Origin of the sequence: Pseudoalteromonas luteoviolacea, from assembly GCF_001750165.1 — a bacterium.
GTDB classification, from domain to species: Bacteria; Pseudomonadota; Gammaproteobacteria; order Enterobacterales; family Alteromonadaceae; genus Pseudoalteromonas; species Pseudoalteromonas luteoviolacea_G.
Genome location: NZ_CP015411.1, coordinates 3,974,037 through 4,031,707, shown reverse-complemented (window position 1 = coordinate 4,031,707; position 57,671 = coordinate 3,974,037). Strand labels below are relative to the sequence as shown.

44 protein-coding genes and 7 tRNA genes (2 of these 51 cut by a window edge) are annotated in these 57,671 nt (G+C 43.2%); 33 read left to right on the top strand and 18 right to left on the bottom strand.

Annotated elements, in window-relative coordinates; translation table 11 throughout:
• Nucleotides 1–1,497, bottom strand: partial view of a lytic transglycosylase gene (locus tag S4054249_RS17215; RefSeq protein ID WP_046354355.1) — the 5' portion only. The gene continues 63 nt to the left of window position 1, outside the view; only the first 1,497 of its 1,560 coding nucleotides appear in the window; it begins with the start codon at nucleotides 1,495–1,497; the stop codon falls past the left edge of the window.
• 198 nt (nucleotides 1,498–1,695) lie between these two features.
• Entirely contained in the window at nucleotides 1,696–2,463 is a 768-nt protein-coding gene (gloB, locus tag S4054249_RS17210) for a hydroxyacylglutathione hydrolase (RefSeq protein WP_046354356.1), read from the bottom strand.
• Nucleotides 2,464–2,515: 52 nt separating this feature from the next.
• Here gloB and S4054249_RS17205 point away from each other — a divergent pair, with 52 nt between their 5' ends.
• The gene (locus tag S4054249_RS17205) at nucleotides 2,516–3,280 is read left to right on the top strand and encodes a class I SAM-dependent methyltransferase (RefSeq protein WP_046354357.1); all 765 of its coding nucleotides are present in this window, start codon (nucleotides 2,516–2,518) and stop codon (nucleotides 3,278–3,280) included.
• Here the strand turns inward: S4054249_RS17205 and rnhA are convergent.
• The gene (rnhA, locus tag S4054249_RS17200) at nucleotides 3,277–3,741 is read right to left on the bottom strand and encodes a ribonuclease HI (RefSeq protein ID WP_046354358.1); all 465 of its coding nucleotides are present in this window, start codon (nucleotides 3,739–3,741) and stop codon (nucleotides 3,277–3,279) included. The two genes, S4054249_RS17205 and rnhA, sit on opposite strands and share 4 nt — an antisense overlap.
• 68 nt (nucleotides 3,742–3,809) lie before the next feature.
• Here rnhA and dnaQ point away from each other — a divergent pair, with 68 nt between their 5' ends.
• From dnaQ to S4054249_RS17155, 9 genes are all read left to right on the top strand, one after another.
• Nucleotides 3,810–4,520, top strand: a complete 711-nt coding sequence (gene dnaQ, locus S4054249_RS17195) for a DNA polymerase III subunit epsilon (protein WP_046354359.1) — start codon at nucleotides 3,810–3,812, stop codon at nucleotides 4,518–4,520.
• Between the two features lie 13 nt (nucleotides 4,521–4,533).
• A complete protein-coding gene (locus tag S4054249_RS17190; RefSeq protein ID WP_046354360.1) occupies nucleotides 4,534–5,904 on the top strand; it encodes a TIGR03503 family protein in 1,371 nt (456 codons plus the stop codon).
• A 225-nt stretch (nucleotides 5,905–6,129) separates the two neighbouring features.
• Nucleotides 6,130–6,206: transfer RNA gene (locus S4054249_RS17185), tRNA-Asp, on the top strand.
• A gap of 26 nt (nucleotides 6,207–6,232) precedes the next feature.
• A tRNA-Asp gene (locus S4054249_RS17180) sits at nucleotides 6,233–6,309 on the top strand.
• A gap of 28 nt (nucleotides 6,310–6,337) precedes the next feature.
• Nucleotides 6,338–6,414 (top strand) — tRNA-Asp (locus S4054249_RS17175).
• 29 nt (nucleotides 6,415–6,443) lie between these two features.
• A tRNA-Asp gene (locus tag S4054249_RS17170) sits at nucleotides 6,444–6,520 on the top strand.
• A 49-nt stretch (nucleotides 6,521–6,569) separates the two neighbouring features.
• Nucleotides 6,570–6,646, top strand: a tRNA-Asp gene (locus S4054249_RS17165).
• A gap of 25 nt (nucleotides 6,647–6,671) precedes the next feature.
• Nucleotides 6,672–6,748, top strand: a tRNA-Asp gene (locus S4054249_RS17160).
• 33 nt (nucleotides 6,749–6,781) lie between these two features.
• Nucleotides 6,782–6,858 (top strand) — tRNA-Asp (locus S4054249_RS17155).
• A 225-nt stretch (nucleotides 6,859–7,083) separates the two neighbouring features.
• On the opposite strand, the gene S4054249_RS17150 is transcribed toward S4054249_RS17155, so the two are convergent.
• The 3 genes from S4054249_RS17150 to S4054249_RS17140 all read right to left on the bottom strand — a co-directional run bounded on the left by S4054249_RS17150 (nucleotide 7,084) and on the right by S4054249_RS17140 (nucleotide 13,002).
• Entirely contained in the window at nucleotides 7,084–8,814 is a 1,731-nt protein-coding gene (locus tag S4054249_RS17150) for a HEAT repeat domain-containing protein (protein WP_046357893.1), read from the bottom strand.
• An 11-nt stretch (nucleotides 8,815–8,825) separates the two neighbouring features.
• Nucleotides 8,826–10,754, bottom strand: a complete 1,929-nt coding sequence (locus tag S4054249_RS17145; RefSeq protein WP_046357894.1) for a hypothetical protein — start codon at nucleotides 10,752–10,754, stop codon at nucleotides 8,826–8,828.
• 154 nt (nucleotides 10,755–10,908) lie between these two features.
• Entirely contained in the window at nucleotides 10,909–13,002 is a 2,094-nt protein-coding gene (locus tag S4054249_RS17140) for a winged helix-turn-helix domain-containing protein (protein ID WP_052961123.1), read from the bottom strand.
• Between the two features lie 163 nt (nucleotides 13,003–13,165).
• Between S4054249_RS17140 and S4054249_RS17135 the strand changes: the two genes are divergently transcribed.
• The 4 genes from S4054249_RS17135 to S4054249_RS17120 all read left to right on the top strand — a co-directional run bounded on the left by S4054249_RS17135 (nucleotide 13,166) and on the right by S4054249_RS17120 (nucleotide 18,161).
• The gene (locus S4054249_RS17135) at nucleotides 13,166–15,415 is read left to right on the top strand and encodes a DUF5916 domain-containing protein (protein ID WP_052961124.1); all 2,250 of its coding nucleotides are present in this window, start codon (nucleotides 13,166–13,168) and stop codon (nucleotides 15,413–15,415) included.
• An 85-nt stretch (nucleotides 15,416–15,500) separates the two neighbouring features.
• Nucleotides 15,501–16,397, top strand: a complete 897-nt coding sequence (locus tag S4054249_RS17130; protein WP_046357895.1) for an SMP-30/gluconolactonase/LRE family protein — start codon at nucleotides 15,501–15,503, stop codon at nucleotides 16,395–16,397.
• A gap of 94 nt (nucleotides 16,398–16,491) precedes the next feature.
• Complete coding sequence (locus S4054249_RS17125; protein WP_046357896.1) at nucleotides 16,492–17,076, top strand: ABC transporter ATP-binding protein; 585 nt, start codon at nucleotides 16,492–16,494, stop codon at nucleotides 17,074–17,076.
• Nucleotides 17,077–17,084: 8 nt separating this feature from the next.
• Nucleotides 17,085–18,161: a DUF6136 family protein gene (locus S4054249_RS17120; protein ID WP_046357897.1), complete on the top strand. Its 1,077-nt coding sequence runs from the start codon at nucleotides 17,085–17,087 to the stop codon at nucleotides 18,159–18,161.
• A 50-nt stretch (nucleotides 18,162–18,211) separates the two neighbouring features.
• Here S4054249_RS17120 and fadE read toward each other — a convergent pair whose 3' ends face one another.
• The gene (fadE, locus tag S4054249_RS17115) at nucleotides 18,212–20,662 is read right to left on the bottom strand and encodes an acyl-CoA dehydrogenase FadE (protein WP_046357898.1); all 2,451 of its coding nucleotides are present in this window, start codon (nucleotides 20,660–20,662) and stop codon (nucleotides 18,212–18,214) included.
• 201 nt (nucleotides 20,663–20,863) lie between these two features.
• Here fadE and S4054249_RS17110 point away from each other — a divergent pair, with 201 nt between their 5' ends.
• The 10 genes from S4054249_RS17110 to purF all read left to right on the top strand — a co-directional run bounded on the left by S4054249_RS17110 (nucleotide 20,864) and on the right by purF (nucleotide 36,479).
• On the top strand, nucleotides 20,864–21,154 hold the full coding sequence (locus S4054249_RS17110; protein ID WP_046357899.1) for a DUF6419 family natural product biosynthesis protein: 291 nt from the start codon (nucleotides 20,864–20,866) through the stop codon (nucleotides 21,152–21,154).
• Between the two features lie 59 nt (nucleotides 21,155–21,213).
• Nucleotides 21,214–22,344 carry a 4-phosphoerythronate dehydrogenase gene (locus S4054249_RS17105; RefSeq protein ID WP_046357900.1) on the top strand — a complete coding sequence of 377 codons (1,131 nt, stop codon included), beginning with the start codon at nucleotides 21,214–21,216 and terminating at the stop codon, nucleotides 22,342–22,344.
• 2 nt (nucleotides 22,345–22,346) lie between these two features.
• Nucleotides 22,347–23,363: an aspartate-semialdehyde dehydrogenase gene (locus S4054249_RS17100; RefSeq protein WP_046357901.1), complete on the top strand. Its 1,017-nt coding sequence runs from the start codon at nucleotides 22,347–22,349 to the stop codon at nucleotides 23,361–23,363.
• A gap of 268 nt (nucleotides 23,364–23,631) precedes the next feature.
• Nucleotides 23,632–30,351 (top strand): FimV/HubP family polar landmark protein, encoded by a 6,720-nt coding sequence (locus S4054249_RS26350; RefSeq protein WP_069953171.1) that lies wholly within the window; start codon nucleotides 23,632–23,634, stop codon nucleotides 30,349–30,351.
• Nucleotides 30,352–30,458: 107 nt separating this feature from the next.
• Entirely contained in the window at nucleotides 30,459–31,259 is an 801-nt protein-coding gene (truA, locus tag S4054249_RS17090) for a tRNA pseudouridine(38-40) synthase TruA (RefSeq protein WP_046357906.1), read from the top strand.
• 219 nt (nucleotides 31,260–31,478) lie between these two features.
• Nucleotides 31,479–32,354: an acetyl-CoA carboxylase, carboxyltransferase subunit beta gene (gene accD, locus S4054249_RS17085; protein WP_046357907.1), complete on the top strand. Its 876-nt coding sequence runs from the start codon at nucleotides 31,479–31,481 to the stop codon at nucleotides 32,352–32,354.
• 22 nt (nucleotides 32,355–32,376) lie between these two features.
• Nucleotides 32,377–33,639 (top strand): bifunctional tetrahydrofolate synthase/dihydrofolate synthase, encoded by a 1,263-nt coding sequence (gene folC / locus S4054249_RS17080; protein ID WP_046357908.1) that lies wholly within the window; start codon nucleotides 32,377–32,379, stop codon nucleotides 33,637–33,639.
• Between the two features lie 10 nt (nucleotides 33,640–33,649).
• On the top strand, nucleotides 33,650–34,378 hold the full coding sequence (locus S4054249_RS17075; protein WP_046357909.1) for an SPOR domain-containing protein: 729 nt from the start codon (nucleotides 33,650–33,652) through the stop codon (nucleotides 34,376–34,378).
• Between the two features lie 61 nt (nucleotides 34,379–34,439).
• The gene (locus tag S4054249_RS17070) at nucleotides 34,440–34,934 is read left to right on the top strand and encodes a CvpA family protein (protein WP_039608475.1); all 495 of its coding nucleotides are present in this window, start codon (nucleotides 34,440–34,442) and stop codon (nucleotides 34,932–34,934) included.
• Between the two features lie 18 nt (nucleotides 34,935–34,952).
• The gene (gene purF / locus S4054249_RS17065) at nucleotides 34,953–36,479 is read left to right on the top strand and encodes an amidophosphoribosyltransferase (RefSeq protein ID WP_046357910.1); all 1,527 of its coding nucleotides are present in this window, start codon (nucleotides 34,953–34,955) and stop codon (nucleotides 36,477–36,479) included.
• 111 nt (nucleotides 36,480–36,590) lie between these two features.
• On the opposite strand, the gene S4054249_RS17060 is transcribed toward purF, so the two are convergent.
• Nucleotides 36,591–37,190: a Yip1 family protein gene (locus tag S4054249_RS17060; protein WP_046357911.1), complete on the bottom strand. Its 600-nt coding sequence runs from the start codon at nucleotides 37,188–37,190 to the stop codon at nucleotides 36,591–36,593.
• 210 nt (nucleotides 37,191–37,400) lie between these two features.
• Here S4054249_RS17060 and miaE point away from each other — a divergent pair, with 210 nt between their 5' ends.
• Entirely contained in the window at nucleotides 37,401–38,189 is a 789-nt protein-coding gene (gene miaE, locus S4054249_RS17055) for a tRNA isopentenyl-2-thiomethyl-A-37 hydroxylase MiaE (protein WP_046357917.1), read from the top strand.
• An 8-nt stretch (nucleotides 38,190–38,197) separates the two neighbouring features.
• Here the strand turns inward: miaE and S4054249_RS17050 are convergent, their stop codons facing one another.
• The 3 genes from S4054249_RS17050 to S4054249_RS17040 are packed head-to-tail and all read right to left on the bottom strand — an operon-like array spanning nucleotide 38,198 to nucleotide 42,218.
• The gene (locus tag S4054249_RS17050) at nucleotides 38,198–39,532 is read right to left on the bottom strand and encodes an O-antigen ligase family protein (protein ID WP_046357912.1); all 1,335 of its coding nucleotides are present in this window, start codon (nucleotides 39,530–39,532) and stop codon (nucleotides 38,198–38,200) included.
• A gap of 3 nt (nucleotides 39,533–39,535) precedes the next feature.
• Nucleotides 39,536–40,936, bottom strand: a complete 1,401-nt coding sequence (locus S4054249_RS17045; RefSeq protein WP_046357913.1) for a GumC family protein — start codon at nucleotides 40,934–40,936, stop codon at nucleotides 39,536–39,538.
• Between the two features lie 10 nt (nucleotides 40,937–40,946).
• Nucleotides 40,947–42,218 (bottom strand): polysaccharide biosynthesis/export family protein, encoded by a 1,272-nt coding sequence (locus tag S4054249_RS17040; RefSeq protein WP_046357914.1) that lies wholly within the window; start codon nucleotides 42,216–42,218, stop codon nucleotides 40,947–40,949.
• A gap of 13 nt (nucleotides 42,219–42,231) precedes the next feature.
• Here S4054249_RS17040 and S4054249_RS26980 point away from each other — a divergent pair, with 13 nt between their 5' ends.
• On the top strand, nucleotides 42,232–42,408 hold the full coding sequence (locus tag S4054249_RS26980) for a hypothetical protein (protein WP_155401413.1): 177 nt from the start codon (nucleotides 42,232–42,234) through the stop codon (nucleotides 42,406–42,408).
• Between the two features lie 16 nt (nucleotides 42,409–42,424).
• Here S4054249_RS26980 and S4054249_RS17035 read toward each other — a convergent pair whose 3' ends face one another.
• The 5 genes from S4054249_RS17035 to S4054249_RS17015 form a co-directional block, all read right to left on the bottom strand.
• A complete protein-coding gene (locus S4054249_RS17035) occupies nucleotides 42,425–43,432 on the bottom strand; it encodes a glycosyltransferase family 2 protein (protein WP_046357915.1) in 1,008 nt (335 codons plus the stop codon).
• A 10-nt stretch (nucleotides 43,433–43,442) separates the two neighbouring features.
• Complete coding sequence (locus S4054249_RS17030; RefSeq protein WP_046357916.1) at nucleotides 43,443–44,684, bottom strand: oligosaccharide flippase family protein; 1,242 nt, start codon at nucleotides 44,682–44,684, stop codon at nucleotides 43,443–43,445.
• A 175-nt stretch (nucleotides 44,685–44,859) separates the two neighbouring features.
• Nucleotides 44,860–46,308, bottom strand: a complete 1,449-nt coding sequence (locus S4054249_RS17025) for a sigma-54-dependent transcriptional regulator (RefSeq protein ID WP_063881440.1) — start codon at nucleotides 46,306–46,308, stop codon at nucleotides 44,860–44,862.
• 259 nt (nucleotides 46,309–46,567) lie between these two features.
• The gene (locus S4054249_RS17020) at nucleotides 46,568–47,164 is read right to left on the bottom strand and encodes a hypothetical protein (RefSeq protein ID WP_046356576.1); all 597 of its coding nucleotides are present in this window, start codon (nucleotides 47,162–47,164) and stop codon (nucleotides 46,568–46,570) included.
• A gap of 13 nt (nucleotides 47,165–47,177) precedes the next feature.
• Complete coding sequence (locus tag S4054249_RS17015; protein WP_046356575.1) at nucleotides 47,178–48,806, bottom strand: LruC domain-containing protein; 1,629 nt, start codon at nucleotides 48,804–48,806, stop codon at nucleotides 47,178–47,180.
• A gap of 238 nt (nucleotides 48,807–49,044) precedes the next feature.
• Here S4054249_RS17015 and S4054249_RS17010 point away from each other — a divergent pair, with 238 nt between their 5' ends.
• The 5 genes from S4054249_RS17010 to S4054249_RS16990 all read left to right on the top strand — a co-directional run bounded on the left by S4054249_RS17010 (nucleotide 49,045) and on the right by S4054249_RS16990 (nucleotide 54,184).
• Entirely contained in the window at nucleotides 49,045–49,788 is a 744-nt protein-coding gene (locus tag S4054249_RS17010) for a hypothetical protein (RefSeq protein ID WP_046356574.1), read from the top strand.
• 202 nt (nucleotides 49,789–49,990) lie between these two features.
• Nucleotides 49,991–51,247, top strand: a complete 1,257-nt coding sequence (locus S4054249_RS17005; RefSeq protein ID WP_052960994.1) for a WecB/TagA/CpsF family glycosyltransferase — start codon at nucleotides 49,991–49,993, stop codon at nucleotides 51,245–51,247.
• Nucleotides 51,248–51,249: 2 nt separating this feature from the next.
• Nucleotides 51,250–51,939 carry a sugar transferase gene (locus tag S4054249_RS17000; RefSeq protein WP_052960993.1) on the top strand — a complete coding sequence of 230 codons (690 nt, stop codon included), beginning with the start codon at nucleotides 51,250–51,252 and terminating at the stop codon, nucleotides 51,937–51,939.
• Nucleotides 51,940–52,164: 225 nt separating this feature from the next.
• Nucleotides 52,165–53,304, top strand: coding sequence for a polysaccharide pyruvyl transferase family protein (locus tag S4054249_RS16995; RefSeq protein WP_046356573.1), 1,140 nt, complete (start codon nucleotides 52,165–52,167; stop codon nucleotides 53,302–53,304).
• Entirely contained in the window at nucleotides 53,261–54,184 is a 924-nt protein-coding gene (locus S4054249_RS16990) for a glycosyltransferase family 2 protein (protein WP_046356572.1), read from the top strand. The genes S4054249_RS16995 and S4054249_RS16990 overlap by 44 nt, the downstream gene beginning before the upstream one ends.
• A gap of 47 nt (nucleotides 54,185–54,231) precedes the next feature.
• On the opposite strand, the gene S4054249_RS16985 is transcribed toward S4054249_RS16990, so the two are convergent.
• Nucleotides 54,232–54,951: a UDP-2,3-diacylglucosamine diphosphatase gene (locus tag S4054249_RS16985; RefSeq protein WP_046356571.1), complete on the bottom strand. Its 720-nt coding sequence runs from the start codon at nucleotides 54,949–54,951 to the stop codon at nucleotides 54,232–54,234.
• 52 nt (nucleotides 54,952–55,003) lie between these two features.
• Nucleotides 55,004–55,498 carry a peptidylprolyl isomerase gene (locus S4054249_RS16980; RefSeq protein ID WP_046356570.1) on the bottom strand — a complete coding sequence of 165 codons (495 nt, stop codon included), beginning with the start codon at nucleotides 55,496–55,498 and terminating at the stop codon, nucleotides 55,004–55,006.
• 207 nt (nucleotides 55,499–55,705) lie between these two features.
• Here S4054249_RS16980 and cysS point away from each other — a divergent pair, with 207 nt between their 5' ends.
• Both cysS and S4054249_RS16970 read left to right on the top strand, forming a co-directional pair.
• The gene (cysS, locus tag S4054249_RS16975) at nucleotides 55,706–57,085 is read left to right on the top strand and encodes a cysteine--tRNA ligase (protein WP_046356569.1); all 1,380 of its coding nucleotides are present in this window, start codon (nucleotides 55,706–55,708) and stop codon (nucleotides 57,083–57,085) included.
• Nucleotides 57,086–57,442: 357 nt separating this feature from the next.
• Nucleotides 57,443–57,671, top strand: the start of a protein-coding gene (locus tag S4054249_RS16970) for a RidA family protein (protein WP_046356568.1). Its footprint extends 230 nt past the window's final position; only the first 229 of its 459 coding nucleotides appear in the window; its start codon is at nucleotides 57,443–57,445; the stop codon falls past the right edge of the window.

Here is a 57,671-nt window from a genome sequence, read left to right as displayed (position 1 = left end):
TGCAATGTTATTCCACTTGATAATGTCTTTAATGGTCACATTAAATTTAGATGCGATTCGTGCCAGTGAGTCGCCTCTACGTACCTTGTATGTAATCGTTCGTTCGGTTGATTTGAGCCCCGCCGTTTTTGCCTTTGGCTGAGACTTATAAATGGTGATATTTTGACCAAGTTTTAGTACAGCACTGGTTTTGAGCTTGTTCCATGCGGCTAACTGCTTAATGGTGACGTCGTGCTCTCTACTAATATCCCATAAAGTATCACCACTTTTTACAGTGTGTATGCGCTTATTTTTTTGTGTTCTATTGGCGGCTTGTTTTACTGACGTCGGTAAGTGCTCGCTTTTGAGCTCACCTTCACTTAATGGCACCAGTAGTTTTTGACCAACACGAATGATATGGCTGTCGAGCTTATTTAGAGTTTGAATAGCAGATGGACTCGTATCAAACTTATTTGCAATCACTGACAGGCTGTCTCCACGATTAACCGTGTAGTATTGCCAGCGTAAACGTTCTTGCATTGGTGTATTGGCGAGCTTTGTCTTGAATTGTGCGATTTTGTCAGTGGGTAATAATAAACTATGTGGACCTTTGGGGTCCGTTGCCCAGCGGTTAAACCCAGGATTTAAACGATAAAGTTCTGTGAGTGAGATTCCGGCCATATCGGCTGCAAGTGCTAGATCAATTTGGGTACCGACTTCAACCGTATCAACAACTTGCGCATTTATGATTTTGTTCCAAGTTACTTTGAACTCCTCTTGGCGCATCAATAGGTCTGATAACGCCAGGAGCTTCGGGACATAGGCAGTCGTTTCTCTAGGTAAGTCTAAAGACCAAAAATCTGTAGGAAGGTGCTTTTTGCGATTTTTTCTAATCGCACGCATAACTCGACCTTCACCTGAGTTATAGGCTGCAATGGCGTTTAACCAATCACCATCCAGTGTTTTATGCAAATAAGTTAAATAGTCTAATGCTGCGCGAGTTGATTGTACAATGTCACGTCTACCGTCATACCACCAATTTTGCTTAAGGTCGAAACGCTCACCTGTTTGTGGCATAAATTGCCAAATACCTGAGGCACTGCGATGCGAGTAACCAAATGGATCGAACGCACTTTCAACAATCGGTAGCAATGCAATTTCAATTGGCATTTGACGCTTTTCTACTTCTTCGACAATAAAGTACAAATACGGCTCTGCGCGTTTAGAGATACGATCTAAATAAGACTGGTGGCGCTGATAATAATTTCTTTCCGTCACCACGGGACGATTTTGCGGGACTGGAATTGATAGCTGATAACGGATCCGTTCCCATACATCATCAAACACGGGTGGCGGCTCATCTGCTTCAATTGGTTCTTGAATGGCATGAGAGAGTACATCACTAATTTGAGCAGGGCTTGCGTGGTCTTGTACTTCAGTTTCTTGGGGTTGCGTTGATGTTAATTCACAGCCTGTGATTAAACTCAAAATTGCAATTATCAGCAGTGGCTTTTTCATAAATCTCTTTTTGTCGGGCAAAAACTCGACGATTCTACCTTTATCTGAGTTAATTGGGAAGTTATCGCATTTTTCTTCTTTACGGTGTTTAGAAAATTTCAACAATACAGGCTAAATCTGTGTTGATGCATGAAATATACTAAACATGTCATATGCACCCGAAACCACAGCGGTTCAGGTACTGTGGTACGTACTTTATTAGAAGTTATCTTTCCATAACCTTAATTTGGATAATATTTGCCAGTCTAGGTCAGACGGCTCTTGCAAATAAACTGGTAAATGCGCCAGAATTTTTGCTTGGTCTGTGCGTAGAAAGGGATTGATTGCACGTTCTATTTCCATACTAGTGGGTAGGGTAGGTAAGTCTTTTTCTCGCTGCTGTTGGCACCATGCTATATGCTCGGAAAGGATTTGATTCTCAGGCTCTACGGCTTGCGCAAAAGCAAGGTTTGCCAAGGTGTATTCATGGGTGCAGTATATCTGACAAGCACTGGGTAATTGTTTTAGGGATTCTAGCGAGTGCCACATTTGCTTGGCAGTGCCTTCAAAAAGCCTGCCGCATCCTCCGCTGAATAAGGTATCACCTGTAAATGCTATCTGTTCATCGATATAACAAATATGATCAAGCGTATGCCCAGGTGTTTCCACGATCTTAAACGCAATGCCTGCTATAGTTACATTGTCATCATGTGAGAGCGGGTGTGTTATACCTGTAAATTTCGAATCTTTAGGACCATAAACGGGAATATCAGGAAACTGTAATAGCAATTCGGCGACGCCATCCGTATGATCCCAGTGGTGGTGGGTGATAAGTATGCCAGATAATGTACGGTTGTGTGCTTTTAAAAATGTGAATACTGGCTGGCTTTGACCAGGATCGACCACCCAGGTTTGCTGTTCATGTTGACTGCATATGGCCCAGATATAGTTATCGTTAAATGCCTTTATCGGTTCAACTTGCACCATAACTCATTGCTCTATAAAGTGAAGGTGTCAGTAAGTATAACGAGCGTACGGGATGAAACCAGCATTAAGTTTTCGGCAAGGGCCTAAACCACAGTCTTGGCAGGACTTTCCTCATGGAGAATATTTAAAAGCCGGCATCGAACGACGTATGGCGCGATGGCTTCCACGTATGTTTGGTTATCACATGCTTAAATTGGGGTGTCTCAGCGGTCAATTGGATACCTCTGAAAGCCTCATTGATCATCAAGTTTGTATTTCTTCAAGTGGTCCTCATGCAGGGGTGATAGCTGAGATTGATGAACTTCCTTTTTACGAACACAGTGTTGATGCGTGCATCTTGTCTCAATGTCTGGAATATCACTCAGATCCTCATCACATTTTACGCGAAGCGCATCGCACATTAATTCCTGGTGGATATATTGCTATTACTGGGTTCAATCCATTTAGTTTATGCGGGCTTGCGCATACGTTGCCGTTTAGCGGCGAAAAGCTGCCTTGGTCTGGGCGATTTTTTACGCCTGCTCGTGTGAAAGATTGGTTAAATCTACTCGGTTTCGAAATCATTGCTGATGAACGTTTTATTCATGCTTCTTTAGCGAGAGGGTCTCGGTTATCTAGATTTGCACCATGGCGCCGGTTTTGCCGACATTATTTGAAGCCTATGGGGAGTGTTTATATGCTTGTTGCGCGTAAACGCGTCGCGCCGCTGACGCCGATTAAGCCTAAATGGCATGCGAGGCCAAAATGGACGCCAGCTGTTAAAGGTGCAAGATTAAAGCACAGTCGCAGCCAGCAGAAAGTCGGTGGGAATGATTAAGGGTTATATCCGGTGTCTTCAAGCAAATTATCTTGTGAGGCTGCGTCTCGAGCTAAATCATCAACAAGCTCGTTGTATTTATTACCAGCATGACCTTTAACCCAACGCCATTGGATGTCATGGCGTTGGCATGCTTCATCTAATCGTTGCCACAAATCAACATTCTTCACAGGTTGTTTAGCTGCCGTCTGCCAGTTACGCTTTTTCCAGTTAACAAGCCAAGATTCAATGCCTTGTTTAACATATTGGCTATCTGTATAGAGCACAACTTGGCAAGGACGCTTTAGCGTCTCAAGTGCGACAATAGCGGCTAACATTTCCATTCTGTTATTTGTCGTTAATTGGTAGCCTTGACTTAATTGTTTTTCATGACCTTGATAGCTTAAGTACACACCATAGCCTCCAGGCCCTGGATTGCCAAGACAAGAGCCATCGGTATAAATTTCTACTGTTTTTTGCACGAATTCGCCTGTTTTATGTAGAATGGGCAGATAGACGCTAACCATAGCAAAGTTAGGCAGCCAACGGTATGCAAAAAAGACAAGTAGTACTCGATACAGAGACCACCGGTATTGATCCCAAAGCCGGTCACAGAATCATTGAAATAGGGTGTGTGGAGTTAGTTAATCGACGCCTTACTGGGAATAACTTTCATGTGTATATAAATCCACAACGAGATATTGAAGAAGAAGCCATTGATGTACATGGTATTACCAACGAGTTTTTGCGTGGTAAGCCATACTTTCATCACGTTGCGCAGGAGTTTCTAGACTATATTGAAGGTGCTGAACTGGTTATCCATAATGCGCCGTTCGACGTTGGCTTTATGGACCATGAATTTGCGATGCTTAATCAGGGCTTCCCAACGACCAATGACGTGTGTGAAGTACTTGATACGTTAGTTATGGCCCGTGGTTTGCATCCAGGTCAAAAGAACAGTCTCGACGCGCTGTGCCGTCGTTATGATATTGACAATTCGAAACGTACGCTGCACGGCGCACTGCTGGATTCCGAGATTTTATCAGACGTTTACTTGGCTATGACAGGGGGTCAGAAAAAGCTAAATCTGGCTCAGCAGCTTGAGGGGCAGCAACATGGTGATACGAGTGGGATAAGGCGATTGTCTGCTGATAGGCCAAAACTACGTGTGATCCATGCGAGTGAAGATGAAGAACTCGCACACCAAGAAAGAATGGAAATAGTCAATAAGGCATGTGGACAAAGTCTATGGCAACAATAACGAGGTAAAATAAATGCGCATTTGCTTAGCAGTGTTGTTTACGTTTATAAGCTGGCTAGCTTGTTGTGAAACACCAGACATTACGATTTTAGAGCGTGATGGGGTATCAAATGAAATTCCGCTGCTAGACAATCGATTTCGCATTGACCACAACGTTGATAAAATTACATTATTATTTTTCCGAGCTCCCGGCGCACCAGCCGTGGTACTAGTGAGGCCTGATGGCAGTAAAATCTACTCTATTCACTCTGTTAAAGACGAAGGCCTAGAGTGGTTTGATGAAATCAGTTATGACCTCATTATTATAGATAAGCCAATGCCTGGGCCTTGGCAAGTACTCGGGCAGATCCTACAAGATAGCCGAGTTATGGTATTGGGTGAAATTGAGCTGGCTGTAGATCCTTTACCGCCACTACTCTTTCGCGGTGAAATGTTGAAGGTTAACGGCCGGGTTACTAATGATGGAAAGCCGATTGATGTTGGTTACTTCAGAGATGTAGTCACTTTGTATGTCGAGTTTGTCAGCACTAACAATGAGCAATATGCGAATTTTGGTGCGGGCACACAAAGTGTGACTGAGTTTAAAGATGATGGTCGAGACTTTGATGAGCGACCACTTGATGGCATATTTACAGGGGAGTTTAGGCTTGTTTTCCCTGCGGGTGAATGGCAGCCCGAATTTTACATTGAAACCCCGATCTTAAAAAGGCGAGTGGTTAAAGATCCCATCATTATAGCCGAGCCACCATTTAGTTTTGAATTGCAATTGGCAGACGATGAAGAGTTTGAACATGAGTTGTTGATCAAACTCAACCGCGAAATCGTCAAGCCAGAGACGGTGATTTTACAGGGAAAGATCCTTTACCCTAACGGTGAAGAGCAGTTGTTTACGCTCAATGAAGGCGAGCGCTTTTATCGACAACTGCAAATTAAAAATTATGATTGGGGGCGATACAGTGTCCAGCTATCGGCATTTGGTGAAAATATCAACGGTCGCGAATTTATGGCATCGATACCTGATTATAACTTCGAGATAGAGCGCCCGATTGAAAAGGTACCTGAATTAACTAAACCCATAACACCTGCCGAATTACTAGAGCCGCCTGAGCCGGTTGAGCCTGAAATGAGCACTGCGTTAATCGTTACGATAGTCATTGCGGGTAATCTATTAGTATTGTTGCTCGGCTGGTTAGTCATTAGGGTGTTTGTGCAAAACAAACCGCTTAAGTTTTCTATTCCATTACCCACTTCATTGCCATTTTTGAAGAAAAAATCGAAAGCAGAGGATGATGAACTGGTAGTCGGGGAGGAAAAGAGTGCCGAAGCTGGGGATACTGACTCTGGGGATGTACTAAATTTATCCATGTCTGATGACAAGCTATAACCTTTTTTAGCTCTGTGGCCACAATAGGTGAGAGAGCGATAACTTATATCGGGGTTATTTTTGTTTGAGTTCTATACAAGGTGATGTAATTTTCATCGTGTAACCGAGTTTATCGCTAAAAATTCAGTTTTTTTCAAAAAAATAGTTGACTCTGAAAGGGGTCATTCGTATTATTCACGCCGCTGTCAGGGAGCACACCTTGTCAGTGAGATACAAAGTTATCGCGGAGTGGTAGTTCAGTTGGTTAGAATACCGGCCTGTCACGCCGGGGGTCGCGGGTTCGAGTCCCGTCCACTCCGCCATTTAATTTTGTATCGCGATGTAAGCTGGAGTGGTAGTTCAGTTGGTTAGAATACCGGCCTGTCACGCCGGGGGTCGCGGGTTCGAGTCCCGTCCACTCCGCCAACCGCTTACATATGTGCATTGCTTCTTTGGAGTGGTAGTTCAGTTGGTTAGAATACCGGCCTGTCACGCCGGGGGTCGCGGGTTCGAGTCCCGTCCACTCCGCCATTTATTTAAAGAAGCAAGCTAAATCACTTGGAGTGGTAGTTCAGTTGGTTAGAATACCGGCCTGTCACGCCGGGGGTCGCGGGTTCGAGTCCCGTCCACTCCGCCATTTGGCTTTTTAGTGTTTTAGCAAAAAAATATGACAATACGCTTACTGCGGAGTGGTAGTTCAGTTGGTTAGAATACCGGCCTGTCACGCCGGGGGTCGCGGGTTCGAGTCCCGTCCACTCCGCCATTTAGCGTAAAAAAGATATCTCTGCGGAGTGGTAGTTCAGTTGGTTAGAATACCGGCCTGTCACGCCGGGGGTCGCGGGTTCGAGTCCCGTCCACTCCGCCATTTGATATCTTAAGAACATATGCATACCACTGCGGAGTGGTAGTTCAGTTGGTTAGAATACCGGCCTGTCACGCCGGGGGTCGCGGGTTCGAGTCCCGTCCACTCCGCCATTTGTGCTTACTAAGCACAATTTCCTCTTTCAGATATAAACTCTTCTTAAATATACTTTCTCTTTAATCTTTTTTTTATTAGCTTTAAATCTGCTTGCTTTCTATTTATTTCATCATTTATTGAATCTGAATGTATGAACTGCCAATCTAGCTGAGTTAGAATATGGGCATCTGGTGGGCTTCTAAGGGTGAGTGGTTTAAAAGGGCGTCCATGCCCCTTACTGACTAGTTATTGCCGTGAATAGCGCTCATAAGCGCTCTGAGTACTTGTTGGTCGCGTTCTTGTTTGAGTAACGGTTGAAGTTTCTCTTTTATCTCTTGATTGTGGGTCATTTGCTTTGCGGCTGCATTGATGGCTGCAACTCGTACGGTATTGCTTTGTCGCTTTTGTGCAAACTCAATAACTGTGTCTACTTGGCGTTCGGAAAGTTGATTGTTTCCCATGGCCGATAGTAAAGCTTGTTGTGTATCGGTATTAGCTTCATTTTTGAGGGACTTTTCTAGATAGCCTAGGCTTATCTCATTTGGCATGTTTCCTAATGCCTGTGCGGCTTTCGCGCGAAGCTTTGCATCATCATTACGCAAGAACTTTGAAATGCTCTCTTGATGTGTCGCATCCGCGCTATTGCCCAATGCCGTTAGTAAAGTTGCCTGCTTTTTAACGTCGCGAGTGGTCACGAGTCTATCTGCAAGCGAGGCGGTCAGTGACTGAGCAAACTCGCTGCCAGTTTGGTTACTTGCTATAACGCCCAATACCATAAGTGCAGTACGTGCTAGTTTTTCATCATTTGAGGTCAGCTCTGTACTGTCTATATGGCTGTAAATAGAGTCAATCAGTTCTGTAGATAAAGGTTGCTCGCTGTATTTCAAGGCCATAAGGCTGCGAAAGCGTTGATTTGCATCGAGATCTGTATCTAGGTAAAGATCAGTCAATAACTGATGGGCATATGTAAAATCACTTTTACCAATCATGAGCAATAAACGACTGAGCTGTTTATCTTCGAAGATCCCTTGCTTGATCAGGCTGTGTAATGCATTTAAATGGATTTGATTATCATAAATAAGTTGTAACAGCGCCTCTGTTGATAGGGCTCGTAAGTCTTTGCTTAGCAATAAATTAGTAAAGCTTTTTGCGCTAGCAAGTGGCACAGGCTTTGGTTTTGGGTAGACACTGCTTTGGGGTAATTGTGGCCACTTTAATGGCGAAAGTGGTAACGACATCAATGCGATGTTCGCTGCAATAGGTTGTTGCTTTTGCGTATATCGAATCGTTTGATAAACGTCGATATTAATGTCACCTTTTGCGCTCTCTACCGAGGTATTATTGTACCCCTGTAATTCACTTACCCAGCAATCTGTGATGTTTAAAGTAAATAAGTCTTGCTTTATTTCCGGCTTTTTGAAGGAAAATAACTGAGTGCCTTGGGTCGTTAATGTATAGTTTAGTTTTTGCTTTTGAATTGCTCGGTTAGCTAGAGCTTGGTATTGGACTCGGTAACGGCCTAAATTATCACTTTCTTCTAGAATTTTTGGAGCATTCAAATCGAGCTTCTTTAAGTGCTCAACATGAAACAGCTGATAGATTGCCATCAACTTTTTTTCATCTTCGGGCTTGAGTTTGGCTGCAAAGTGATAGTCTAAAATATCACCTGATGATGCGATTTTTACTGCAAATGGCACACCATAGTAGAGAGCTTGAATAGGCGTATTATCAAGCTGCAATTCAGCGGAAGATAATTGTAAACCCAGCCAGTAATGTTTATCCGTTTTCAGTAAAGGTCGGTATACCAAGTCACCATAAACAGAGAGTTTGTTTTGGCTCGGTGCATTTAGAGTGGTCATTTTTGTATTTGCATGCGTTGAAAATTTGCCCCAGCGTGCACACTCTTGGCTGGCATTAACACTGCCAAAAGGCAGCGTTAATGTGCAAAGTAATAATGGAGTAACCCGATTCATACTTTACTCGTTTAGAACTTAAAACTGTCGCTGTAATCTAGCATTTGCCATGTTTTGTTATACAAAGCACCTGTGTCATACAGTGTTTTAGTGGCTGTTTTGGTTGGGAATGAGCAACAGAACTCATAACCCGGATATTTTACCCAAAGATACAGCTCACCTTCGATGGCTTTCATATGGTTGCTCACATCAATACCATAGGTGATCTCAGAATCACTGATGGCTTTACTGATGTCAGTATAGGCTGTTGCAGATAAGGTTTCAGAGATGATCAAAAAGTCGATACCGATACCTCCACTGGCAATTAATAGATCAATGCCAGCCGTTGCATATGCATCTAAGCTGGCGGTTAATATATCGCCACCAATACTAAAGCGTTGATCTTCATACTTGAGTTCAGCACCTACGCCAACTTCACCTTTGATGCCTGCAGATACGCTGACAGGGACAATGGCTATCGTGAAAGTCGTAGAGAATAACTTTTGCTCTTCACTCCAGTCATGTGTGTAGCTTTCATCTAGTGCAGTGACAGAATCTGATTCAGAAATCAGTGACTTGCCTAGAAGAGATACGCCCATAGAGTAACTTACAGTACCATTTGCACCATCGGCAACACCACTGGCGCCCGCTGAGAATAAGTCGACACTGTCATCAAACATATACAAATCAAAGCCGCCACCGCTTGATGCCCATGCATATCCGCCTTCTGTCGCTTTTAAGATGATCAAAGATAGGAAGCTAGGTACAACCGCGACTTTGGACTTATCACCATAAGTGTTACTAAATAAATCGAGTAGAATAAATTGCTCGGCTGTTTGCTGGCTAATCGTAAAAGCCAAATCGTCGGTTGGCATGCTACGTGAAAATTGATTCACAGGTGCAGTGTTGTTAGTCGGTAGGTTGTGTTTCTCTAGTATATCGTCACTGGGCGTTGTATCTCGATATAAGCTATATGGTACTTCTAACGTATAGCTATTATTGTTGGTGAGTGCTTCATCAAACTCTGAGGTATCGTGTAGTGTAAAACGGATATCAAAGGTATTATCACTGGAGTTTGCATCGTAAGCTTGTCTGATTTTGTGTAGCAACGCGCCGTTTATTGCTATGTCGTAAGGAAAGTAGTGACTTTGCTCAAATTGAGCAAAGGTGATGCGCATTTTTTCAGCGTAATGTTCCTGCCCTTCTTGCCAAAAGTGGGCGGTATATGCTTGATCTTCAATGATGATTTCAGCAGTAACGTCAGCAGAATTGACCGTGTTACCAAATTTACTGGCATCGATGTGACCAATGATATCAGAGCGCTTTTGACTTGGGTTACCCTCTGACTCAGCGTCCCGAGGGCCAAACTCAGGGAACATTGCAAAACCATCCCCTACTGTCGCTTTATCAAGTACAAAGTCATGATAATGTGACGAGTCGATCGTGATTTGAGCATAGGTCGTTAAATCATTGCTGTCATGACCTCGTGAACGGTTATCGTCTAGGTTTGCCTCGTCTGAAATATTCTTGGCGCTGTCAACATAGGCACCAATTAAGTATTCACCACTGGGCATTTGTTCATTTGGAAACATCAGTGTCGCTGTGAAATTTTGCGTACCATCTTGCAGCTGCTCTATGTGATGGAGCCCTAGGTTAAAGCCTTCAGGTTTGTCTTCAGTTTCAAGTTGCGCAACTTTATCTTTGGGGATAGCCATGAAGGTGACACCAATATTTTGCGTGTCTAATAATTCAGAGCTAATTGAATAATCTAGCGTAATCGGTTGGCCTGGTTGGTAGATAGTCTGCAAAGGGGCTTTTAATTCTGTCAAAGCCACATTCGGTACTGGATCGGCTTGTGTGCTTATTTCCGGCGTGATGATATTGGGTTTATTGTCATTATCACTGAAGCAAGCAGTGAGCAATAAAGGCATGGCTAATGCAAAATACTTAGAGCGCAGCATGTTAATTTCACTATTTTTAATTATGTCATGGCATTTTTATCATGAAAAAGTGGAATGATTGTGGAGAGATAACAGGGAAATGTGCAGTTTTTATGAAATATAAACTAAATTTTTATAAGCCAGCATTATTCAACTGGCTTATATGCATAATCCGCTAAGAGCTAGATGGTCTTGGCGTGATGCGCTTTATATCAGCTTCTACAGACTCCATTTTTGCAACTCTAAGTGCGCCGTCAGGCGTAATATCGTAATGCCAAATTAAAGGTTCTTGTTTTATTTTAGTCAGCATGTCGGGGGCTGATAGAGGGAGCTTCCAAATGATGTCTGTTTTTGACCAAGTAGATTGCCAGTATAATTCGCCGTTGACTAAGCGTGGGTTTTTAATCATGTGGATGGCATTTTCCGGAAGTTTAAGTAACCACTGCTTATGCCTCTCAAAGTTTGCCAGAGACTTGGATAAGTATAAGGTATCGTCTTGTAAAACAATCCAGTTTTGTTGCTCGGTATCAAAAATCAAAAAGTCAGAAGTAAATTTTGTTTTAGAAAGCAAATTGCCATCTAAATTAAAAGTGTGGACAAATTGAGAGTCACTAGACCAAATACTGTGCTGGTCAAGCCAGCCAAATTGTCTTGGCATGCTATCGTGCTGGCTATCAAAGCTGACGATGACATCTTCTCTGTCATAGAGTACAAGGTTTTTATCTCTGTTTGAGAGGATTTTACTCAGTTGCGGGTCCCAGGCTAAAAAGTTTACTAACTCATGTCCTTTGTGAAAGGAAAGTTGCTTTAGCTGATTATTAGAGTGTAGGTAAATTTCGCATTGCCCAGTTCTGCGCGACATGAAGACGGTCTCACCTAAATTATTGGTGACCGGCAGAAAGTCATTACTGGAGCTTGAGAAGATAGGTAGGTTATCCTGATCTCGAATATTTACTTGCCATGTTTCTGCGGCAGTATAGATATCACCACTTTGATCAATGGAGAGGTTGCTAAACATTCCCTGAGATGTTGCAAACACAGGGTAAGTCTGGCCGTTTCTCAGTTTTCCGACAAGGTTATGATGAGCACTATCATCATTGCTCACGATGCTTTGCTTGTCTGGGTCAAAATTAAATAGCCATACTGGAAAATTCCAAGTCATATGAACTTTACCATCTAAGCTGACCAAGCGAGACCTGTGCTCTATGTCAGTAATGAGATAATAAATTTGATCTTCCCAAGCGCGGATTGCACCGACATATTTTTCATTTTTGGCTTTGGGGAGTGGAATTTTGACCAATTGTTGTTGTTTAATTCGGTACAAGTAAGCACTGTAATCCGCTTTTTCAATGATAGTCAACACAAGCTCATTATCAGATTGCCAAACAGGTGGTCGGATCAAGTGACATGGTATCGGTTCGCTACTATGAACTGTCTCTGCTTGTTCATCGCTAATGTGTAATATGCATTTATCACCTTGATACTGCCAATAGGCAAGTTGCTTTTTATTTGGATGCCAAGTGGGATGGGCGATTCGAGTATCGAATTGACGTGTTTTTTGATATTGCCCCGCTTTATCAGTGATTTTTAAAACATTAAATTGTTCAATATAAGCCAATAAATCATGCTGAGCATGTGCAGTGACATTAAACTCGACACCCAACTCATAGGTAATGTCCTCACGTTCATAGTGAGGTGTGGCAAAATCATCTGGTGTTGATGAAAAAAAAGCGATGGCACTAAAACAGGCACTAGCAGACAGCGTTAGCGCCCAACAACGTTTTTTGGTGAATAGTAATTGGAGTTGGTTCGCTAGAGTCGATTTGGCGTGCACTGGCAGTGGCCCCATGGCGTTGGCATGGGTGACTTTGGAGATAGTACGCTCAGGGGTATCAATGAGAGAAACCTCGGGTAAAAACATATATCCTTTCTTGGGTATCGTTTTGATATAAAGCGGGTTCTTAGCACTGTCCTGTAACTCTTTTCTTAATTTGGTCAGCAGTTGGTAAAGACTATTGGCCTCAACTATGGTGTCTGGCCACAGCTGATTGTTCAGCATGTCTTTGGTTATGACTTGACCTTGTTGTGTTATGAGTAAAGTGAGTAAGCGAGCAACTTGTGGTTCTAGTTTACTTACTGAGTGGGTTTGTGTATTCCAAAGTTCATCCTTGTCATTAAAAAATTGCCAATGGGCAAACTGGAAGCGACAGTTTGTTGAATTGCCAATGTGTTTTTGGCTGTTTTCATAAGCAGAGTTTTCACGATCCATCTTTCAACCTTGTTGTCATATTAGGCTCAACCCAAAGGTAACCATGTTCAGGTTAAAGTCAATCTTGTTCAGCCATTTAAAACTAATCTTCAGAAAATAATAAGCTTTTAAACGATAAATATTTGCTTATATAACAGCCTTCTATTGAAACGGGGAAAATTAAATGTGCGCATTAAAATATAGTTTTGCAGCAATCACAGCTGCTTTATATCTCCCTGTAAGTCAAGCCAGTCCACTTATAATTGACGGTAAACTTGATGAACATGTGTGGCAAACAGCATATGGCATTGAATCATTTTTTCAGGTTGTGCCAGCCACACACGTTATGTCAAACGATAAGCTGAGCGCGAAGATACTTGCTGATAATGCTGGTATATACATTGGCATTACTAATTATCAAATTGAAAGCCGTCGCAAGAAGCAATTTAACTTGCAAGATAGTTTTATGCAGGCTGAATTCAACCGTATTTATCTCGATTTCTCAGGTGATGGTAGTAGTGCTTACTTATTTGCTGCAACATTAGGTGGTGGCAGGCAAGATGCGGTTGTCACAGCGCAGCGCTCAACCGATCACGACTGGGATGGTGACTGGCAAAGTGCTTACTACGAATCACCAACCTATTGGAGCAATGAGATCTTTATTCCATGGCATAGTGTGTCATTTTCACCAAAGCTTAATGAAGCGGGGCTGGCTTCTATCGGAGTGGGGATCCAATTATATGAATTGCATTCAAATCATATTTTCGCGAATCAAAAGCAGACTATTGCAAACAGTGATTTTTTCTTAAATATGCCTAAGGTAGATATAGCGATTCCTGCTCAATCGCAGTTGAGTTTTGTGCCTTATGTGACCCATCAACATCATTTTACAGAAAGACAAAATAAACATAGAGAATCAGACTTGGGTTTTGATTTGTTTTACAAACCGGCTCATAACCAAACTTTGTCGGTCGCAGTGAACCCTGATTTTGCGCAAGTTGACAGCGATGATGTAGATGTTAATTACTCCGCAGTAGAAACTTTAACAACAGACAAAAGATCCTTTTTTACGCAAGATATTAGCGTGTTTAATATCGACGTATTACAAGATACTAAATTGATCCATACTCGCCGAATTGGTGCGGGGAGCGATGACGGTAGCGAGCTTATTACGCCAATTGATGGGGCTGTGCGATTTGTTCACCAAGGCACACACAACCAGTTAGGCGGTTTTGCAGTATTGGAGAATAGCTTGGACAATGAGGCGGGTAAGCAGTTTTATGCGGGGCGCTATAGTTATCGCAGCACCAACTGGCGCTCTGGCCTGTTAGCGACACATGTCGAACGACCGTGGTTCGATCGCCAAGCGCAAAGCCTAGCTTGGGACAGCCAGTATCAAAATGAAAAATGGTCATTACAAAGTGCATTGTTACTTAGTCAAATTGATGAAAAACAGCGCAAAACAGGCAATGGCGCATCATTCAATATAGGTTATCAATTTTCGCCAAATACCAGTGCCTCTGGAAAATATCTGCGTTTAAACAAACAGTTTGATAGCCGAGATATGGGGTATATGAAGCGTAATGATTGGCAATATATGAATTTGAACCTAAGTCATGCGGTGAACATTGACAATGACTGGTTGACGCGAATTAGACATACCATTGAGCTGTCTTATGAAGCCAACTCGAAAGGACGAAAGCTATTATCTAAACAAGGTTATAAGTCAGAGTTTATGATGAACAATGGCACGCAATGGACGGTGCAAATAGATTATCGAGATACGGGATGGCAGGATAATATAGGTGCGCAAAGCGCTCCATTTATACTCCCTCGAGCTATAGAAACTCGTGTGCTTTATCAAAGCGCTTTTAGTGGTAATTTTAGTTGGGCGGCGAGTATAGAATATGATCAAGAAGGCTTATCGGGGCGAGCACAGCAATATGCTTTAGATATGACTTGGATGCCGCACGAAAACTGGAATCTAAAGTTGAATAATTTTTATCGTGATGGTGACGGTTGGTTGGTCGCGAATAAGCAAAACCAAATCACTGAATATGATAGACGCTACTTTGTAAATAGTATTGAAGTATCAGCGTTATTGGCAGACAACTTAGAACTGTCTGCTAATGTTCAATGGTCAATATTAGAGGCTGCCAGTAAAGCTGTTTTTACAATTGGGGAGCAGAGTTTAGTAAGGCAAAGTGAACTAGATACGAGTTTTGTCGATAAGGCTCTGATGTCTCAGTTTAAGTTACGGTACCGGTTGGGCGCCTATTCGGATATTTACCTTGTTTATCGCCGAGGGGGGCGTGACATTGAGTCTTTACAATGTGTGCAAGTGAGTGAGCAATCATGGCTAAAAGGAGTTGAGAAAAATTGGACTCAGCCCGATGAAGACAGTGTGACTTTTAAAGTGCGTTATTTATTTTAATTCAGTGATTCAAGACGTGAAGAAATCTCAATTCACAACATAGCGCCCAAATTGCATACTGAATTTTTTTACCAAGGAGCGAGCAATGAAAGTAATTCTGGGAGCGACATTACTAATGGTTAGCTTGGCTGGTTGCCAAATATTAAATAAACCAATGGAGCCACTATATCAGTCCCAAGACTGGATTGCGGATGGCGTGTTCACCGCAGGTGTTGAGGGGCCTGCTGTAGATTCCAAAGGCGTATTATATGCGGTGAACTTTGAAGAGCAGGGAACAGTAGGTCAGATCACGGCACAAAATAACGCATCGTTGTACGTGAAGCTTCCGAAGGGCAGTATTGGCAACGGGATACGCTTTGATCAAAAAGATAATATGTATATTGCGGATTATACTCAGCACAATATTTTGCAAATAACACCACAAAAGCAGATCCGTGTTTTTGCTCATGAATCATCTATGAACCAGCCCAATGACATTGCTATCGCCAATGATGGCACTTTGTATGCGAGTGACCCAAATTGGCAAGGCGGTGATGGGCAAGTATGGAGAATTACTCCAACTGGGCAAGTTGAACGTTTAAAAAAGGGCATGGGTACAACCAATGGTATAGAAATTAATCCAGACAACACGGTACTTTACGTAAATGAAAGTGTTCAAAAAAGGATCTGGGCGTTCGACATTAAAAAAGATGGACAACTGGGGGCCGCAAAACTGTTTTATCAATTCGATGACTATGGTCTTGATGGCATGCGCACTGACGAGCGTGGTAATTTATATGTCGCGCGCTACGGAGCGGGTGAAGTCGCTATTTTATCTCCTCAAGGCACGTTATTGAGAACCGTTAAGCTTAAAGGTAAATATCCTACAAATGTGGCGTTTGGTGGCAAATCAGGCCGTCAGGTATTTGTGACGATGCAAAAGCGTGGTGCGATTGAAAGCTTTTATAGTGAATATGCTGGTAGAGCAATGACATCGTTGTGAACAGATAGTTTAGATAAATTTTGCAACACTTTAGCGATTTATTCGTAAGCTGGCTACTTGTTAATATGTATTAAAAACAACAAGTAGCTTTTTTATGATAAAGATTGAAAACTTAACGAAAGTGTATGTTCACAAGCCTATTTTTGAGCATTTTCATATTGAATTTAGCGCTCAAAAAGTATGTTTAGAAGCGCCCAATGGGTTGGGTAAAAGTACCTTATTTTCGATTATTGCAGGTATTGATCGCGCTTATAATGGTGCAGTGTATTATGATGGTGAGCGTCTTAAAACACCACAATATAAGGTGGCTTTAGCATCAGATAATATTGAGTTTCCTGCTTTTTTAACCGCAAAACAACTTTTAACTATGACCCAGCAAAGTTGGCAGTGCCCGTTTCCAGAGCAGCTGTCTGAGTTACTTGGTTTTACCCCTTTTTTAGATACTACATTTAGCGCATTATCATCAGGTAACCAAAAGAAGTTGCAGTTGATCAATGCATTGATGCGTCAAACTCCCTATGTAATTTTAGATGAGCCGAGTGCGGCACTAGATCATCAAAGTACCGTGCATCTCATTGAGTTTTTGAAAGGCTATCAAGGGCAGATCCTGATTAGTTGTCACGAGCCAAGGCCTTTTTTTGAGATGGGGTTTGTGCCTCAACCGCTTTTTGTAAGCTAGGAGGTCAATTGCTTCATTATTATCAGTATAGATTCGCCGCATTTAAAGTAGAGCTCAGGGAGCTACGCCGCCAATTAGCTGAATTTTCTTTGCTTTTGGCGTCGTTATTTTTTATTTATTTACCGGGTTTAGCATTAGGAATTTTTTACGCACTGGGTAAAATAGTGCAGTTCGAGTCTGAGTCGGATGTGATCTATATGACATTCGGCTTTTTACTTTTACAAAGCCTGTTACTGCATACTTTAAAAAGCGCTGTATTAGACATGGCACATCGCAACTACCATGGAACCTTATTAAAATCGCGGTTTCACCAATGGGTTGCTGATCAAGGGCTATTACTTCTTTGCCACGTGTTGTTTTTGTTCGCTCTGTTTTTAGCTGTATCAATGGGGTGGCAAAGTCTGCTTCAAGCACCTCAGTTTATGATGTTTATGTTGGCTCAACTGATTTTGGCAATCACTTTACTCTACCGTCCAATATCCGCCTGTGTAATATTAATTACAGCGTGTTTGCTGGTATTCGTGTGTGAGAGTTTCAAAGCGTATTATTTAGCTTTAGCCCTGACTTTAGTTGGGTCTTTATTGCTTCCTCGTTATTATAAAGCCGTGAGGTTGAACAAGGTAACTGCTCATAGCTTTTGGTGGCAATGGACAATAGTTCAGCCGTGGGCTGTGCTCTGGCGTCTTGGCATGACGATCTTAACCTATTGGTGTACTTGGGTTATTGTTACAGAGCGTCCTGATTTAAAAAGTTATTATGCGGTGATGGCACAGCTCTTTAACGTGCTGTGGTGGAGTAGCTTATTAATTGATACTAATAAACAGACCATTAAATATCGCAGCTATTGGCAAACTTTATCTCAATTTAAACAGGTTCAGCGCAGTCAATGTATTTTTGTCGCCAGTTTAACCTCTGTGATGTGGCTTTGCGGTTTGGTGGTGCTGGGAAGTGGGGTTTTTGAGTTTTTAACCTTATTTGTTACTCCCGTGATGATGTGGGTCATTTTGCGTTCTGTAAGGTTTATGGCACTTACTTGGGCTGTTGCCGTGGTGACACTCATGCTAACGAAAATATTGGTTTCATAGGCAATAAAAAGGCCGGATACACCGGCCTTTTCTGATATTAAAATTGGGCTTTAAGCTGCGTCAACATTACTGTCGACCACGCGAGCTTTACCAGCTAGTAAATCGGCGGGATCAAAATCATCGACGTTGATCACAGCAAGCCTTTTGGCTTCGACAGCGGCAAGGCTATCTGCTTCTTGCTGGGTTAGGATCCCACTTTCAAGACCCATGCTTGCGACTTTATCTAGTTGCATAAACGGTAGCTTTTGACCCTTCGCGCGGCATACTTTGTCAAAGATTGGCTCAATGGCTAAGATGTCTTTAAGTGTTTGCTCTTGCTTTCCGATCAAATTAAGTGGCTCGTCTGTGGTGTAGATGTAATTTGCTAGACGATCTCGAGTCTCATTCGGTGTTTGTAGTAACTTGGCAATATCGTGCTCCATCTCATCAGTTGGCTTGCGAACAGGGCGACCAAATGGGAACAATATCAGTTTTAACGCGCCGCGAAGAGCCATCGACGGCATGTTGTTGATAAGATCGGCTAATGCTCGTTGGCATAAGTATAAGTGTTCCTGACACGCCCATTTAACCAGAGGCAAATCTTCTTTTCTACGGCCCTCATCGTTGTAACGCTTCAGTGTTGCAGAGACTAAATATAAATAGCTCAGAAGGTCTCCTAATCTGGCTGAAATGCGCTCTTTGCGTTTTAAAGAGCCACCAAAAACGGCCATACAAATGTCAGACATTAATGCCAGTGAAGCACTATAGCGCGCAGCATTTCGGTAGTAGTCTGCAGTTTCATCATTAAATGGGACTTTAGTAAAGCGACCGCCTGTGATGGCTAACCACTTAGTACGTACTAAGTTAGAAATCGTAAACCCAATGTGGCCCATCAATGCACTATCAAAACTATCCAGTGCTTCTTGCTTGTCTTTGATATTGCAAGCGTTTAATTCTGCCAAAACAAATGGATGGCAGCGAATAGCGCCTTGTCCATAAATAATCATGTTTCTGGTAAGGATGTTCGCGCCTTCAACTGTAATTGCAATTGGTGCACCTTGGTAACCACGGCCCAAGTAATTATTAGGACCCAAGCAAATACCTTTACCACCGTGAATATCCATGGCATGGATAGTCGCAGCGCGCATTTGCTCTGTTAAATGATATTTTAGAATGGCTGAAATAACAGATGGTTTTTCACCTGAATCGACCGCACCTGTAGACATGCTTAGCGCTGCATCACTGCTGTATGCGTAGCCCCCAAGTTTTGATAACGCTTCTTCAATACCTTCCATTTTTCCGATTGGTAATTTGAACTGGCGGCGGATACGACTATACGCTCCACTGGCTAGTGCTAGCGTTTTTATACCGCCTGCTGAGTTAGAAGGTAGAGTAATTACACGGCCTACAGACAAACACTCCACTAGCATACGCCAGCCTTGCCCTGCCATTTTTGGACCACCAATAATGAAATCTAACGGTACAAAGACGTCTTTACCGCGTGTTGGGCCGTTTTGAAATGGCACGTTTAATGGAAAATGACGACGACCAATTTCAACACCCGGCATGGAGGTTGGGATAAGCGCACACGTGATACCAATATCTTCTTTATCACCTAGTAAGCCATCAGGATCTTGCATTTTAAATGCTAAGCCCAGCACGGTTGAAACAGGTGCGAGCGTGATATAACGTTTATTCCAAGTTAAACGGATCCCAAGGGTTTCTTGACCTTCCCATTCGCCTTTACATACGACACCAAAATCTGGGATAGAGGAGGCATCTGATCCCGCTTCAGGTGAAGTTAGTGCGAAACAAGGAATTTCATCTCCGATTGCAAGGCGAGGTAAATAATGGTCTTTTTGTTCTTGTGTACCATAGTGTTGAAGTAGTTCACCCGGGCCTAGAGAATTTGGGACGCCGACGATAGAGGAAAGTAATGATGATTTACTGGTTAATTTTTGCAGCACACAAGATTGTGCATAGGCAGAAAATTCTAAACCACCATATTGCTTTTTGATGATCATGGCGAAGAATTTTTTATCTTTAAGAAATTGCCAGACATCTTGTGGTAAATCGGTTAGTTCGTGTGTCGCTTCCCAGTCGTCGAGCATCGCACATACTTCTTCAACAGGGCCGTTCAAAAAAGCTTGCTCTTCAGCAGTAAGTCTAGGTTTGGCGAACTGATGTAGCTTATTCCAGTTTGGATTGCCACAGAATAGATCTGCTTCCCACCAAGTTGTACCTGCGTCAATTGCTGATTTTTCAGTTTCTGACATAGTCGGGGTGACTTTTTTAAACGCTTTGAAAAGGGGAGCAACTATATATTGTTGACGGATATTAGTAACAGAAAATGGGATTGCAACGGCTAAGAAAATTAACCAAGACAATGCGCCAAAGGCGTCGGCAAAAGTGCCCACTACCAAAGTTGTGGCTGCAATACCCAAGCAGGTATTCCAACTGGCGCGATGATAGCAGGCTGCACTGAGCAGTGCTATCAAAGCGATAGTAAATAAAAGTGTCATGTTGTTCTTCCTTATTAGAGGTCTGACCACATGATTAGGCTAGCTTGTCTGACCAGCTATTTCAAGCAAAAAAGCCTTCCAACTGTTATTTTAGAAGCCAGATTTTGACCATACCAATATTTTTCCACACTAAAAAATTCTTCAATTGCCAATTTTGTAAACTTATTTATATTACAAAAAACACCTAAGGAGAGGTTATTTATGCAATTGGGGAATATAAGTATCATTGTTATTTCTTTCACTTCTATGTTACTCAGTGTTGAAGCTGTGGAATATGCGATTTTCGTTAATTTTATCAGTAGTATAATTTGTGCGGGGTATGCATATGGTGGTGCAAACTATACGGCGCTGTTACTCGCTTGGTGCAATATACATGCTTTTGTATTTAGTCCTTTGATTAATGTCACTGAACAACCCAGTGTTAAAGTATTGGTGTTGTTTTTACTCAGTTTAATGTTTGTTGCATTTGGCATTGGTGCAAAGCGAAACTAGGGTCTGTACGAGAGCTGAGTTACAATAGAGCTCCGTGCGACGTTTAGGAATAAAATTACATGAAGATCTTGGCTGATCAGAACATGCCCTTAGTGGAAGAGTTTTTCTCAAGTTTTGGTGAAGTAACACGCTTTGATGGGCGTGCAGTAGGTGCAGAGCAAGTTCAAGAGGCGGATGTCCTGTTAACGCGTTCAATAACTCAAGTAAATCAATCGCTACTCGAGTCGGCAAATAAGTTAAAGTTTGTAGGCACGGCCACAATCGGTGTGGATCATATTGATCAAGCATATTTAGCTAAGCGAGATATTGCATTTTCCAGTGCCCCAGGTTGCAATGCCATTGCGGTGGCAGAGTATGTGATCAGTGCTTTGTATGCGTACAGTCAAGATCGTGATGTTGAGTTGCGTGGTAAAAAGCTTGCAATTGTAGGTGTTGGTAATATTGGAGCATGCTTACAACAAAAATTAGCGCACAGCGGTATTGAGCTGATTTTGTGTGATCCAGTGCGTGCTGAGCAAGGTGAGTTAAATGAGCACGTTGACATCGATACAGCATTGGCCCAAGCGGATTTCGTTACTTTTCATGTCCCTTTAGTCAAAAATGGTGCGCATCAAACTAAGCACCTGTTAAACAAGGAAAGAATTGAACAGCTTAAACCAGAGATGTTGGTTATAAATGCCAGCCGTGGTGATGTGATTGATAATCAGGCACTTTTAAATGCTAAGCAAGCAGGGCAAAAACTAGAGCTTATCTTAGATGTTTGGGAGAACGAGCCAAATATTTTGACTGAGTTGATGGCACATTGCCTGTATACGTCAGTGCATATTGCAGGTCATACCTTAGAGGGTAAAGCGCGAGGGACACAAATGTTGTATCAGGCTTTGTGTAAAACCCTTAATGTTGAACCTACGAAGCAATTGTCTTCTTTTTTGCCCGCTCCTGCGGTAAGCCAATGTCAGCTGAATGACACATTTACACAAAGAGATTACGGCCGTATTGTGCATATGATCTATGATATTCGTCGTGATAATGGTTTAATGCGAGCCAATTTAGAAAGTCAGGGCTTTGATGTATTGCGTAAGCAATACCCGCCGAGAAGAGAGTTTTCAACCTTGAATATCTCATCGCAACCAGCCCATATGCAGAAGTTACAGCAACTAGGCTTTCAAGTAGAAATGAATGAGGAATAAACATGTCGCAGAAATTTAACGTGGCGGTACTAGGCGCAACTGGTCTAGTAGGTAAGCAAATTATTGAAACATTAGCGGAAAGAAAGTTCCCTGTTGATAAACTGTACCCGCTGGCAAGTAGCCGCAGTGCAGGAGAAGAAATTGATTTCATGGGTGAAAAAGTTACTGTATTAGATGTTGAAGAGTTTGACTTTGCAGATGCTCATATTGGTTTATTTTCAGCAGGCGGCAGCGTATCTGAAAAGTATGCGCCGATTGCCGCAGAAGCTGGCTGTGTGGTGATAGATAACACATCACATTTTAGATACGACTATGATGTGCCTTTAGTTGTGCCAGAAGTAAACGCAGGTAGTTTAGCTGATTTTAGGAACCGCAATATTATTGCGAATCCAAACTGCTCGACCATACAGATGCTGGTGGCATTGAAGCCAATTTATGATGCATACGGTATAGATCGTATCAATGTGTCTACTTACCAGGCTGTATCCGGTGCGGGTAAAGAAGCGGTTGACGAACTGGCTAAACAAACAGCCAACTTAATGAATGCAAGACCGATGGAAAATGACGTGTTTCCTAAGCAAATCGCGTTTAATGTTATTCCACAAATTGATGCATTCCAAGAAAATGGTTACACCAAAGAAGAAATGAAAATGGTATGGGAAACGCATAAAATCCTAGGTGATAGCAGTGTGATGGTGAACCCTACTGCTGTTCGTGTTCCAGTCTTTTTTGGTCATGCAGAAGCGATTCATCTAGAAACACGTATGCCTTTTGATCTAGAGCATGTAAAACAGCTGCTTACAGAGGCTCCTGGTGTTGAGCTAGTTGAAAATGAAGAGGATTATCCAACGCCAGTTAGCGATGCTAGTGGTAATGACACCGTCTACGTTGGTCGTCTAAGAGCGGATATTTCGCATCCTATGGGGTTAAACTTGTGGGTTGTGTCGGATAACACGCGCAAGGGTGCGGCAACAAACAGTGTTCAAATTGCAGAAGAGCTGGTAGCAAATTACCTTTAATCTCGTAATTGGGCAGAATGTGATGGCAGCATTTTGCCCCTCTGAATACACAAATCTATCTGTTTACCACCTCCCTGATTTATAAAACATTTTCATTCCAATCCTAAAGTGCTAGGTTGATGTTAAGATTCACTACGCTGACAATGGATATTCCCTAATAACTGGTTTATAGTTTGCAATTGGAATAGAGCTTGCAAAAAGCAAAGATGAGCAAATTTATTATTCACTTACTGGTTGAGTAAGTGGTCACCTTAAACAAAGGAACAGCATGCGCGGTTTAGCCTTATTTTGTATCCTAGCATTGGCTTTCATAACGTCTCCGGCACACACTCAAGTTGGCACTGTGTTGAAGGGCCCCAAGGGTGTTGACTATGGCCTTGAAGGTCGATCTGTTGGCCCAATTCGGTCTTCGGACACATTGTGGCGCGTCGCTCAGAAAATAAGACCAGATGACTCTGTTACGATTTATCAGGTCATGAAGGCGCTGTACGACAAAAATCCAGGTGCGTTTCTAGATCAAAACCTCAACCATATGCGTGATGGTGCATACCTTCGTATTCCAACACTTGCTGAGATCAGACGTGTCAATCCGGGCATTGCGAAACAAAAATCTGACCAAGATGATGTGCTGTGGGAGCGTAAGAAAAATGGCACTCTAAACCAGTCTGATATAGATGCTGCCAAGAAGCGTGTGACGCAAGCACGCAAAGTAGATGTTGAGCAGGCACAAAAAGCGTTAACCAATCAACTTAGAAACTTGCGCATGGAACAAGATTCCAAGCTACTTGATTTGCAAAATCAGTTCAAGTCTTCAGTACAGAATGTGGAAGATATTCTAGAAGAAAATAACCAACTTAGAAAGCAACTTAGCAGTATTTCTGATGAGCTACAAAATGTACGAGAGCAGCTCGGCAAAGACAGCGAGATCCAACAGCAGCTAAAAGTTGTGATTGATATGCAAAGTGAGATGATTGCTCAGCAAGAAGCTGATAAAAAAGCCGAGCAAGAATCAAGTTTTGGTAACGCTCTGTCCAACCCTCTTGTGATCGCCTTACTGGCGACGATTCCAGCTTTGTTAATTGTTGGGCTTGGGCTGATGTTTTTCTTACGTAAGCGCAAACAAGCAGCTGACAGCAATGTTGAAGAAGATGAGTTTTTACCGCAAGCACCTGTTTCTGCAGCGGCCACGGCAGGAGCAGCAACAGCAGCTGCAGCCGACCCACTTGATTTAGACATGCCTGTAACTGATGATATCTCTCCACTGGATGAGAGTGTTCAACTTGATGATGACATTCTGCCTGAAGATGATGACATTGTATTTGATTCTTTAGATGATGAAGATGATGGTTTTGAAACTGGTAGTAGTACGTTAGATCAAGATGAGTTAGATAGCTTACTCAATGATGACATTGTATTTGATGACGAATCGCCAGCTGAAGAGGCATCGGACGATATCGATGATTTCTTGCAACAAAGCTTTGATTCTACAGACGATGCGCTTGACGATGAAGTTACGCTAGATGTTGAGGAAAGTACGTCTGATGGAGACGATATTTTAAGTGCAGACGACATTGATGATTTATTTAACGAAGTCGGTGATGAGCAAGACGATACATTGGATGTAAGTGACGATGCGTTAGCTGCGTTGAGTGAAGAGCTGGCAGAAGAGCCTGCCCCATCAGTGTCAGGCGATGAAGAATTTGATTTAGATGATATCGATAGTCTAATCGATGAGGCAGCAGCAGAACCCCCAAAGCTTGATGAGGCTGAAGGAGTAGCTGAAAACGACAGTATTTTAAGTGCTGACGATATTGATGATTTGCTCGATGGTGCCTTGGATGATGAAGAGTTGGCATCTGATGACGACGGATTTGAACTAGATGATGTTGATGGCCTGATTGATGAAGCACAACAAGCCTCGGAAGAACAACAAGGGATTGATGATTTAATCTCTCAGGCAGAACAAGGCAACGAGTTGGCTGATGACGATGATATTGATGCGTTATTGGCTGAAGCAGGCGAAGAACCAGAGACTGATTTAACGGGTGCTCCAGAAGATGAACTGGATAATGTAGATGATATTTTAGCTGAGGTTAGTGAAAGTGATTTAGACACTGAGCTTGAAGCCGAAGTTACAGAGTCTGCTATTGAAGATGACTTAGGCGATATTGATGACTTGCTTGCTGATGTGGGCGACGAAGAGTTAGGCACAGAGCTTGAAGCCGAAGTTACAGAGCCTGCCATTGAAGATGACTTAGGTGATGTTGATGACCTACTTGCCGATGTGGGCGACGAAGAGTTAGGCACAGAGCTTGAAGCCGAAGTTGCAGAGTCTGCCATTGAAGATGACTTAGGCGATATTGATGACTTGCTTGCCGATGTGGGCGAAGAAGAATTAGACACAGAGCTTGAAGCCGAAGTTACAGAGCCTGCCATTGAAGATGACTTAGGCGATGTTGATGACCTACTTGCCGATGTGGGCGACGAAGAGTTAGGCACAGAGCTTGAAGCCGAAGTTGCAGAGCCTGCCATAGAAGATGACTTAGGCGATGTTGATGACCTACTTGCTGATGTGGGCGAAGAAGAATTAGACACAGAGCTTGAAGCCGAAGTTACAGAGCCTGCCATTGAAGATGACTTAGGCGATGTTGATGACCTACTTGCCGATGTGGGCGACGAAGAGCTAGGCACAGAGCTTGAAGCCGAAGTTGCAGAGCCTGCCATAGAAGATGACTTAGGCGATGTTGATGACCTACTTGCTGATGTGGGCGAAGAAGAATTAGACACAGAGCTTGAAGCCGAAGTTACAGAGCCTGCCATTGAAGATGACTTAGGCGATGTTGATGACCTACTTGCCGATGTGGGCGAAGAAGAATTAGACACACAGCTTGAAGCCGAAGTTGTTGAGCCTGCTATTGAAGATGATTTTGGCGATGTTGATGACTTGCTTGCCGATGTGGGCGAAGAAGAATTAGACACAGAGCTTGAAGGTGAAGTTACAGAGCCTGCCATTGAAGATGATTTTGGCGATGTTGATGACTTGCTTGCCGATGTGGGCGAAGAAGAATTAGACACACAGCTTGAAGCCGAAGTTACAGAGTCTGACATTGAAGATGACTTAGGTGATGTTGATGACCTACTTGCCGATGTGGGCGAAGAAGAATTAGGCACACAGCTTGAAGCCGAAGTTGTTGAGCCTGCTATTGAAGATGAATTAGATAATGCTGATGATTTATTAGACTTTGATCCATTAGCGGTTTCGACGGTTGAAGCTGGACACCTCGATGGGATGGTAGAGGATGAGGTTAATGCTCCAGATATGTCGAATATTCAATCTGATATCGCTGTAGATGAGAATTTAGAAGCTGAGCCAGAGCTCGAAGCTGAACCAGAGCTAGAAGCTGAACCAGAGCTAGAAGCTGAGCCAGAACTCGAAGCTGAGCCAGAACTCGAAGCTGAGCCTGAGCTCGAAGCAGAACCAGAACTAGAAGCTGAGCCAGAACTAGAAGCTGAGCCAGAACTCGAAGCTGAGCCAGAACTTGAAGCAGAGCCAGAACTCGAAGCAGAGCCTGAGCTCGAAGCTGAGCCTGAGCTCGAAGCAGAACCTGAGCTCGAAGCTGAACCAGAGCTAGAAGCTGAGCCAGAACTCGAAGCAGAACCAGAACTCGAAGCAGAGCCAGAACTAGAAGCAGAGCCAGAACTAGAAGCAGAGCCAGAACTAGAAGCAGAGCCAGAACTAGAAGCTGAGCCAGAACTCGAAGCAGAACTAGAGCTCGAAGCAGAACCAGAACTCGAAGCAGAGCCAGAACTCGAAGCAGAGCCAGAACTAGAAGCAGAGCCAGAACTAGAAGCAGAACCTGAGCTCGAAGCTGAGCCAGAACTCGAAACAGAGCCAGAACTAGAAGCAGGGCTAGAGATCGAAGCTGAGCCAGAACTCGAAGCTGAGCCAGAACTCGAAGCTGAGCCAGAACTCGAAGCTGAGCCAGAACTCGAAGCTGAGCCAGAACTCGAAGCTGAGCCAGAACTAGAAGCTGAGCCAGAACTAGAAGCTGAGCCAGAACTAGAAGCAGAGCCAGAACTAGAAGCAGAGCCAGAACTCGAAGCAGAGCCAGAACTAGAAGCTGAGCCAGAACTAGAAGCAGAGCCAGAACTAGAAGCTGAGCCAGAACTCGAAGCAGAGCCAGAACTCGAAGCAGAGCCAGAACTCGAAGCAGAGCCAGAACTCGAAGCTGAGCCAGAGCTCGAAGCAGAGCCAGAGCTCGAAGCAGAGCCAGAACTCGAAGCAGAACTAGAGCTCGAAGCAGAACCTGAGCTCGAAGCAGGGCTAGAGATCGAAGCTGAACCAGAGCTCGAAGCTGAGCCAGAACTCGAAGCAGAGCCAGAACTCGAAGCAGAGCCAGAGCTCGAAGCAGAGCCAGAACTCGAAGCAGAACTAGAGCTCGAAGCAGAACCTGAGCTCGAAGCAGGGCTAGAGATCGAAGCTGAACCAGAGCTCGAAGCAGGGCTAGAGATCGAAGCTGAACCAGAGCTAGAAGCTGAGCCAGAACTCGAAACAGAGCCAGAACTAGAAGCAGAGCCTGAGCTCGAAGCTGAGCCAGAGCTCGAAGCTGAGCCAGAGCTCGAAGCTGAACCAGAGCTAGAAGCTGAGCCAGAACTCGAAGCAGAGCCAGAACTCGAAGCTGAGCCAGAGCTCGAAGCAGAGCCAGAGCTCGAAGCAGAGCCAGAACTCGAAGCAGAACTAGAGCTCGAAGCAGAACCTGAGCTCGAAGCAGGGCTAGAGATCGAAGCTGAACCAGAGCTCGAAGCTGAGCCAGAACTCGAAGCAGAGCCAGAACTCGAAGCAGAGCCAGAGCTCGAAGCAGAGCCAGAACTCGAAGCAGAACTAGAGCTCGAAGCAGAACTAGAGCTCGAAGCAGAGCCTGAGCTCGAAGCAGGGCTAGAGATCGACGCTGAACCAGAACTAGAAGCTGAGCCAGAACTCGAAGCTGAGCCAGAACTCGAAGCTGAGCCAGAGCTCGAAGCAGAGCCAGAACTCGAAGCAGAACCTGAGCTCGAAGCAGAGCCAGAACTAGAAGCTGAGCCAGAACTAGAAGCTGAGCCAGAACTAGAAGCAGAACCTGAGCTCGAAGCAGAGCCAGAACTAGAAGCTGAGCCAGAACTAGAAGCTGAGCCAGAACTAGAAGCTGAGCCAGAACTAGAAGCTGAGCCAGAACTAGAAGCTGAGCCAGAACTAGAAGCTGAGCCAGAACTAGAAGCTGAGCCAGAACTAGAAGCTGAGCCAGAACTAGAAGCTGAGCCAGAACTAGAAGCTGAGCCAGAACTAGAAGCTGAGCCAGAACTAGAAGCTGAGCCAGAACTAGAAGCTGAGCCAGAACTAGAAGCTGAGCCAGAACTCGAAGCTGAGCCAGAACTCGAAGCTGAGCCAGAACTCGAAGCTGAGCCAGAACTCGAAGCTGAGCCAGAACTCGAAGCAGAACCTGAGCTCGAAGCAGAACCTGAGCTCGAAGCAGAGCCTGAGCTCGAAGCAGGGCTAGAGATCGACGCTGAACCAGAACTAGAAGCAGAAGTTGATACTGAGTCCAATCTTGAAAGCCTTATACATGATATCGAAGGCTCTGAGCTGCAAAATGTCGATGACATGCTCGAAGCGCTTGAAGTTGAGGCTGATATAGCCTCTCTTGATGAAGAGCTAATGGCTGAAGAAGTTGAAATTGATTTGGGTGATGATCCTCTGGGAGATGAAGTGGACCTGCTGAGTGAGGAGCCATTGCCAGAGCAAGATTTTGTTACACCCAGCGAACAGCTAGATAGTTATCCAGAGCTTGAACTGGAAGAGGTTGACGATCCTGAAATCTCATTAGCTGAAGCGTCTTTCACAGAAGGGGTAAGTGAAGCAGAGCGTCAACTTGCCGAAAGTCTTGAAAGCCAAAAAGATCTAAACGCAGGTATCGACGGTGACCTAGAAGCTTCATTTGATGATGAGTTAGATGACTTATTTGATGATTTGGATGATGAACCACACTTAGAAGAGACCGATTTACTCGCTGAGCCATCCTCCGGTGCATCAGTTGAAAATGATAAAACGCCGGCTGTTATAGAAGATGAGTTAGATGATTTAGGAATTGATTTAGATACACCATTTGATGAAGATGCAGCCATGGCGGCGATGGATGAAGAGCGACTTAGCGAGCCTGAACCGCAAATGGTCAGTGAATCATCTGAATTACAAGATCTAGAAATAGATTTAGATACGCCATTTGATGAATCTGCGGCGCTTGCATCAATAGAAGCGGAAGGTAGAGAATCTATCATAGCTGATGAAGCCGGTGTTTCTGAAAAAATGGATCTCGCACAAAACTCTGGTATATCAGATGCTGAATTAGAACTGGATGTAAGCACTGGCCCTGAAGAATTTTTGGCTGAGTTAGATGAAATTTCAGAAGCTCAGAGTGAGGTTGAACCCCCAGTTGATATTGATGAAAGCGCCATTGAAGATGCTTTCATGGCCGATTTGGAGGAAACTAATTTTGATGCCTTACTGGATGAGTATGCAGAACCTGAAGAAATAGAGCGTGTAGAGGAGCCGGAGTTAGAGGTCGACTTTGATGCGTTACTCAGTGAAGATCTAGACGAGAAGTTTGAGATCGAAGAGGAAACTCCCCAAGAAGCCTCTTCTGCAATGCCCGAAGACTTTTTAGAGATTGATGACTTAATTGCAGAAAGTGATGATGCGGTGACGATGGAGGAGCCCTATCAAGAACCCAATATGGATGTGGGGTTAGATGACTTTGAAGAATTACTTGCTGGTGATAATCCTACGGATGTCGATTTGGAAGAGGGTGGGTTTTCAGCTAAGTTAGATTTAGCTCGGGCTTATCTTGAAATCGAAGATTTTGATTCAGCGGTTTCTGCACTAGATGATGTCATGGAGAACGGCCCTTCATCTGTGCAAGAAGAAGCGAGATTGCTTAAAGAGCAAATAAAATAGCAAAGACGGCATAACAAAAGGGGGGCGATATCGCCCCCTTTGCTTTTATTCCCAACGCCAATAGCATAAAATGCGCGGCTATAATTTAGTGAAGAGTTTGCAAGTGTATGCGTGTAGTACTAGGTATCGAGTATAACGGCGGCAATTATTCAGGTTGGCAAAGACAAAGTCATGTGAGTAGTGTCCAAGAAGAAATTGAAACAGCGCTTTCGCGGATCTGTAATCATCCGGTAGACATTGTATGTGCAGGTCGCACTGATGCCGGTGTGCATGCGACAGGGCAATTAGTTCATTTTGATACTGATGCTGAACGCGAAATGAGCGCGTTTACACTTGGCATGAACTCTCAATTACCTGATGATATTGCTGTACGTTTTGCACAGCAAGTTGATGATGAGTTTCATGCTCGTTTCAGCGCAACGGCAAGACGATATCGTTATGTGATTTACAATCATACTTACCGCCCTGGGATATTAAGAAATGGAGTTACCCATTTTCATCATCCACTAGACGAAAAGAAAATGCAGGCTGCTTGTCATCATATGTTAGGTGAACAAGATTTTACCTCATTCAGAGCAGTACATTGTCAATCTAATACGCCTTTTAGAAATATTCACCACTTGCAAGTTGACAGATTTGGTGATTATGTTGTTATAGATGTGAAAGCCAATGCATTTTTACACCATATGGTTAGAAATATTACTGGGTGTTTATTGGATATTGGTATTGGTGAGCAATCACCGGATTGGATGGCTGAATTACTAGCTATAAAAGATAGAACAAAAGCTAGTGCGACGGCAAAACCCAATGGTCTATATTTAGTTGATGTTGATTACCCAGAAAAATGGGGTATCCCACAAATGTCTGTAGGCCCTTTGTTTTTGCCAGAAGTGGAAATAAAAAAATAACTATTACTTAGACGCGGAAGAAACTGCATGGGCTATCCAATTGTAAGCGGTAGTTTTCCTTATATCGTGCATTAAAATCTCAGTTCTTCATGCGTCTATTACTTGTTAAGACTACTAAGACCAGTTTTTTATACCGCTGTTGCCTTAAACATGTTTTAATTGGGAAAATCTGTCTGTGTGTGCAGACTAATATACAGAATAAAGACAAGAGAGTTGCCAATGAGTTGGTTAGAAAAAATCTTGCCTAAAGCTGCTAAATCGGCAGGTAAGAAAGAGGTTCCGGAAGGAGTATGGGCAAAATGTACAGCCTGTGATTCCATCTTATACAAAGCTGAGTTAGAGAAGTCGCTTTATGTGTGTCCTAAGTGTGACAATCATATGCGTATTTCAGCGCGTGAGCGTCTAGAGCGCTTCTTGGATGACGGTGAGCTTGTGGAGCTAGGCACTGAGTTTGAACCGCAAGATGTATTGAAGTTTAAAGACTCTAAAAAGTACTCGGACCGTATTACAGCTGCACAAAAAGTCAGTGGTGAAAAAGATGCGCTGATCGCGATGAAAGGTCGTTTGAAAGGCATGCCAGTTGCTGCAGTTGCGTTTGAATTCTCATTTATGGGTGGTTCAATGGCGTCTGTTGTAGGTGCGCGCTTTGTTGCTGCTGTGAATGAGTGTCTTGAGCACAATATGCCGCTAATTTGTTTCTCTGCATCAGGCGGTGCACGAATGCAAGAAGCGTTATTTTCATTAATGCAAATGGCTAAAACCAGTGCTGCACTTGCAAAAATGAGTGAGCAAGGTTTACCGTTTATCTCTGTATTAACTAACCCAACTATGGGTGGTGTATCAGCTTCATTAGCCATGCTTGGTGATATCAATGTAGGTGAACCAAAAGCATTGATTGGTTTTGCAGGCCCTCGTGTAATCGAGCAAACAGTACGTGAAACCTTACCTGAAGGTTTCCAGCGCAGTGAGTTCTTATTGGAGCACGGTGCGATTGATGTGATTATTGACCGTCGTGAAATGCGTGACTCTCTAGCACGTATGATTTCTAAGTTTATGGACTTGCCTTCTACAGAACAAGAGCATAGAGTAGCGTAAATTTTTCGAAATTGAGCTAGCTATGTCACACATCAAACCTAGCCAATCATCGAGCTTAGATGATTGGCTTTGTTATTTAGAGCAACTGCACCCTGCGAATATCGAAATGGGGTTGGAACGTGTTGCTCAAGTCGCAAACAATATTCATTTACTTGATACTTCCAGTAAAATAATTCTAATCGGTGGCACTAACGGCAAAGGCACAACAGCTCGTTGTATGGAAGCGATGTTACTTTCACAAGGCTATTCTGTTGGTACCTATGCTTCCCCGCACCTTATTCGTTACAATGAACGTGTGCGCATTAATGGTCAAGAGCTGAGCGATCAAGATCACGTTGATGCATTTTACCAATTAGAGCAAGGTCGCGGTGAAACTCAGCTGACTTATTTTGAGTTTGGCACGCTGGGCGCGCTGGCTTTATTCAAGCGTTATGAAGTGGATTATGTATTGCTTGAAGTCGGTTTAGGTGGTCGATATGATGCAACGAACATAGTCACGCCATATGCGAGCGTTATTACCACCATAGATTTAGACCATAAAGAGTACTTAGGTGATACACGTGAGCTTGTTGGGTATGACAAAGCGGGTATTTTTAGAACACAGACACCTGCAATAGTGGGTGACCTTAATATCCCCCATACTGTTACGGATTACGGTGATGAAATTAACGCAGAAATGATTTTATCAAAGCGTGATTTTATCTTCACTCCACTTGATAATGGTTTACGCTGGCAGTATCAAGAATATGATATGACGTTAACACAGCCTAGTATTCCTGCACAGAATGTAGCAACCGCGTTGACTGCGTTAGCACGACTAAATCTGTTACCTGAGCATACCAAAATTCCTGAGGTATTAGATAATTTGCAGGTCGAAGGGCGTTTTCAAAAGCTTAGTGACACACCTTTAGTGTTCACAGATGTGGCTCATAATCCAGAGTCAGCACGTTATTTACGTACAAAGTTACTCGACTTAAAAAATCAGGGCTTTAAAATTAACGTCTTAGTCGCTATGCTTGCTGATAAAGATAAATCAGCAGTGATTGATGAGTTGAGAGATGTCGTTGATCATTGGTCATGTGCGGCGCTCAGTGGTCCACGTGCCGAAAGCGCTGAAAATATGCGAACAGCATTAGGAAAAACTCAGCAACAAGATGTTGCCGCTTTTGATTCAGTACACACAGCATTAGATGCATTGTTACCTGTTCAAGATGCACGCTCTGTGCTGATTATATTTGGCTCATTCTTCACAGTTGCAGATGCCATAAAGTATTGGAAAAAATAGAGAGTAAGATGTGAACTCAGGATTTGTAAATCGCCTCGTAGGTACCAGTATCATAGTGATCGCTGCCATCGTATTTATTCCAAATATTTTGGATGGCGAAAAAGTGCATTACAAAGAGGGGTTTCAACAAATTCCTGAGCGACCTGAATTTACATCTATTGATTTGCAAGAGGCAGTGGATACTCGTGCTGAATTGGCGATCCAGCCTAAATCAGAAGTTATTGAAGATATTCCAGCCGATGACATATCTACGGTTGTAAGCGTGGAAGACCCATCGCCGGCGATAGAAGCAGAGGAAAGGAGCTCAACCGACTCGGTCGACACAGAGCCTAATGAGTCTGAGGCGCAACAAGCGGCAGCAATACCCAGCGAATCGCAAACTAAGCCTGAACCTAAGCAGCCTATTGAAGAGCAAATTACAGAACCTAAGAAAGCTGTGACCGCAGAGGTCAAAGCACCCAAGCTAGTGCGTCCAGAGAACTCAAACTTTTCGAAGATGGCGTATGTAATACAGCTTGGCAGCTTTTCTCATAAAGCAAATGTTGATGCGCTGACTGCTAAACTTAAGCTCAATGGCTTTAAAACTTTTACTCGTCCGGTTAAAACCCCCAATGGGACGTTGACAAAAGTATTTGTTGGACCAGATTTAAATAAGCAAAAACTTGAAGCTAAGTTACCAGAATTAAAGAAGTTAACTAAGCTTAACGGCCGACTTACTCAATTTAAGGTTGCAAATTGATCTGGCAATTCTAGGGCGTGTCTTATAAAATGCGCCCAAAATTAACGACTTGTTGGTTATTATGATTTGGGTTGATTACGCCATATTTACAGTTGTCGGTATTTCTACCTTTTTTGGCCTGATACGCGGCTTTGTAAAAGAAGCTATGTCCCTTGTAGTTTGGGTTGGCGCATTCTTTATATCCAGTCTATTTTATCAATATCTATCCACTTTCCTTACCTTTGTTTCAGAACCCCTTTTAAGAAACGCAGCAGCAATAGCCATACTATTTGTCGCGACGCTGGTATTAGGTGGATTGGTTAATTTTATATTGGGTGAACTTGTACAGCGTACAGGATTATCTGGCACAGACCGCGTTGTTGGCATCTTATTTGGTGCTATGCGTGGAGTATTAGTGGTCAGCGCCCTGTTGTTCTTTCTCGATGCTTTCACCAAAGCCCCAGATACAGATTGGTGGAAGGCGTCGGTAGTAATCCCTGAATTTGGATTTGTTATTGAGTGGTTTTTCTCTTATTTGGAGAACAATTCGAGCTTTTTAAATTCAGCAAACCGTTAATCGGCGAGGAATTTTTTAATGTGTGGTATCGTTGGGATAGTCGGAACATCTCCTGTTAATCAGGCCTTGTATGACGGCTTAACTGTTTTGCAACACCGCGGTCAAGATGCAGCGGGCATCATTACCATTGACAACAATACGTTTAGCCTTCGCAAGGCAAACGGCTTGGTAAAAGACGTGTTTCACACACGTCATATGAAACGACTACAGGGCAATATCGGTATTGGCCATGTGCGTTACCCTACTGCAGGTTCTTCAAGCTCTGCTGAAGCACAGCCTTTCTATGTAAACTCACCATTCGGTATTTCATTAGCGCATAATGGTAATTTGACCAATGCAGCTGAGCTGAAAGAGCGTTTGTTTACCAAGGCTAGACGTCATGTAAACACGACTTCAGATTCAGAGATCCTGTTAAATATCCTTGCATATGAGCTAGGTTGCAGTGACAAAATGAAGCTTGATGCAGATGACATGTTCACCGCAATTGCCGCTGTTAATGCTCAGTGTTCAGGTGGTTACGCAAGTATTGCGATGATTATTGGTCACGGCATGCTGGCATTTCGTGACCCGCATGGTATTCGTCCATTGGTGTTTGGTAAGCGTGACACAGACAATGGTACTGAGTACATGTTTGCCTCTGAAAGCGTTGCACTGGCTACTGATGGCTTTGATTTTGTACGTGATGTAGCCCCTGGTGAAGCGATTTATGTGACCGAAGATGGTCAATTCTTCTCGAAGATGTGCGCTGATAAAACCATGCTAGCGCCATGTATTTTTGAATTTGTTTACTTTGCTCGCCCAGATTCGACTATCGACAATATGTCTGTTTATGCGTCACGTGTAAATATGGGTACTAAGCTAGGTGAAAAAATACAACGCGAGTGGGCGGATAAAGACATTGATGTAGTTATTCCAATCCCTGAAACTTCATGTGATATCGCCCTTGAAATTGCCTCTGTACTCAATCTGCCATATCGCCAAGGTTTTGTGAAAAATCGCTATATTGGCCGTACTTTCATCATGCCTGGACAAGAGCAGCGTAAGAAATCTGTACGTCGCAAGCTTAATGCCATTGATAGAGAATTTGTTGGCAAAAACGTGCTATTAGTAGATGACTCAATTGTACGTGGTACAACTTCAGCACAAATCGTCGAAATGGCCAGAGAAGCGGGTGCTAAAAATGTTTACTTTGCATCAGCTGCACCTGAAGTACGCTTCCCGAATGTATATGGTATCGATATGCCATCTGCTGCAGAGCTAATCGCTCATGGTCGTGAACTTGAGGATATCAACGCTAGCATCGGTTCTGATGGTTTGATTTACCAGTCACTTGAAGATTTAATTGCAGCAGTTCGCATTGAAAATCCTGAAATCAGTCAGTTTGAGACATCAGTATTTGACGGTCAGTACATCACAGGTGATGTAGATCAAGAATACTTAAACCGTATTGATGCACTGAGAAATGACTCAGCAAAATCAACGCGTGAGCAAGCCATGTCAGCGAGCTTAGAGCTACATAACCAAGAAACAGGTGAAGGCGAATAAACACCGCTTGAACTCGAATATGTAAAAAGGGCGATGGTATAAACCATCGCCCTTTTAGTTTGATTTCGTTTTTAGGATAAAAGCAAAGGCAGCGCGAATCACCACGCTACCCTAAGTAAATGTAGGGCTAATTATGCCATTCGTCCATAAAATAGCTGTTGCAGCAAGAATGATCACCAATAAAATAAGCCCACATGTAACCATTGAACTGGCGTAAATAAACCCTCTTTCTTCAGGGATGTGCATGAGAATAGGCACACCTGTGTAAAGCAAGTATACAGAGTAAGCGACAGAGGCAATGCCAATACTCACCACAAACCAAAGTTCAGGATAAATGGCGGCAATGGCTGACATAAATAGCGGGGTTGAGGTGTAAGCTGCTAATTCAAGAGTTTGTGTGAATGTCGGAGCGGCACCAAAGGTGACTGCCATCCAATGCGCTAAATAGGCAAGTGCAAATACGCCGATGATCAGTGCAAAGTACATAGCTATCGCTATAAGCAGTGCACTTTCATGTGTGAGGTAGACTGCATCACCGGCGCCAACTTTCCAGCCTAGGTGAACGGAAGAAATATACCCCATAATACTTGGGATCAGGGCTATTACTATCATATGTGATAGGCTAAAACTGGCATTTTCATGATGGTTATCAATCGTCTGCCACTCCTCAATTGGGTGAGCATAGAGCCCCCACAAGTGGTTTAAAATCATACAAAGCCTCTCTTTTGTTGTTGAGTGTTTTTTACACAACTTCAATTAACATATGAAATATTGGTTAAATTTTGTCAAGAAACTCGAGTTAAACGACAGGTGTACTTGATCCCAAACAATCAAGCCATGTTATTTCCGCTACGCCAAGATAGAGTGCCATGGTGAGTGTGTGATAGAATTGCGTCATTAGTTCGAAATATTTTGATGATGATGCTAGATAAATACGCAGATTTGCTTGCACCGATTTACGAGTTCTTGGGCACATGTACACCCGACAGTTGGATTGAAGAGGCTAAAAAGCCTGACAATTTGCAACGACTTCTTGTTGACCATATGCATTGTGAATTAAAAGCGGCGCAAAGCGCAGCATTTTTAATTCGTAAATATGCTGTCGATAATGAGTCAGCAAAAACGTTATTGGGCTGGGTGAAGCCTTATGAGGATTTTGTATATCGTAAAATAGGTGATGGCACGTTTGCAGCGAGCAAAAACGAGTTAATTGGCAGCTTAACGGCAAAACCAGAATATGCCTACAACCAAGATATATTAGACAAAATGGTTCGTCTTATTAAAGAAGAACTGCATCACTTTGAGCAGGTACTTGAAATTATTCAGCAAAGAGGCCTGCGTGTACAAAGCCTAAACGCATCTCGCTATGCTGCGGGTATGATCAAGCATGTGCGTACGTTTGAGCCAGCTGCGTTAATTGACAAGCTCATTATTGGTGCATTCATTGAAGCGAGATCGTGTGAGCGCTTTGCTAAGCTTGCGCCGTTTTTAGATGACGAACTCGCGCGTTTTTATGTGTCACTACTGCGTTCTGAAGCGCGCCACTATCAGGATTACATTGAGCTTGCTGAGCAAGTGGCGCAGGCAACTGATCCGACACGTTTTGATGTGGCTGCGCGTATTGCCGAGTTTAAAGCCATTGAAAATGCACTCATAGATACACCGGATGAAGACTTTAAATTCCACAGTGGTGTCCCTGTAGCGGCTTAAAAACGTAATTAACGCCCCGCGCGTCTGCTTGGAAAGTGCTCTATTTGTCTGTGCTTTCTTGTTGATGCGCGATATGCTTTCTCGCCTTTGAATACGATGCCAAACCATAGCAGCGCCGGCCAGTACAAAAACGATAAAATCTCCAAGTTTTCAAAAAAGCTATAACAGATAAACACCGTCATTAAACACAATGCGGTTTGTGCTGTTTTAGAGTCTTGTGATTTCCATAAAAAGTAAATAAAGGTAAGTGCCATGGGCACAGCAAGGGCGATGGCGCCAACAATACCTTTGACAAAAAGCAGTCCATACCAGCTATGGTGAGAGCCAATTGGCATACGCTCAACGAGTTTTGGCCCACGCTCAACAATACCGTGACCCCAAATAGGCGCTTCTGCTTCCCAGCGTTGCACGGCTATATTGGCTAACGCCTGGCGTACTCGCGTTGAGCCTGGTCGCTGTTGCTTGACGGCTTCGTAAGAGTCCATTACCCATTGATACACAGGCTCACCAAGCAACAGTATCACGGGCACTAAAAAGCCGAGTAAAAATAAAAACCATGGTTCTTTGAATTTATCACTGAACATCACCATAGGAAAAAGCATGATAAAAATGGCAATGCCTGCGCGAGATTGAGAAAGCAGTAGCATGGCCCAGCACCCAGCGATGGCCCAGCGGCGAATACGGGCGTTTTGCTCTTGCAGGCAAAATACCAGATAGATACACGCCATAAACCCAGCAGCAGGGGCCCAAGGTGTGAAAAAGCGCCATCTACCAGCACCGGTTTCTGGGTTTATGCCGTAAAAACTGACCATAAAAAAGCTTTCCCCAGGACCACCTATGACTTTTAACGGAGAGAGGAAAATATCGCCGGGTAAGCGGCCTAAATAAAAAATAAAAGAAACCACAGCAAAGATCAGGGTTTGAATGCCGATGATGCATACCGCACGGATCACGACTTCTTTGCGAATTTGAATTAAGTTACCGATCAGAGGAAACAGCGCTAAAAGCGCCCAACCTTTCATCCAGCCGATGGATGATTTTATGGTTTTCCCTATGCCTAATGACCAATTAAAATGGGCGATAATGAGCGCCACCAGCATCACCAACATGGCTATGATCCATAACCACACCATAGGGTTAACGCGGCTATGCTTTTTATCGACTTCAACGTAGAGGCGGGTGATCACCATGGCAAATAAGATCCAGCCGATTACTGAGCCGAGAACGTATAGTGTGCCAGTTAAAAAGGAAGGGTAGGTCAGCACTAAGCCAGCCCAGACGACGAATTCTTCTGAGCTGACAAATTCTTTTTTCTCGCCAGGTAATGCTGACAGTAGTAGCATCCATTATCCTTTTGCTTTTGGCTTCTCAACAACGAGTGCAACGATCTCTCTGCGCTTATTAACCATTAATATAGCAAGTGATGTGAAAATCATCGCAAAAAGTGCCGCAGCAATAGCCAACCCTTTTTTAGGGCTTACTGCTTTGAAAGCCATCGAAGGTGGTGTCATAAGTTGCACGATCGGATAGGAAGCGAACACATCGGCTTTACTTGCTTCTAAACGGGCAGCTGCTGAGGTGAATACCGCTTCTGCTAGGTCAAACTCACGTTGAAGGCGTTCAAGCTCTGCAGCCTCACGTGCATATATTTTAATTTTTTCGTTTAACAATGTTTGGGCTTGGTCTAGCTGAACTAATTTTGCTTCTTTGCCTTTTTTAACAGCGTAAGCGTTAATAAGATCTGCAAAAAGTTGCGCACGTTTTGGGTTGTTTTTTAAATCTAGCGACGTGAATATGTGCGCTGCGTTTGGACCCACCAAACCTTGCGAGCGATTACGTAGCGACTGTTTTGAATATTCAAAGCGAGCAAATTCTGCTTTGACTTTAGGGTGACCTTCTCCCCAACGTGAGCGGTATTCGCTTAACTGAGATGCACTAGAGGTAAGCTCTGATAGATAGCCGCGGAACTCACTGTCAGACTGTAGTACAAAGGCTTGGCCCGCCATGGCAGGTGACACACCTAAATCAACGCTCAACTGGCTTACATAGTCCTCGCCTTGGCCGATCTCCGCTTGGATCATCACCATTTTTTCTCTGATTGAAGATAAAGTTGCGGTTTCTCTTTGCAGCTGCTCAGCCGAAACAATGAGTGAGCGCTGTTGAAAATCAATGATATTGTTGCGCGTTAGGTTTAGACGCTCACGGTACTGGTCTAACACGGCTTTGATGCTTTCGTCACGACGTTTAACCTCATCTGCACGCAAATGGTCAAGCTGTGCTTGTAGCGCGTCATAGATGGCCCAGGCTTTATTTTGTGCAATTTGAGGTGAGCCACCGGTTGTTTCTACATTCAAAATAGAGGTTTGCTCGGTTAAGCGTACTTTTGGATTACCAAACTCGCGACCTGTGAGGTTCATTGTTTTAGCTGCGCTGTCGAGCAGGTTACGACTCATGATCATTTCTTTATAATTGACGCGCGGGTTATAGCCTTTACCGAATGGCGCACTGGTCGACGAGACAACTTGGCCTACTTCATCAATATTAACTTGGCTGTTTGCACCGGTGCCTGGTAACACAATGTCAAAATCACTTTTGAATGTGGGTGCTTTTTGCAAATAGGCAATCACCAACAATGTAATGACAACATAGCTAACCGCACATGCAGCTAAGTAGGGTCTGCGCAGCCAACGATAAATCGTTGCTCTAAAGCGGCTGTATGGCGTTGTGACTTGAAGTGCTGTACCCATGATACACCTCCTAAAACACCTTGAATGGTGCGACTAAGTCTAAAACTGTTTGCGCTACGTCTCTCAGATTAGTGATATCAGAGTCGTAACAGGCGATAGCGTCATTTGGCATTACGTATGGATTGATTTTATCTCTATAAGGCATACGCATAAGTTGCTCGATTGAACGCTCTATCACTTGTGTCTGTTTTGTAATTGGGTGAGTGCTTACTAATACCACGCGACGAGGGGCGTTAGTATATGACTTGCCACCCACACAGTTGGCAGAAACGGCGGCTTGCAATAAACGCGTCCCATAAGGCAAGCTGCTTGAAAAACGACCGATGGCGGCGTTTGAATTACTCTCCGCAGAATCTATCAAGTTAGACATAAATACTCGAAAACCCTTTGGTGTGATTTGCGAGGGTCTAACCAAGTGAGGTTGAAAGCAACCTGTGCTTGGCACTATTACCTGGTCACCTGCGATTAACGCGTAATCAGTGACCGGCTCGCCTGTTAAAATACCTGTGAGGTCTACTTCTACCTGCCAGCCTGAGCGAATTAAAATCACTTGGTCGAGCTTTGCATCAGGGCGAATACCAGATGCGGTTCTAACCGCTTCAGACAATAAACGCTTTTTACTTTGGTCGCCAGAAGCTGCAAGACGCTCTTGCTGTACTTGCGAGGGGATAGTTGCATTAATTGTCACGCGACCTGGTTCAAACACTGCGCCTGATACCGGCACTTCTATGGATGCTAAGTTCAGCACTTTAATATTTACATCAAGTGTATGCGCCTTGAATATATTCGCTCTAATCAATGCCAGCTCAATGCGTTCGCTTAAATGTTTGGTGGTCAAACCCGCTGCAAAAATAGGTTCAATCACAGGCATTTCCAGTAGGCCAGAGCTATCCAGTATATAGCGGCCATTGAAGCCTTCACCAAACTCCATATGAATGTCGATCAAGTCGCCCGGGCTCAGTGGTAAAGAATTTGCATCTCTTCCACCAAGTACAGGTACGGGGGCTTGGTTGTTTGGGTGCGTAACAATCGCTTTGTCGACGCGATACTGTTTTGAAATGGCAAACTCATTCGCGCCAGAGCAATCTAAACCGGCTGCGAATACTGTGCCGGGCTCTGCTGGATTAATCACTGTGCCTTGTGCATCAGGGTGGCCATAAAAACGGTCGTCGTTATCTTCTAACTCTACTGTTCCGTCAATATGTGCACAGCCAGCAGTCAGCGCGATATTGCACACAAGTGCTAATATACTTAGCTTTGTTGTAATGCTGGTGACTGTCATAGTCTATTCCTTAATGAAAGATACTGTCTTAAATAAAGCATTAATTAGGCCAGTTGTCGAAATCATTAAAAAACAGAAAGTTATAATGTTATTTTGCGATTTTTATATTGGCTTTTTGCAATTTGCATTGAGTGGCGTTTGCAAAATAGAAAAGCCAGCCTTGGCTGGTTTTTCTATTTTGGGGGATTGAATGTGATTGATAAACGTTAATGCGACTTTTGAATGTATGAAACACCGCGCATTGCCGCGTTCTCTATGGTGTTATAAATACAGGCAGGCAATGTACTTAAGTACGTACAAGCCCAAGTTGCTAGGGTGCGTTTTGGCTCTTCTTTCAAAATACGCCAGTTAGTTTTAAGTGCTTGGTGCATCAATTTAATCGCTTGAGTACTATTTCTTGACTGAATCGCACGGCGGCATAAATAGCGTAGCTGATAAGCTTTTGCCAGCGAAGCATATTGATTGAAGAACGCTTCATGGCCGATACGGTTTTGATCAACTGCATACTGCCAGCTTGTAAATTGCTTATGCAAGTTAGATGATAAGCCTGATGCATTGACGCGATAATAAGTCAGTGGCTGTGCAATACCTTCAAATTCAAAATCAGTATCTAGTGCCATTCTTAACCACATCTCGATGTCTTCAGACTGACGCAGTTCTTCATCAAAGTATTGTGTCCATGCACGCATACCATCTTGAAATGCGACTGCATCAAAAACCGCTTTTCTGATAACTGGCGCAGAGCCATTACCTACAGGGTTACGACAAAAAATTTGTTTTTTGGTGATGTCTGTTAAAGCGGGAAACTGGCCAATGCCAAGAGGTGCGCCGTCTTCATCTACAAATAGAGATGGGCAGTAGCTCACACCCACTTTAGGGTTGCTGTCTAAGTGTGCGACATGTAACTCTAATTTTTTTGCTGACCAGAAATCGTCGGCATCCAGTAGGGCAATATATTTGCCTTTCGCTGCTCGAATTCCAGTGTTTCTAGCACCTGATAGGCCGCGATTAAGCTGTTGAATGACTTGAATACGTGAGTCATCAAACTGTGCGACTTTAGCCAGAGTATCGTCACTACAGCCATCGTCAACACATAAAATTTCAAAGTCTTGATAAGTCTGCTTCAGTACCGAGCCGATGCTTTGCTCAATATATTTTCCTACATTGTACATTGGAATAACGACGCTAACTGTTGGATTGATTAAAGTATTCATAGCAAGCTCCTTAGGCGGCTTTGATGGCGCTGAATTTGACAAGAAGCACATTGATAGCAGGAAATACCAGCCACAAGATGCTGCTCAAAAGTAAAACTAGGGCAAATGTGTCTGGCTGCTGTGGTGCGATAGCCAATACACCGATGGTTGAGACAATAAGGCAGTATGCGCACTGTTGTGTTTCTACCTTAAATAGGCCTTTACTGCGTAGTATCGCACTGTAGGTGTCTGACCATACTGTGGTGATTGCAATAAGGCACAATAAACTGGTTGTTGTAAAACTTGCCTGCCAATCTGCTGAGAAAAGAAGAGGTACATAGACTGGGACCAGCACAGATTGGCATACAAAAATGGCAGATACCGCAGCGGTAACCCACATGATTTTTTGATTTAGGTTGCCCGTTTGTGCATTTTCTTGTTGCTGGCAAACATACGGGTAAAGCGCTGTGATGTAGGCTTGGCTGATTGACATGGCAAGTCCAATGCCCGCACTTTTAGCAAAGCTGTAAAGGCCAAACAGTTCAGGTGAAAGTAATCTTGCACCAATGAAAATATCCATGTTCATGCGCAGTGAGCGCAGACCTTCAGCAGCAGCGAGTTGCGTAGAAGAGCCAAGTAAATAAAAAAAGGTATCGCGCTTGAAGCCTATTTTATGAGGCAGAGTGTCCACCAGTGAAAAAGCACCAAGCCATAATAGTGCAAATGCCCATTTTGCGTAAACAATCGCTAATAAGCCTGCGTCAAAATAAAGTGCAACAGCGATCGTGGTATTTTCTAGAATAATGCAACAACTACTGATCATGCTAAACAGCGCCATGCGGTTATCGCGCTGTACTAAAAATGCTCGCGTGCTGACCATCGGAAATACTAAGTAGGTAAATGCCATCAATGCCACTAAGGTGGTGATGTCATGTTCTGGGAAAAGCCATTGAGTGGCATAGGCTGTCATGAGTTGTACTAAGCAAAGAGCAACGCACAGTAACCATTGTATACACAAGCCATTTGAAAGATAATCAGGTAAATCACTGTCTTTTGCACGAATGATTTGCGCGCCAGTACCTGAGCGCAACAGTAAACGAATGACTTCATGAATACTCAGTGCCAACATGGCTGCGCCATACTCGACAGGTACCAAAAATGCTGCCATTGCCATGATGCTCAGTAAGCGTGTCGCTTTAGCTACGACTTCTGCACCCACCAGCCAAGAGGTGTTACGCAGTAGGAGCTTCAGTGAATGTTTATTTGATTGCATCCGGTTTACTCGGTTTTAAGTGATACCTATATCAATCAATAATTACGCCAACTCTGATTATATTTTTAACTTTATGTTATAACTGGTTATTTTGTAATTTTTCGCTTTGTCAAATGACGCTGTACTCGCAATTTGCAATGCAGATATTTTTTAATTTGCAAAGTGCCTATTGCTGTTATGGCTCCCATTTTTGTATTTTGCGATACAAGGTTGATGGGCTAACTTCTAATAAACTGGCTGCTTTGACCACATTGTCTTCGCAAACCAGCAAGGCTTGCTCAATGGCAATACGCTCCACCTCCGAAAGCGGTACTATGTTGCTGGCATCGGGCGTTGCTGTGATGGCTGGCGAAGCCGAGCCATTAGCTGGTAGCGCTACGGGTGATAACTTGTCTTTGGGTTTGAACAGCTCTTCACTGGGTTTTAAATGCAGCTGCTGCATCAATGTCTCTTCACTTACCATAGGTCCGTCGGACATAACTACTGCACTGTGGATGAGGTTTTCTAGCTGTCTGACATTGCCAGGCCAGGTATAATTCAAAATGAGCTGTTCCGCGCGTTTTGAAAAGCCGACGAAAAGCTTGTTTTCCATTTCGCTAAACTTGTTGAGATAGAAGAGTGCAATTTGCAAAGGGTCTTCATCACGATCGGATAATGCAGGCATATCAATTGCGATGACATTGAGGCGATAAAATAGGTCTTCACGCAGGAGTTGTTGCTCAATGGCTTCAAGTGGGTTTCGGTTGGTGGCGCATACAAATCTTACGTCGACTTTTTCGACCTTGCCGCTACCGACACGTTGAAAAGTTCCCGTTTGAATAAAGCGAAGAATTTTAGCTTGAAGTGCCATATCCATTTCGCCAATTTCATCTAAAAACAGTGTGCCGCCATCAGCGAGAGTTGCTGCACCATCGCGGTTATTGGTTGCGCCAGAGAAAGCGCCTTTAATATGGCCAAAAATCTCAGACTCCATCAATTCAGATGGAATCGCGGCGCAGTTAATACAGACAAGCTCGTTATTGTGACGGGGGCTTAGGTTATGGATGGCCTCAGCGGCCAATTCTTTACCTGTTCCACTGGGACCGGTGATAAACACATTGGCACGGCTCGGTGCAGCCTTATCAATACACTTATAAACGACTTGCATTGCTAAGGAGCCACCAATAAAGCGCTGGAACTGTGACCTATGTTCACGTTTATAACGTTTCAGACTGGCACGCAGCATGTTGCGCTCAGCAATCAGCATTTTAGTTTGTAGCGCCTGCTCAATGGTGATCCTGAGATTGTCGTTATCCCATGGTTTTTGCATGTAGCCCCAAACTTTCCCTTGGTTTATCGCGTCAATAAGGGCTGCTTGCTCGGTAAAAGCCGTGAGCATAATACGAATCGTATCAGGGTACTGTTCGGCGATAATGGCGAGCAGCTCATTGCCTGTCATTTCAGGCATATTTTTATCAGTGACGACGACATCGATGGATTCATTCGCCAGGATTTCAAGTGCCGCAGGACCGCCTTCAGCTGTATGGATATGATATTGTTCGGAGCGTAATGCTCGGCTGAGGGAGCGCAAAATATGTGGCTCATCATCAACCAGTAAAATATTAAGTCCTGTTATTTTATCCATCTAAGCGCTCCTTTATTAATTTTTGTTCTCTATTAAGATATAGCAGTCTAACTCTCAGAGTTCCAAAGACTTTTGTCATAAAGTACTGAATATTTAATATTTATCATGATGTGATAAATGTGACCGCATCAAGCATAGACAAAGTTTCTTGCTAACGTATAAAGATCTGACAATTTTGTTGTGACAGGATGAGGAGCGGGTGAACAAAAGTGAATAAAGTGCGCTCCACATAAGCAGAGCACACTTTGGCTTGGAGAGCTTACTTAAATGTATGTACTATTGTCTCGTCTGAATCGAGCGGGAACAGCACTTGGTTTGTCTCCAGCATGCTATCTACGCGCACCAACATTGTTTTTGCTGTTTGGGGTAGCGTGAGGGTATGCTGTAGCTGGCCAGACGGGTTAAACCTCAAGGTGGCAACGAGCTCTTTATTACCCATGAGCTCGTCTTCAACGGACGGAACCTCGACATCGAATGAGTAAATTTTAATTGTTCTTCCTGCCAATGACTCACCAAACACATTTTCGCCACTGAACTCCATCGTTACTTCATCGCTGGTTCTAAATTTGAAATCAGGCATGACATAGAGATCTGTCGAGTCTGTCGCAGCAGACTCTTTAAGTTCCGACTGTGGCATAAAGTCTTCCATTGTCGCCGTTGGCTCTTGTACTGGCTCAGTTTGCTGCGGCTCACTCGTTACTGCGCTTGTTGTTGCAGCAGGTTGCGTCGTTGTTTGTGTCACCGTTGGGGCAGGTGAACTAGATTCTGAGCCGCCTCCTCCGCCTCCACATCCTGTCATCAGAGTAGCCAGTAGGGTGATGCTAAACATTGTGGTTAAGTTTGTTACTGTTTTCATGGTGCGCTCCTAATTACTCTGATTCTGGCATGTAGTAGTGGGTGTCTCTGTCACTGGTTTTGTACCAATCCTGTGCTTGTGCACCGCTTGATTCAACCCAGATTTCATAGTTAGGGTAAGCCCATAACACATCAATATATTCACGTGGATAGTTAAACTCTTCACTTACTGTCAGCGCCCAAGGCAAGTTGTCTGAAGTTCTGAAATAACGGTTGAGGTTTGGATCTGATGAGTCATCTACCTTACCAAAACGTGTCTGGTCAAATAAATCTGTTGGCGGATAATCTGCCATATGAACTTCAATGGTGCGATCTGCTGTTCTGAAGATAAAGAAGTCTAAGTCCGCAATGCTGAGTGAAGGCTGAGATGCTTCAAATGTCACATCGAGCGTAAATGGTATCGGTTCGAAGTAACTGCACTCTTTCACTGTGTTGAAGTGCGTACACTTGCCTGACTCGCCAGTTTGAGTAAATAACTGTGTATTACTCCAAAGTTGTAAAACGGCATTTGTTTGATACTCTTCAACACTTTTTTCAAACTCCTGACCATCTATTGTGACAGTGGCTTTCTCAATCAGCGCCGGTGTCGAATCTAATATGCGAAGCGCATAGCCATTTTCGTACGCAGCACCACGTGCCGTAATCCAACCATGTAAAATAAACCCGCTGACTTCGTTATTGGCGTCAAATGTTGTTTGAATGCGTTGTTTTACGACTAAGTCATTTAAATCATAGTCACCGCGCTGTGGCCAATTATCCTCATAAGCGAGTGTCGACACACCTGTTTGTGAAGGGAAATACTGGCTATGCGAGCGTCTGAAGTTATTCGGAAATTCATCTTGCTCATCGGGTATACCATCGGCGTCGCTGTCGTTGGCTTCAGGCATCACAACAAGGTTGCTGGATTGGATGGCGGTGCCAGGGCTACTTTGCACACTGAAAACAGCATCATTAAAGTCGTTGTCGCCCCAAGTACGCGGTAAGTCTTCGAAGCCAATAACGACTTCTTGCTCTTGCTCATCGTATAAAAGCACGCAATGCTGTCTTAAATCTTCAGTTGGTTCAGGGTTAAGTGACGAGATTGAGTAGTAGTAAGGGATCTGCCAATTTTTCACCCCAGTGTAATACCAAAAACCATTTGCTGCGACGAAAAAGCCGATACTAGTGCCCGCTGGGTGTGTGCCGATACTGACTCGGTGACCGTTGGTCAAATGTGGGTAGCTTAAGTTAGGAAATACGATAGTCTCTTGTATTTGATCTGCTGAAGTGGGCGGGTTTTCTGGATCAAAAGTGAAATAACCAAAAGAGTTCTTATATCCTGCGCCTTCATGGATAAAGGTAATAAAAACTTCCGCTTCTTCTACCAAGTGTATCGTAGAGCCGCTATCACCAGTTATAAAAGCTTCATTTACTTTTGCTTCGGGTAAAGCATTACTAATACGCTGGAAAAAATCACGACTGTATTCGTCGCGCGCATAAATCATATTGTCGGGCTTACCTGTATTTTGGTTATATCCACCTGGCCAAGCTTGGCCAGATTGGAATTGCCATACGTAGTTGCCATCGACTTGTTGTACAGCAACCGCGCTTGATGCCATGGTGCAAAGTGCAGCAGAGACGCACATCTTTGTGAAATAGCTCATAACGTGTAGACCTTGTTTTCGATTAAGTTGATAAGACAGGAGCAGCAACTGTGCCAGAAAATAAAGTTGTTTAATTACAGTTGTCTGTGTGTTTTTGGAGGGTTTTTAAGGGAATGGTTTTCGCAAATTAATACGCATATTTTTTAGATTTCTTAAAATGAAAAAATATTTCTTGTGCAAACTTATGCTGTGTTTGCTTTATTTACAAAAGACACAAAGTCATATTAAGGAGCGGTCAATGACAAAGAGTAAAAATGAGACTCTGGTATTTAGCGTGGCTTTAAATGGTTACCAATGGCGTTATAGCCACTGTATAAAAAGTCAAAAGCGATATGCAAAAAAAATGGGGTATGACTATGTGGTTATCACTCGACCTCTATTTACTTCGTTAGGGGTGGAATGCTGCTGGCTTAAGCTTTTACTATTAAAAGCAGCGTTGCAAGCGGGCTACATTAATGTGTTGTTTGTGGATGCTGACGCATTCATACAAGACGATTGCCCACAGATTAAATCGTTACTTGTCGCTGAGAAGTTCATTTATATGGCCCATGGTTTTAGTGGTGAAATCAATTCGGGTGTGATGTTAGTGCACAATACACCTGCTGCAATAACGTGGTTTGAACAAGTGCTTGGCGCGATTGAAACCCCGGTGGCCGAGTCGAAAGGAATTGGTTGGGGGGAGAATGGACATGTCGCGCATTTTGCTAAAAGCACCGAAGGATTTCAGTTGATTTCGGATAAATGGAATAACACACACTCTAAAGACATGGCGGATTATATTCGTCACTTTAATTATGGCCCTTTGAAAAATAGCTTTTTTGATAAAATGGTCCATAAAATCATTTTTAAAGTGAGTAAGCTGTTGCTTAAGTGCGACCTGAATGATGCCCAGCAACAAGGTAAAAAGCTCATTGTTGTGAACAGTAAACTGCCAGCGCTCTTTAACAGAGTTCGTCGTATTTATCCGCAATTTGGTAAGTAGTAGGGAAGTATAACGAATCGTTGCTCTCATATTTTTTAAATTAAAAAACACTTCTCGTTGTGCTTTGCAAATTAAGAAATCCTATTCACGAAAAAATTGTAAATTGTAATTAAGTTTATAAAATTCAACCTCTTAATTTTTTTATTTCATTTGGCACAGTCCTCGCAACTACCTCTACAACAAAGATTATGGAGGTGGTGTCATGGCTGCTCAAACTCACAAACAGAATATTGCATCTACAGAAAAAACATGTGCAACACGTAATGTAGTTAGATTTACGTTTGCAGTCGTTTTGATGGTTACTCTGCTTCCTTTATTCATCTTAAACATTCTGCTTAGCCTGCTAGTTTTGAAAGCACCAATCAAAGGTGAAAACTGGATTGATGTCGGTGGTGACGTGGTTGAGCTTTACAGCTGGCAAGTAGGCCCATTCAAGTCAAGCGCAAACATAATTAACGTTGTAATGGGTCAAGTTCACTTTGTTGGCACACCCATCATTCGCGGCACAACGTCAATTCCCAACGTAAAGCGGTTCAAATCACCGTGCGAAAAAGCGGGTTTATATGATTGCTTACAGTTACACCGCGCTACAGGTTTAGTTGTAAATGATGAGCTAACACTGCTGGAAGCACAGGCGAAGCAAAACTGTATTCAAGACGCAATGATGGTTTTTAAGTTAGTTGTATGTAAGGCGCTGTATAAGAAAGGTGGCAGTACACAAGGTGATAGCGTGATGTTTGGCATACCGTTCGCAAATACCAAAATGCACGATGCGATTAATTGGGTATGTCAAGGTGAACAAGTGCAGATAAATTGCCGCGTCGGTTACTTTCTTAATGTAAATTCAATTAATTTAGCTGCTAGCAATAAAGGGTTACACAACACGCTATGTGGCAGCGATAAGAACTTTGTTGACGGTTCTGGCATGCGTATAGCGGCACAGCATTCAGGTATTGATTTAGCAGACAATGTTAATGGGACTGACATGCTGCCACTGCTGTGTGAGCAGGCTGTACAAACAGAGCAATCATTATTTTTGCTAGGCGCAAAAGAAGGCGTTGCGAAAAAAGCGGGTGAGGCACTTAAAGCTAAATACACAGGTTTAGATATTTGTGGCACGCATCACGGTTACTTTAACAGCGACGACGACATCATCGACCAAATTAATCAAAGCGGAGCGACCATTTTGCTGGTGGCTCTAGGTTCACCTCGCCAAGAACTATGGCTTGCTAAAAACAAACATCGTTTAAATTGCCAGTGTGCATTGGCCGTAGGTGGCTTATTTGACTTCTTTTCTGGGGCAATTCCAAGAGCACCGCTTTGGATGCGCGAAATGGGATTAGAGTGGGTATGGCGTTTAATGCAAGAGCCAAAAACCAAGTTTAATCGCTATGTCATTGGCAACCCAGTGTTCTTATTCAGAGTTTTCATTTTAAAACAATCTATCAGAGGGCTTTAATCATGGATATCACAACTAAAATTGCGACAAACGTGACAGCTACATCAACTCAAACAGCAAAAAAAGTAACAAAACACCATATTGACGGTGTTCACCACGGCATTCCAGTGTGGTTTCAAAGAGCGGTTGCAGCGCTGGGGTTATTAGCTATTAGCCCTCTATTAATACTATTGATGTTAGCGATTAAGCTAGAAAGCAAAGGGCCAGTGGTATTTCGTCAAACTAGAGTAGGTAAATTTGGTCGTCGATTCACTATGTACAAGTTCCGTTCAATGTATATGCAGGACGATCCACGTTTCCAAGCGCCTGACCAGAAAGACAGTTCTAGAGAGGGGGTATGTCAAAAGTATATCCATGACCCTCGCATCACTTGTATTGGTCGTTTCATTCGTAAATATTCGATTGATGAGTTACCACAGTTATTGAACGTAGTAAGAGGCGACATGATGTTAATCGGCCCAAGACCAGCACTTGAGATGGAAGTTGCGCAGTACAAACCAGCACAACTGTCACGTTTAAATTCAGAGCAAGGTTTAACAGGCCTTTGGCAAGTAACAGGCCGTGCTGATACGACGTTTGAGCAGCAAGTGCAATTGGACGAGCAATATATTGTTGAGCAGAGCATCATGAGCGACGTTAAGATTTTACTAAAAACCGTACCATGTGTAGTAGGTGCAAAAGGTGCATACTAAATTCCAATCCCTTCACTTTATCCAGCCAGTAACTTATTTACTGGCTTTTTTATTTTAAAAATCCCCGCATTTTGCATTTTCGTTCTGCAAATTCTCATAGTAAAAATATCTATCATTTATTTTTTTTGTTATTTAAGTGTTTGATATGTATGTGTTTAAAATTATTTTTTGTTTTGGCACAGCCCCTGCAATATCTAGGTATAGACACAGAGTTGAGGACTACACATGCAAAGCAAACACGACATATATGTTGTTGGTTACTACGGCATGCGCAACAGCGGAGACGATGCGCTGATGTTAGCAAGTATAGAAGGTGCAAAAAGCACATTCGGTAGTAACAACATCGCTGTTAATGCCAGCAATCAATATGGCTTAGTGAGACAGCTAGAGGTACAAGGTCAAGCACCGATGTTGTTTAGAGGCCACCAAAGAGTAACGCATTACAAACGTGCATTTAATGCAAAGAAAATTGTTTTTGGTGGTGGTTCTGTATTGCACTCAAGCAGAGACATTGCACAAAAGTGTCATATGATTTCTTTGTGTGGCAAGCAGTCTAGCTATGCCGTTGGGGTTGGAATTGAGGATTTCAAAACAACAGCAGATGAAAAGCAGTGTGCGAAGTTTTTAAACAAATGTCACTTCACTGGTGTAAGAGATGCGAAAAGTTTTGAAATTGCCAAAGCGATTGCACCGAATGCCAATATAGCGCAGACATTTGACTTGGCACCTTCACTGTTACATTACTTCGGCAATTCTATTCAAGCAATTGAGCGCAGAGGTGTCGCGTTTAATTTCTGTCAGCAAGCGATTAACGCTTTTGGTGAAGCAGATCAGTTAAGTGAACGTGCAAGAATCAGTAAAGCGGTGAAGTTGATGACTGCTATTTGGGAAATGACACGTGAAGACATTTACCTTGTAGATTTTAACGACCACAGCACATTAGGTGATAACAATGTGCATGAGCAAATTCTTCGTAAAATGCCAAGTTATGTACCAGTTAAGCGCATTCGGTACACGGTAAACCCGCTGCGCTTACTACAAAGCATGGCAATGTTTAAAGCAGTGATTGGCATGAGGCTGCATGCAGCAGTATATGCCTATATGGTGAATACGCCATTTATCAACTTGCAGTACCACAGCAAATGTAAGCAATGGTCAAAGCAGATAGGCATGGCAGATATGTATCAATTTGATGCCAATGACTATGACCCACTAGAGGTTATCAATATTACAAATCAGGTTGTATCGGGTCACTGTGTAGCACCAACACTACCAGTAGAGCAAGCGGTCGCATTATCAATGAATAATTGGAGCAATGAATATGAACAGCATCAAATTCTCAGTTGTTATCCCTCTGTACAATAAGCGTGATTGTATTGAGCGTGCAATTAACAGTGTGGTTGCTCAAAGCTATGAAGCGGATGAAATCATTATCATTGATGATGGCTCTACAGACGACAGTGCTGATATTGTCAGTGCTTTAAATATCAGTAGCGTAAAATTAGTGAAGCAGGCAAACCAAGGTGTGTCAGAAGCGCGTAATGCAGGTGCTAATATTGCCAAGAATGAGTTTATTGCTTTTTTAGATGCTGATGATACATGGTCACCATTTTTCTTAAATCGCGTTGCTGATTTAATTAATCAATACCCAAACACGGGCTTATATGCAACGCGTTACCAGAAAGTATATGGTGAGAATGATTATAAAGACGCAAAAATTGCGTTGACTCAATGGGATGCTAACGGCTATGAAATGGATAATTATTTCGCGGTCGCTGCAAGTGGTGACTTACCATTTACCATGTCGAGCATTGTGGTGAGAAAGTCGACTTTTGACGAATTAGGTGGCTTCCCGCGCGGTGAGTGGATGGGAGAGGATCAGAGCTTTTATGTTAACTTTGCTCTGTACTCACGCATTGCCTACTCGCCGTTAATTGAAAGCTTTTACTTTCAAGGCACTCAAAACAGTGCATGTGACAAGGCACCGCCAAAAGAGTTATGTCCATTTGCTGAGCGTTTGCTTGATGATGTGAAAGCGGGGCGTATTGCACCAAAATTAGAGCAGATGGTATTAAAGTACGTCGGCGCACATATTTGCGACTTGGCTAAACGCCATATTAAACATGGCTCTTATGATTATGCCGCACAGTTACTGTCAAACCCAGTATCTCGGACTAAGCCAGTTCATTGGAGTTTTTATAAGTTAGTTTCTACGCCAATGTCGATTTTCTCTAAAGCAGCATAGACTGTGGCAAGGTGTTTAATATTGAGCGAGTAAAGTACTTCGGTACTTTATTCGCTAAAAGCGTGTTGTTCTAAAGATTGGGTCTCTTCTGTCACAAGTAAATATGAGCTTTGACTATACCAATCTCCTAGCACTGTTCTAGTGAACTTATCTCTATGTACTTTTGGCCTATGTGTATGACCGTGGATCATGTGCTGTACATTGTACTTTTCAAACATCTCAGCGACTGCGCTGTCTGTCACATCCAAAATACTGGGCGCTTTGCCTTGTTGATTAAGCTTACTTTTTGCTCTGGCATTTTTGGCCACTCTGCGTCTGTACCAAAGTGGCATCGCGAGCATTAATCTTGGCCACCACCAGCCTCGACTTTTCTTGCGAAACTTTTGATACTCGATATCTTGAGTGCACATTTCATCACCGTGCAAAATCAGTGTAGGTGTACCGTATAAGTCGATCACAGCTTGCTCAGGTAATAAAGTCATGCCACATAACTTGGCATAGTGTTCACCGATTAAAAAATCACGGTTACCGTGAATAAAGTACACGTTTGTGCCTGCAAGGCTGATGGCCTTGAGTCGCTTGGCTACCTCAATTGCAAGTGGGTCGCCTTCATCATCGCCAATCCAAACTTCAAAAAAATCACCCAGTATGTATAAAGCATCAACACTGTCATTTATATAAGCATCTAAAAAATTATAAAAAGCGTCGGTAATATCAGGTCTGTGTTCGGTTAAATGAAGGTCAGAAATAAAGTAGGTCTTGCGCATGATGTCTCTTGTATAAATAAGAGCGCCGTAGCGCTCATATTTTTAGTCAGTGTTACTCAGTGATTGTTGCACTTTCGATGATCACATCGTCAAGTGGTACATCCTGATGGAAGCCAGATGAGCCTGTTGCAACACCTTTGATCTTGTTCACAACGTCCATGCCTTCAACAACTTCAGCAAATACGCAATAACCCCAACCTTGAGAAGTTTCGCTTGAGAAGTTTAAGAAGTCATTGTCATTCACGTTAATGAAAAACTGAGCTGTCGCAGAGTGAGGATCTGGCGTACGTGCCATAGCAAGTGTACCAACCTTATTAGCAAGACCATTGTTTGCTTCATTTTGGATAGGCGCGTCAACTTCTTTTTGACTCATGCCAGGCTCAAAACCACCGCCTTGGATCATAAAACCATCGATCACACGGTGAAAGATAGTGCCGTTGTAAAAGCCGCTTTCAACATATTTTTTGAAGTTTGCAACTGTAATAGGTGCTTCTTTTTCAAATAGTGCGATTTTGATTTCGCCGAAGTTTGTTTGTAAAACAACCATAATGGGTCCTTGAATTACAATGATAAGATTAAAACGCTATTTTATAGTACAACTGCTGAACTACAAAGTGTTGAAATAAGTTTGACAGTTTTGCTGTATAAATTTTGTTACCTAGATAGGGTAAAATTCGCCTTTTTACAGTGGTGGCGAGCTATTTCAAGTGATATGATGCAAAGGTTTCAAACTTGAACTTAGGAAAATCACTACATGTTGCAGATATACGACACACTGACACGTCAAAAGTCACAATTTAAACCGCTTGTTGAAGGCAAGGTCGGCATGTATGTGTGTGGTATTACAATCTATGATTTCTGTCATGTAGGACATGCACGCACATATGTCTCTTTCGATGTGATCAATCGATACTTTCGCTATCTAGGTTACGACGTCACGTATGTTCGAAACATCACCGATGTAGACGATAAAATTATTAAACGTGCAGCAGAAAATAAAGAAGAGATCAACGATCTGACTGTGCGCATGACTAAAGCAATGCACGATGACTTTGAAGCATTGAATATCTTACCTGCTGACATTGAGCCAACAGTAACGGGTCATATGGATGAAATCATCGAAATGATCGAGCGTTTAATTGCTAAAAAGCATGCTTATGTTGGAAAAAGCGGCGACGTACTATTTGATGTTTCAACGTTCAAAGATTACGGTCAGCTATCTCAGCAAGACCTAGATATGCTTCAAGCCGGTGCGCGTGTTGAAGTGGCTGAAGGCAAAGATGATCCACTTGATTTTGTACTTTGGAAAAAAGCCAAGCCGGGCGAGCCATCTTGGACATCTCCTTGGGGCGAAGGTCGACCTGGTTGGCATATTGAATGTAGTGCAATGAGCTCTAAGCACTTAGGCGATTTATTTGATATTCATGGTGGCGGTTCAGATCTACAGTTCCCACACCATGAAAATGAAATTGCTCAATCTTGCTGTGCGAATAATGGCTGCTACGTGAATACCTGGATCCACACGGGCATGGTGCAGGTCAACAAAGAGAAAATGTCTAAATCTTTGGGTAATTTCTTTACTGTGCGTGAAGTATTAAAAGCCTATGACCGCGAGACGGTACGTTATTTCCTCATCAATGGTCACTATCGTAGTCAGTTAAACTACTCACAAGAAAACTTAGACCAAGCTCGCTCATCGTTGGAGCGTATCTATACGGCTTTACGTGGTGTAGAGCTGGTGGAAGTTGAGCTAAAGGGCAATGCTTACGCAGAACGTTTTGAAGCTGCAATGAATGATGACTTCAATACGCCAGAAGCTTTACCTGTTATTTTTGAACTGGCTAAAGAAGTAAACTTATTGAAAGACACTGACGTAAAAGCCGCAGGTGAGCACGCATATATTTTGGTGAAATTAGCTGAAGTATTAGGTATTGCTCAACAGTCGCCGGAGAGTTTCTTACAAGGTGAGCAAGATGAAGATGAAGTGGCGAAAATTGAAGCCTTGATCGAGCAGCGTAACACAGCACGTGCCAATAAAGATTGGGCTGCTGCTGATGAAGCGAGAGATGCATTAACTGCGCTGGGTGTTGTACTTGAAGACAGTGCTGGAAAAACGACTTGGCGCAAAGCGTAAGCACATCTTAATGAACACTTTAAAAGGAGCACTGAGTGCTCCTTTTTTGTTTGTAGCAATATGGCCAAGACGGCTGAAGTGATATGTTTCGTGAAGCTGTTCTATCCTGTTTGAGTACGATAACCATCAGTACTATTTGGTGTTTGAGTATGAGATTGCGCCATGTTTTAGTTACTTAAGCGCTTTCCTTTATATTAAATTTCATCGCTGTTCCTTAGTTAAGTTTTACTTCGTACCTAATCAATTCTAATTTTGTTACCAGAATGAGTTAATTGCTATATTTACTCAGAAATATTTTCTTGGTTTTTTCTTGAACAGTGGTATTTTGAAATACGGTGTTCTGGATGGAAGAGTGTGATGAAGGAAAAAATAATTGCTTTAACTTTTTTGGCCGCTACAGGTCATTGTAACGCAAAACCTAATAAACAGGTTGAACACTTAAATTCTTATGCTGTTTTACCAGCAGGCCATAATTTACCATTTTCAGAGGCTGTACGGGTAAATGATATGGTGTACTTATCCGGTCAAATTGGCATTCAACCCGGCACAACACAGCTGGTGAAGGGGGGGATTACAGGTGAAAGTA

What these genes read in the sequence shown, in the direction of transcription:
- gloB (WP_046354356.1), bottom strand. Translation starts at nt 2,463, where the DNA reads ATGGTGCAAGTTGAACCGATAAAGGCATTTAACGATAACTATATCTGG.
- S4054249_RS17205 (WP_046354357.1), top strand. Translation starts at nt 2,516, where the DNA reads ATGAAACCAGCATTAAGTTTTCGGCAAGGGCCTAAACCACAGTCTTGG.
- dnaQ (WP_046354359.1), top strand. Translation starts at nt 3,810, where the DNA reads ATGCAAAAAAGACAAGTAGTACTCGATACAGAGACCACCGGTATTGAT.
- S4054249_RS17190 (WP_046354360.1), top strand. Translation starts at nt 4,534, where the DNA reads ATGCGCATTTGCTTAGCAGTGTTGTTTACGTTTATAAGCTGGCTAGCT.
- S4054249_RS17150 (WP_046357893.1), bottom strand. Translation starts at nt 8,814, where the DNA reads ATGAATCGGGTTACTCCATTATTACTTTGCACATTAACGCTGCCTTTT.
- S4054249_RS17145 (WP_046357894.1), bottom strand. Translation starts at nt 10,754, where the DNA reads ATGCTGCGCTCTAAGTATTTTGCATTAGCCATGCCTTTATTGCTCACT.
- S4054249_RS17140 (WP_052961123.1), bottom strand. Translation starts at nt 13,002, where the DNA reads ATGGATCGTGAAAACTCTGCTTATGAAAACAGCCAAAAACACATTGGC.
- S4054249_RS17135 (WP_052961124.1), top strand. Translation starts at nt 13,166, where the DNA reads ATGTGCGCATTAAAATATAGTTTTGCAGCAATCACAGCTGCTTTATAT.
- S4054249_RS17130 (WP_046357895.1), top strand. Translation starts at nt 15,501, where the DNA reads ATGAAAGTAATTCTGGGAGCGACATTACTAATGGTTAGCTTGGCTGGT.
- S4054249_RS17125 (WP_046357896.1), top strand. Translation starts at nt 16,492, where the DNA reads ATGATAAAGATTGAAAACTTAACGAAAGTGTATGTTCACAAGCCTATT.
- fadE (WP_046357898.1), bottom strand. Translation starts at nt 20,662, where the DNA reads ATGACACTTTTATTTACTATCGCTTTGATAGCACTGCTCAGTGCAGCC.
- S4054249_RS17110 (WP_046357899.1), top strand. Translation starts at nt 20,864, where the DNA reads ATGCAATTGGGGAATATAAGTATCATTGTTATTTCTTTCACTTCTATG.
- S4054249_RS17105 (WP_046357900.1), top strand. Translation starts at nt 21,214, where the DNA reads ATGAAGATCTTGGCTGATCAGAACATGCCCTTAGTGGAAGAGTTTTTC.
- S4054249_RS17100 (WP_046357901.1), top strand. Translation starts at nt 22,347, where the DNA reads ATGTCGCAGAAATTTAACGTGGCGGTACTAGGCGCAACTGGTCTAGTA.
- S4054249_RS26350 (WP_069953171.1), top strand. Translation starts at nt 23,632, where the DNA reads ATGCGCGGTTTAGCCTTATTTTGTATCCTAGCATTGGCTTTCATAACG.
- truA (WP_046357906.1), top strand. Translation starts at nt 30,459, where the DNA reads ATGCGTGTAGTACTAGGTATCGAGTATAACGGCGGCAATTATTCAGGT.
- accD (WP_046357907.1), top strand. Translation starts at nt 31,479, where the DNA reads ATGAGTTGGTTAGAAAAAATCTTGCCTAAAGCTGCTAAATCGGCAGGT.
- folC (WP_046357908.1), top strand. Translation starts at nt 32,377, where the DNA reads ATGTCACACATCAAACCTAGCCAATCATCGAGCTTAGATGATTGGCTT.
- S4054249_RS17070 (WP_039608475.1), top strand. Translation starts at nt 34,440, where the DNA reads ATGATTTGGGTTGATTACGCCATATTTACAGTTGTCGGTATTTCTACC.
- purF (WP_046357910.1), top strand. Translation starts at nt 34,953, where the DNA reads ATGTGTGGTATCGTTGGGATAGTCGGAACATCTCCTGTTAATCAGGCC.
- S4054249_RS17060 (WP_046357911.1), bottom strand. Translation starts at nt 37,190, where the DNA reads ATGATTTTAAACCACTTGTGGGGGCTCTATGCTCACCCAATTGAGGAG.
- miaE (WP_046357917.1), top strand. Translation starts at nt 37,401, where the DNA reads ATGCTAGATAAATACGCAGATTTGCTTGCACCGATTTACGAGTTCTTG.
- S4054249_RS17050 (WP_046357912.1), bottom strand. Translation starts at nt 39,532, where the DNA reads ATGCTACTACTGTCAGCATTACCTGGCGAGAAAAAAGAATTTGTCAGC.
- S4054249_RS17045 (WP_046357913.1), bottom strand. Translation starts at nt 40,936, where the DNA reads ATGGGTACAGCACTTCAAGTCACAACGCCATACAGCCGCTTTAGAGCA.
- S4054249_RS17040 (WP_046357914.1), bottom strand. Translation starts at nt 42,218, where the DNA reads ATGACAGTCACCAGCATTACAACAAAGCTAAGTATATTAGCACTTGTG.
- S4054249_RS26980 (WP_155401413.1), top strand. Translation starts at nt 42,232, where the DNA reads ATGAAAGATACTGTCTTAAATAAAGCATTAATTAGGCCAGTTGTCGAA.
- S4054249_RS17035 (WP_046357915.1), bottom strand. Translation starts at nt 43,432, where the DNA reads ATGAATACTTTAATCAATCCAACAGTTAGCGTCGTTATTCCAATGTAC.
- S4054249_RS17030 (WP_046357916.1), bottom strand. Translation starts at nt 44,684, where the DNA reads ATGCAATCAAATAAACATTCACTGAAGCTCCTACTGCGTAACACCTCT.
- S4054249_RS17025 (WP_063881440.1), bottom strand. Translation starts at nt 46,308, where the DNA reads ATGGATAAAATAACAGGACTTAATATTTTACTGGTTGATGATGAGCCA.
- S4054249_RS17020 (WP_046356576.1), bottom strand. Translation starts at nt 47,164, where the DNA reads ATGAAAACAGTAACAAACTTAACCACAATGTTTAGCATCACCCTACTG.
- S4054249_RS17015 (WP_046356575.1), bottom strand. Translation starts at nt 48,806, where the DNA reads ATGAGCTATTTCACAAAGATGTGCGTCTCTGCTGCACTTTGCACCATG.
- S4054249_RS17010 (WP_046356574.1), top strand. Translation starts at nt 49,045, where the DNA reads ATGACAAAGAGTAAAAATGAGACTCTGGTATTTAGCGTGGCTTTAAAT.
- S4054249_RS17005 (WP_052960994.1), top strand. Translation starts at nt 49,991, where the DNA reads ATGGCTGCTCAAACTCACAAACAGAATATTGCATCTACAGAAAAAACA.
- S4054249_RS17000 (WP_052960993.1), top strand. Translation starts at nt 51,250, where the DNA reads ATGGATATCACAACTAAAATTGCGACAAACGTGACAGCTACATCAACT.
- S4054249_RS16995 (WP_046356573.1), top strand. Translation starts at nt 52,165, where the DNA reads ATGCAAAGCAAACACGACATATATGTTGTTGGTTACTACGGCATGCGC.
- S4054249_RS16990 (WP_046356572.1), top strand. Translation starts at nt 53,261, where the DNA reads ATGAACAGCATCAAATTCTCAGTTGTTATCCCTCTGTACAATAAGCGT.
- S4054249_RS16985 (WP_046356571.1), bottom strand. Translation starts at nt 54,951, where the DNA reads ATGCGCAAGACCTACTTTATTTCTGACCTTCATTTAACCGAACACAGA.
- S4054249_RS16980 (WP_046356570.1), bottom strand. Translation starts at nt 55,498, where the DNA reads ATGGTTGTTTTACAAACAAACTTCGGCGAAATCAAAATCGCACTATTT.
- cysS (WP_046356569.1), top strand. Translation starts at nt 55,706, where the DNA reads ATGTTGCAGATATACGACACACTGACACGTCAAAAGTCACAATTTAAA.